Source organism: Pseudomonas sp. ACM7, assembly GCF_004136015.1.
GTDB classification, from domain to species: domain Bacteria; phylum Pseudomonadota; class Gammaproteobacteria; order Pseudomonadales; family Pseudomonadaceae; genus Aquipseudomonas; species Aquipseudomonas frigoris.
Map to the genome: position 1 here is coordinate 4049413 of NZ_CP024866.1, position 51016 is coordinate 4100428.

Here is a 51016-nt window from a genome sequence, read left to right on the forward strand (position 1 = left end):
CAGATCGGGCAGGCCAGCATCAGGCGAGCAACTTGATCAGGGTCTGGTAGTAGATTTCGGTCAGCACATCCAGGTCGGCAGCCAGCACGCGCTCGTTGACCTGGTGAATCGTCGCGTTGACCGGGCCCAGTTCAACCACCTGCGTACCCATGGTCGCAATGAAGCGCCCGTCGGAGGTGCCGCCGCTGGTGGACGCCTTGGTTTCACGACCGGTGATGTCCTTGATGCTCGACGCGACGGCATCCAGCAACGCACCCGGTTCGGTGAGGAACGGCAGGCCGGACAGCGCCCAGTCGATGTGCCAGTCCAGGCCATGCTTGTCGAGGATGTCAGCGACGCGCTTTTGCAGGCCTTCAACGGTGGATTCGGTGGAGAAGCGGAAGTTGAACACCGCCACCAGATCACCCGGAATCACGTTGGTCGCGCCGGTGCCGGAATTGACGTTGGAGATCTGGAAGCTGGTCGGCGGGAAGAAATCGTTGCCGTGGTCCCAATGCTCGGCGGCCAGTTCGGCCAGCGCCGGGGCGGCGAGGTGGATCGGGTTTTTCGCCAGGTGCGGATAGGCCACGTGACCCTGCACGCCGCGCACGGTCAGCTTGGCACCGAGGGAGCCGCGACGGCCATTCTTGACCACGTCACCCACTAGGGTGGTACTCGACGGTTCGCCGACGATGCACCAGTCCAGACGCTCCTTACGGGCGGCAAGGCGTTCGATCACCGCTTTGGTGCCGTGGTGCGCCGGGCCTTCTTCGTCGCTGGTGATCAGGAAAGCGACCTTGCCCTTGTGATCCGGGTAGTCGGTGACGAAACGCTCGGCCGCCACGGTCATGGAAGCAAGGCTGCCTTTCATGTCCGCCGCGCCACGGCCGCAGAGCATGCCGTGTTCGTCGATCACCGCGTTGAACGGGTCGATCTGCCAGGCGGTGACCGGACCGGTCGGCACCACGTCGGTGTGACCGGCGAAGCACAGTACCGGACCGTCGTGTTTACCGTGGGTGGCCCAGAAGTTATCCACATCTTCGATGCGCATCGGTTCCAGCGTGAAACCGGCATCGCCCAGGCGCTGCATCATCTGCTTCTGGCAATCGGCGTCGACCGGCGTCACGGACGGACGGCGGATCAGGTCGATGGCGAGTTGAAGGGTCGGCGAAAGGTCGGCGTGGGCCGTCATGGAAAACTCCGGAAAACTTGAATATGGGCGCGGTCTAAATGTGGGAGCGGGCTTGCTCGCGAATGCGGTGTGTCAGTCAGCATAAAAGTTGATTGTTACACCGCATTCGCGAGCAAGCCCGCTCCCACAGGTTTTGAGTACGGTTAGAAAGACCGTATATCACGCCAAGGCCTGCAAAATGGCGGTTATCTTAAAGCAAAACGGCGGCCATTGGCCGCCGTTTAGTGCATCCGGAATGATTTAGACCGCCGGAGCCGTCTCGCCCTCGACCGCCGGTTTCGGCAGCGAAGACAAGAACGCCATGATCAGCGCCGCCAGGTACGGCAGCGACTGCACGAGCAACATCGTCACCCAGAAGCGCATGTCGTTGCTCGGCAGGCCGTTCACCAGGAAAATCCCCAGTGCCGCGCTCCACAACAGCAGCATGATGAACATTTCTTCGCGAGCTTCCGAAATTGCCACCCAGAAGCCGTGGTTATCGGCGTTTTTCGGAGTGCGGAAGAACGGAATGCTGCTGGTGAAGAAGCCGTACAGCACCGCTTTGGCGATGGTGTGCGACAACGCCAACCCTGCCAATGCCGCGCAGAACGCATCCTTCAGGTTGACCCCGACCGCACGGCGGTACAGGAAGATGATCTTGCCCACCTTGAACACGAACAGCGCCAATGGCGGGATCGCGAAAATCAACAACGGTGGATCGACCCGCTGCGGCACGATGATCATCGCCGCCGACCACAACAGGGCGCCCACGGTGAAGAAGATGTTCATGCCATCCGCCACCCACGGCAACCAGCCCGCGAGGAAGTGGTAACGCTGGCCCCGGGTCAGCTCGGTGTCCTTGCCGCGCAACAGGCTTGCGGTGTGACGCTTGATGATCTGAATCGCACCGTAAGCCCAGCGGAAACGCTGTTTCTTGAAGTCGATAAAGGTATCGGGCATCAAGCCTTTGCCGTAGCTGGTGTGGTAATAAGCCGCCGACAGGCCTTTCTCGAATACGCGCAGACCCAACTCGGCGTCTTCACAGATGCACCAGTCAGCCCAGCCCAGTTCCTCGAGCACCGAGCGCCGGGTCATGGTCATGGTGCCGTGCTGAATGATCGCGTCACGGTCGTTACGGGTGACCATGCCGATGTGGAAGAAACCTTTGTATTCCGCGTAGCAGAGCTTCTTGAAGGTGCTTTCGTTCTGGTCGCGGTAATCCTGTGGCGACTGCACCACGGCGATTTTCGGATCGGCGAAGTGCGGCACCATGTGCTTGAGCCAGTTCGGGTCGACGCAGTAGTCCGAGTCAATCACCGCAATCACTTCGGCATCCTTGGCGGTGTGCGGAATCAGATAATTCAGCGCGCCGCCCTTGAAGCCGGCCAATGGCGCGACGTGGAAGAATTTGAAGCGCGGGCCGAGGGTTTCGCAATAATCGCGCACCGGTTCCCAGACCGCCGGGTCCTTGGTGTTGTTGTCGATGATCAGGACTTCGAAGTCCGGATAGTCGAGGTTGGCCAGGGCGTTGAGGGTCTGTTTGACCATCTCCGGCGGCTCGTTGTAGCAAGGCACGTGAATCGAGACTTTCGGTCGGTAGTCCGAATCGCCGACCACCGGCAGAAATTCACGCCGACGCTTGTGGGTCCAGACCGCTTCGGCCAGTTCATGCGCCTCGGTCAGCAGCACGATAAACACCCCGAGTGCGCCAAGGGCAAGCAAGAAGCCCACCGTCAGGCTGAACCAGGTGCTGTATTGCTGGCTGTAGTCGTAACCGATCCACACCAGCACCGAACCACAGAGGAACGCGATGAAGGTCAGGAAGGTGCGGCCGCGTTGACGCAAGGCCGAGCCGTCGATCATCAGCAGGGTTAGCGACAGCAGAGCCAACACCACCGAACCGATGGCCAGCACGCGCCATTGCGGGATCGCGACGACCGGGCCTTCAAAGTTGAATTTCTGCTGGCGCGCGGCGTTGAAAACGCCCCAGTAAGCGCCCACGGAACCTTCATCACTGGCCTTCCACGGTTGGTCAAAGGCTTCGATCACGAAGTAGTTGAAGCCCTGGCGATTGAGCTTGTTGACCAAGGTCCGCAGATAAATCGCCTGGTCTGCCGGCGACGCGTCGGCGCCACCGCGCATACGACCGTTGCTCGGCCAGCCGACTTCGGACAGCAGCAGCGGTTTTTTCGGGAACATCTTTTTCAGGTCACGGGCGCGGTCGAGTACGAACTGCCCGGACTGCTCCATCGGAACATGTTCCCAGTACGGCAGGACGTGGGCGGCGATCAGGTCGACGTGCTTGGCCAGGCTCGGGTTTTCTTCCCAGACGTGCCATTGCTCGGAGGTCGTCACCGGAACCTTCACTGCCGCTCGGACGCGATCAAGGATCACGCTCAGTTCGGCGGCGGTAATTTCCTTACGGAAGATCGCCTCGTTACCGACCACCACGCGAACCACGCTGCGGGAGGTATTGGCCAGGTCAATGGCGCGCAGGATTTCACGCTCGTTGCGTTCCAGGTCCGGGCTGATCCAGATACCCAACGTCACGCGCAAACCGAATTCTTCGGCGAGCTTGGGAATATCCCCCAGGCTGCCATCGACCGAGTAAGTGCGGATGTTGTCCGTCAGCTTGGTCATGATCTCCAGATCGCGACGCATTTCATCGTCGGTCGGATATTGCTCTTTTTGTGGGTATTGCCCTTGCTGGAACGGCGAGTACGAAAAGCCGGAGATCTGTTCAGGCCAGTTGGGGGCGGTGACCGGGCGATTGATCAGCGCCCAGAAGCCGGTAAACAAGGCAGCGATGGCGAGCACCACGACCAGGTTGAGTCCAAATTTACGCGATGACATAGCTTATTCAGGTTCCGGAGGCTGTGGAACGAAGGAACGGTCTGCGGCTGGCTGCTAAAGGGGCAGGGGGCGCGCATCCTACACCGGGCGTTCACTGACCGTACAGCGGACAGGGAAATGCCGGACGTTGGGCAATCCAACTCGGTTTAAGTTCTTTCGTTGGACCTTGTAGGTTAAATCTTGGTTCTGTGTAGGCTGACTAAAGAGGTAAAGACGCCCGTTCATAGCCCAAAGATGCTCTTGGCCGCTGACGGCCCTATAATGCGCGCCGGTTTTTGGGGTAATGGTCATGAGTACAGAAGATCCGCGGTTTGCAGGCATCGCCCGTTTGTATGGCATCGACGGCCTGGAGCGTTTGCGCGCGGCCCACGTGGCGATCGTCGGCGTTGGTGGCGTCGGTTCCTGGGCGGCGGAAGCCGTCGCCCGTTGTGGCGTGGGCGAGATTTCGCTGTTCGACCTGGACGACGTCTGCGTCAGCAACGCCAACCGTCAGTTGCACGCGCTGGACAGCACCGTCGGCAAACCCAAGGTTGACGTGATGGCCGAGCGCCTGCGCGGGATCAATCCGGACTGCACCGTGCACGCTGTGGCGGATTTCGTCACCCGCGAGACCATGGCCGAATACATCACGCCGAACATCGACTGCGTCATTGATTGCATCGACAGCGTGAATGCCAAGGCTGCGCTGATCGCCTGGTGCAAACGCCGCAAGATCCAGATCATCACCACCGGCGGCGCGGGCGGGCAGATTGATCCGACGTTGATTCAGGTTTGCGACTTGAACCGGACCTTCAATGATCCGTTGGCCTCGAAAGTGCGCTCGACCTTGCGCCGGGATTACAACTTCTCACGCACCGTGACCCGCCACTACAGCGTGCCGTGCGTGTTTTCCACCGAACAACTGCGCTACCCGAAACCGGATGGCAGCATTTGCTTGCAGAAGAGTTTTGTCGGGGATGGCGTGAAGCTGGACTGTGCCGGCGGGTTTGGTGCGGTGATGATGGTGACGGCGACGTTTGGCATGGTCGCGGCGACCAAGGCTGTGGATAAGATTGTGGCCGGGGTACGGCGCCCCGCGGATCGCATTAAACCTCAAGCTGAAACGTAAACCCGCGTAGGAGCTGCCGAAGGCTGCGATCTTTTGATCTTTAGCGTGACCACTGGCGCCGAAGATCAAAAGATCGCAGCCTTCGGCAGCTCCTACACGTCGCTCAGGCTCTGCATTCGCTGTAACACGGCATTAAGGCCATTACTGCGCGAAGGGGACAGTTGCCGGGAAAGCCCAAGCTGATTAAACCAATCCGGCAAATCCACTTGCTGCAGCTCAACCGCCGACAACCCGTTAACCCGCGCCAGCAGCAACGCCACCAGCCCGCGAATCAACCGCGCATCGCTGCTCGCGGCAAACTGCCAGTGACCATCCTGCAATTCACCCACCAACCACACCTGGCTTTCACAGCCATGCACGCGGTTGGCGTCGATCTTATCCACATCGCTCAATGCTGGCAGGCGCTCCCCCCATTGCATCAACAGCCGCGCCCGTTGTTCCCAGCCGGCAGCATTCTTAAAAGTCTCCAGCGCCGTGGCCGCATCGGCAGGCAAGTTCATCGCAACAACTCCAGCGCCTGATCCAGCGCTTCAAAAAACCGCTCCAGGTCTTCGGAATCGTTGTACAGCGCCAACGACACCCGGATCGCCCCGGCCAGTTCAAAACGCTTGAGCAATGGCATGGCGCAATGATGACCGGCGCGCACCGCGATCCCCTGTTCGGTCAGCAAATGCGCCAAATCAGAGTTATGCACACCCTCGACGACAAAACTGGCCAGCGCCAGTTGCGGCTTGCCCAGCAATCGAATGCCGTTGCGTGCTTCAAGGCCTTTGAGCAAATAGTCATGCAACGCTGCTTCGTGGGCGGACACGGCGTCCTGATCAAGCCCGGCCAGATAATCCAGCGTTGCCCCCAGACCAATCACACCGGCAATCGGCGGCGTACCCGCCTCAAACCCCAGTGGCGCAGGGCGAAAGCGAGCGGTGTGGTAATCCGCATCCAGCACCATTTCACCGCCGAATTGCCAATGGCGCAGTTGCTCAAGCGCTTCGTTGCGTCCGAACAGCACGCCCAGCCCATCGGGGCCATAGAGCTTGTGACTGGAAAACACATAGAAGTCGCAACCCAGCGCCTGCACATCGTGCCGGCCATGAACCACGCCTTGGGCGCCATCGACCACGGTCAGCGCGTTATGCGCCTTGGCCATCGTCAGGAGCGCGGGCAACGGCTGCCAGGCGCCGAGTACATTGGACAGCTGACTGACTGCCAGCAAGCGGGTTCGCGGACCGATCAGCTGCGCGGCAGCATCAAGGTCAATCAAACCGTCGGCGTCCAGTGGCAGGATCACCAGCTTCAGGTCGCGACGGTGGGCCAGTTGCTGCCATGGCAACAGATTGGCGTGATGCTCCAGGGCGCTGATGACAACTTCATCGCCGGGATTGAAAAGATGTTCCAGGCCATAAGCCAGGAGGTTCAGCGCAGACGTTGCGCCATGGGTAAAGATGATCTGCCCGCAATCGCCGGCATTGAGCCAATGGGCGACTTTGCTGCGGCTGGCCTCGAACGCCTGGGTGGCGTGGGCGCCGGGCAGGTGTTGCGCCCGATGCACGTTGGCCGCGCCGTTGGCGTAGTAATGCGCCAGGGCATCCAGCAGGGCTTGAGGTTTTTGCGTGGTGGCGGCGTTGTCCAGATAGGTCTGGTCTTGCCGTTGCAATGCGGCGATGGCCGGAAAATCGGCGCGCCAGGGAGAGGGAATCATCATGTGTTGAGCCCTGTGAACTTGGGCGGGTGTACACCGGACCTTGTGGGAGCGAGCTTGCTCGCGATGGCGTCCGTCAGGGCGCCAAAAAGCATCGCGAGCAAGTCGAATCGTCGCACCGTCGCTCCCACAGGTGCCTGCGGCACTTAGTTGTGAGCGTGCAGCGCTTCGTTCAGTTCGATCGCCGATTTGTGGGTTTTGCATTCCACAGCGCCGGTTTCCGAATTACGGCGGAACAGCAGGTCCGGCTGACCGGCCAGTTCACGAGCCTTCACGACTTTGACCAACTGATTTTTTTCGTCCAGCAGCGCCACTTTGGTACCGGCGGTCACGTACAGGCCCGATTCAACGGTGTTGCGATCGCCCAACGGAATGCCGATACCGGCATTCGCGCCGATCAGGCAGCCTTCGCCGACCTTGATCACGATGTTGCCGCCGCCCGACAGGGTGCCCATGGTCGAGCAACCGCCGCCCAGGTCCGAACCCTTGCCGACGAATACGCCAGCGGAAACGCGGCCTTCGATCATGCCCGGGCCTTCGGTGCCGGCGTTGAAGTTGACGAAACCTTCGTGCATCACGGTGGTGCCTTCGCCGACGTAAGCGCCCAGACGAATACGTGCCGCGTCAGCGATACGCACGCCGGCCGGAACCACGTAGTCGGTCATTTTCGGGAATTTGTCCACCGAGAACACTTCCAGCAGCTCGCCACGCAGACGGGCTTCCAGTTGATGCTCGGCCAGTTCGGCCAGGTCGATTGCGCCCTGGCTGGTCCAGGCCACGTTCGGCAGCAGTGGGAACACACCCGCCAGGTTCAGGCCGTGCGGCTTGACCAGGCGATGGGACAGCAGGTGCAGCTTCAGGTAGGCCTCAGGGGTGGAGGTCAACTGAGCGTCTTCGGCCAGAATGGTCGCGACCAGCGGCTTGTGGCTCTCGGCCAGACGGGTCAGCAAGGCAGCCTGGGCAGCGTCGACGCTTTTCAGGGCTTCAGCCAGTTGCGACGCCTGAGCGGTGGTGAACGCGATGGCCTGATTGCCTTCGGTGTAGCCCAGAACAGGCGCGATGGCAGCGACCAGTTCGGCCGACGGGTTGAGCAGTGGCTGCGCGTAAAACACTTCCAGCCATGCACCTTGACGGTTTTGAGTGCCGACACCAAAGGCCAGGCTGAACAGGGTAGTGGACATGTTGATACCTCTAACAAAATGGAACGGGCTGCCTTACTTGAGCGCTGCCGCGTAGATATCTGGCTTGAAGCCAATCAGGGTTCGGTCACCGAGATCAAGCACCGGGCGCTTGATCATCGAGGGTTGTGCGAGCATCAGTTCGATGGCTTTCGGCTGGTCGAGATCGGCTTTGCGTTCGTCGTCGAGCTTGCGAAAGGTCGTGCCTGCACGGTTCAACACCACTTGCCAGCCGTGCTCGTCGCACCATTGGCTCAGGTGTTCACGGTCGATTCCGACCGTCTTGTAATCATGAAAGTTGTAGCTGACAGCGTGTTCATCGAGCCAGGTGCGCGCCTTTTTCATGGTGTCGCAGGCTTTGATGCCGAAAAGGTGCAACGTTTTGCTTGAAACGGTCAAGGAATTGCCCCCTTTGCAGGTGCTGGAAATAAAAGGTGACGGATTATGCCATGACCGGACGGTTTCGCGTCGGTCGTGGTTGATATGCCACCGCAAAACCTGTGGGAGCGAGCTTGCTCGCGATGGCGGCGCAGCAGGCAACCATGATGCTGAATATTATGGCCTCATCGCGAGCAAGCTCGCTCCCACAGAGATTGCGGTGTTTGCGGTGTGCGGCATTGGTACAACGGCCAGCCAGCAGTCTAAGCGGATAATATGGCACTTCCACTGCAGCCTGTTGCCTGAAGTGTGCCGCTTCGGCTGGGCAATACCTTAGTCTGAATAGATCTTGTGCATGCATCGCTGGTCAAGTTGGCGGGGTAACCGTATTGCATCCCTCCAGCCCGCCATCGATAGTGAAACTGTTAAATACTGAGTAATGCCTGAATAACTATTTGCTGTAAGCACTTTTACGTGTTTCGGTAATCATTTAAGTGCTGAGTAATTTTGAAGCTGTTTCTTTGTCTGGTCGCAGGGGAAGTGTCGGCGCAAGTACCTTGTCAGAGGGGGAACTGCCATGGTGAATAAGGGCGGTGTAACAGGCGTTTGGCTGGATTAGGGGGAAATTCGACGAATAAACGCGATGTCGGCTGCGCTGATATGTGGGTTTTCTGTTTGCTTCCAATCACCCAGGGTGTACTCGTTGGATATCTCATAGTGCACGACCGAATGTCGGTCATACGCCGCATAAGTCCGGCTGGCATCGCGGGGGAGAGGAAAGACGTTCAGGTCCACCTGCGCCCTCGACCAACCAAATTTTTGTCGATACAACTCGTAGGTTTTTCCTTGTCCCAAGGAATGTTTGCCTCAGGATGTTGATGCGCGTGCATCAAACCCAAAGCGTGTCCGAACTCATGAATAGCGGTGAATTCAAAGCGGGGCGAGGAGTAGCTGGTTCCCAGTAACATGGTTGGACTATGAGCTTGAACCGCCAGAGCATCTGTTCCGATTTCCGACCTCCCAGTCCCATCATAGTGATGAGACAAGTAAACGCGGATATCCCCCTCGTATTCCATGTCGTTGTCAGAAAGCTCCACAAAATCGAACGTGAGGTTGACGTAGGGTAGCCATTTGCTGGCTGCAGCCTTTACTGCCTGGAACAAATCCTCGTCATGTCGGGAGATTGCGATCTTTAATGTTCTGCCAGGTTTCCAGTATTTCGTGTGTTCAGCGACGCTTCGTTTTTTTTCGGTTTGATTTGTGTTGAGTGGAATTGTCGGGGCGTTCAGAAGTTGCTACTTCATAGGAAGCCAGTTCGTGAATGCTTTTGATGATGCTGCAGGGTTTAAAGTTTGGCATTGACAGTGTCCTTGTTGGCCGCTTCCGAGAAAGTTCGGAAGTTGCGGTAAAGTTTGAGGTTAGTCGTTGGAGGGTTGCGGGGTAAAGTTGTGATTTCTTAGTGTTTGTTGCTGGGTGTTTAAGTTCGGCCTGCACTACGTTGCGCAGTGCAGGCGAGAACTAAAAACCGCACGAACGGCCATTCATGCGCTCGAAGCCGAAGAAGCCAATCCTCAGGGCGCCGCTCAGTCCACGCTGGCTGCAGAGCTCAAGGCGCGGATCATGTCCGATTATCGGCATTAACGGGAGGTGTTCAACGATTCGGCGGAGGCCCAGGCACTGGCGTTTCAGATGAACTTGCTGGAGCGACGACTGCGGTTGAAGGCGCTGCGAGCGCAGCGCCTGGAGTTGTACAAGCTCAGTCGTCATCACCAGATTGGGGATGACGTGTTACGAGAAGTATTGGGTGAGCTGGACTTGAGTGAGGCCAATCTTGGGCTAGCTAAATAGTCTAACCGTGCTCACTCGAATCTATGGGCCACTTGACTGCTAACGTTTGGGATAAAGCAACTTCATAAGTTTTTTATCTTTTTTACTGATCTTTCGGTTAATAGGGATTTCCCAATCGCCCAGTGTCAGCGTGTTAGCCACCGGGTGGTGCATGATGGACTTTCTGTCGTAAGGCGTATAAATCGCTGCGATCGTATCGAAGGAAGCAAAGAGGTTTCTGTCGACTTGCTCTTTGGTCAGCGGATTCATCTCGCGATTCTGATAGAACGCATACACTTTCGGTTTATCCCAAGGGATATTAGCGTCGGGGTGTTGGTGTTCGTGCATCGCCCCTAATGCATGCCCGAACTCATGAATCACGATCACTTCAAAGTCGTCATGTTCAGGTTTGACACCCAAGTTCATGGTTGGCCAGTCCGGATGAATCAATAGAGAATCAGTGCCCAGCATTGAGCTGTTGTCATTGTTTTTTGTTGCGATTCTGATGTCACCCTCGAGCCCATCAACGAAGTCGAAGCGCAGATTGATATAGGGCAGCCACTGGCTGGCCGCATTGATGATCTTCTGTTTGTGTTCATCGTCGGGGCCGTCGATAAACGCGATTTTGAGTGTGCGTCCGTTTGCCCACAATTTTGAATAATTGATCAGAGAGCGCTTGCGACGAGCGCCGCCGCCGGTGCCGGCATTCTCAGGGTTCTCGTTGATGGCGGCTTCGTAGGATTGTTGATCGTCGGGCCATTGGATAAGGGTGCAATCTTCAATACTGTTCATTGGCTACTTCTTCCTTGAAGTGAGGTCGTGTGAATACGCACGCTAATGCGCTGCACGAGAGTAAAGGGGACTATGCAGTTCGGTAAGCTTTGATTTCGGCTGAAGTGTTACCGGTTATAAAAATGTACCCGCACTGCGTTGCACAGTGCGGGCGGGAGACTACTTGTTGCGGGTAATAAACGCGCGAATTCGTTCTGCGGCTTCGATGCATTCGGCCAACGGCGCGACTAAAGCCATGCGCACACGACCAGCGCCCGGATTAGCACCGTCGACGTCACGGGACAGATAAGAACCCGGCACCACAGTCACATGCTCTTCGACAAACAGGTCGCGGCAAAACGCTTCGTCATCACCGTCAACGCTCGGCCACAAGTAAAAGCCGCCATCCGGGCGCTGCACATCCATCACCGGGCTGAGGATCTCCAGCACCGCATCGTATTTCTCGCGGTACAGCGCACGGTTGGCACGCACGTGCACTTCGTCATTCCACGCGGCAACGCTGGCCAGTTGGGTCTGAACCGGCATCGCGCAGCCGTGGTAGGTGCGATAGAGCAGGAAGCCTTTGAGAATGTCGGCATCACCGGCCACAAAACCCGAGCGCAGGCCCGGCAGGTTGGAGCGCTTGGACAGACTGTGGAACACCACGCAACGCTTGAAGTCCTTGCGGCCCAGTTCCACGCAGGCGCTGAGCAGCCCGGCCGGCGGGGTTTGTTCGTCGAAATACAGTTCGCTGTAGCACTCGTCGGCGGCGATCACGAAGTCGTATTCGTCGGCCAGGGCGATCAGCTTCTTCAGGGTCTCGACGGGGATCAGTGCGCCGGTCGGATTGCCCGGCGAGCACAGGAACAGGATCTGGCAGCGTTTCCAGATGTCAGGGGAAACGGCGTCGAAATCAGGGTTGAAGCCGTTTTCGTCCAGGCACGGCAGGTAATGCGGCTTGGCCCCGGCTAGGAAAGCGGCGCCTTCATAGATCTGATAGAACGGGTTCGGGCTGACCACCAGTGCATCGTCGCCACGGTTGACTACGGTCTGGGTGAACGCGAACAGCGCTTCGCGGGTACCGTTGACCGGCAGCACGTTGCGCGCCGGGTCGAGCCAGCCGTTTGGAACGCTGAAACGACGTTCGCACCACGCGGCGATGGCTTCACGCAGGACCGGGATGCCGAGGGTGGTCGGGTACACGGCCATCTGATCCAGATTGCTTGCCAGGGCTTCGGCGACAAAGCTTGGCGAACGGTGTTTCGGCTCGCCGATGGACAGTGCGATGGCACGTTTGTCCGGGTTTGGCGTGACGCTGCCGAGCAGGGCGCGGAGCTTCTCGAACGGGTAGGGCTGCAATTGGTTAAGAGCGTTGTTCATCGGTGCGGGGTCTCGTTCAAAGCGGCTGAATCCTGGCGCGCAATCAGATGCTGATACGCGACAGTTTGATATCGGGTTCGTTACTGACGGTCAGCTGTTCGACGATTGCATCCTGCAAGCGGCTGCACAGCAATGGGTCGGACAACGGCTGGTTGTTCGCGTCGGTGATGAAGAACACGTCTTCCACGCGCTCGCCGAGGGTCGCAATCTTGGCGTTCTGCAGCGATAGATCGAATTCGAGGAAAATCGTGCCGATCCGCGCGAGCAAGCCAGGGCGGTCGGGGGCGCTGAGTTCCAACACGGTCACCGGACGCTGGGCGTCGTTGTGGATCGTCACCTGTGGCGCAAACGCGAAATGCTTGAGCTGGCGCGGTACCCGACGCTGAATGATGGTCGGGTAGTCGTCCGGGTTGCGCAGGGCTTCGGTCAGGCCTTCGCGAATCTGTTTGACCCGCGCCGGGTTATCGCCGATCGAGTCGCCGTCGGTGTCGAGCACGATGTAGGTGTCGAGGGTGAACTGGCTGCTGGAGGTGATGACCCGGGCGTCGTGAATGTTCAGGTTGAGCTGGTCCATTGCCGCCACGGTCACGGCGAAGAAGTCGTGCTGGTCCGGCGCATAGATAAAAATCTGCGTGCCGCCTTCGAACTCGCGCTGGGTGGTTTCCTTGATCAGCACCAGCGGCCCGCCATCGGCCGGCTGCTGGAGGATCGCGTCACTGTGCCAGGCCACGTCGCCGGCGGTGTGGCGCAGGAAGTAGTCATCGCCCAATTGCGCCCACAACTGCTCGACGTCGTCCGGATCGGTGCCGCCGCGTACCAGAATGTCCAGCGCTGCACTCTGGGTCTGGCGAATCTGCTCTTCGCGATCGACCGGGTTTTCCAGGCCGCGACGCAAGGCACGCTTGGTCTCGGTGTAGAGCTGGCGCAACAGGCTGGCGCGCCAGGAATTCCACAGCGTCGGGTTGGTGGCGTTGATGTCGGCGACGGTCAACACGTACAGATAATCGAGGTGGGTTTCGTCGCCGACGATTTGCGCGAAATCGTGGATGACCTGCGGGTCGGATAAGTCCTTGCGCTGGGCGGTGGTCGACATCACCAAATGGTTCTGCACCAGCCAGACGATCAGGCGGCTGTCCCACACCGGCAACTGGTGGCGTTGGCAAAAGGCTTCGGCATCCACGGCGCCGATTTCCGAGTGGTCGCCATGCCGGCCCTTGCCGATGTCGTGGTACAGGCCGGCCAGGTAGATCAGCTCGGGTTTGGGCAATTTGCCCATGAGCTTGCTGGCCAGCGGGAATTTTTCCGACACCTGGGTGTACTGCAACTTACGCAGGTGCTTGATCAGGTTCAGGGTGTGAGCATCGACCGTATAGATGTGAAACAGGTCGTGCTGCATCTGCCCGACGATGAAGCCGAACTCCGGCAAGTAGCGGCCGAGGATGCCGTAACGGTTCATCCGTCGCAGGTTGCGGTGGATGCCGATCTTGCACTTGAACAGTTCGATAAACAGGCTGGTATTGCGGATGTCGTTGCGGAAATCGTCGTCGATCAGGTGACGGTTTTCTCGCAGCAGACGAATGGTGTCGGCGCGCACACCTTTGATTTCCGGCTGCTGGGCCATCAGTACGAAGATTTCCAGCATGGCGAACGGAGTTCGGCGGAACACGTTGTCGTTGCGCGCCTCGATGTAACCGTCGTGCAGTTGGAATCGCGAGTTGATCGGCTGCGGCGGCGCTTCGTCTTCCGGCGCGAGGATGACTTCCTCGAAGTGCTGGATGATCAGGTCGCTTAGCTGGGCAATGCTCATGACCACCCGGTAATACTGCTGCATGAAGTTTTCGATGGCTTGCTTGGCGTCATCGCCTTTGAAGCCCAGCAGCCCGGCGATGGTTCGCTGGTGATCAAACAGCAAGCGGTCTTCGGAACGGCCGGCGAGCATGTGCAGGGCGTAACGAACCTTCCACAGGAATTCCTGGGAGGAGGCCAGCAGGGCGTTTTCGCTCTCGACCAGGAAACCTTCGCCGGCCAGGGCCCGCAGGTTCAGGGTGCCGTATTCACGACGGGCCACCCACAGAATCGTCTGAATATCCCGTAGGCCGCCGGGCGAGCCTTTGACGTTGGGTTCCAGGTTGTATTCGGTGTCGTTGTACTTGTGGTGACGGGCCTTCTGCTCGGCGCGTTTGGCCAGGAAGAATTCCTTGCTCGGCCACATGTGCGCGGTACTGGTGACGTCCAGCATGCGCTGACGCAAGCGCTCGGGGCCGCAGATGGTACGGCTTTCCATCAGGTTGGTGACGACCGTCAGGTCGGCGCGGGCCTCCTGGACGCATTCGTCGACGGAGCGAACGCTCTGACCCACTTCCAGGCCGATGTCCCACAACAGCGTCAGAAAACGCTCAATGGAATCGCGGAAAACTTCGTGATCGGCGCTGTCCAGCAGGATCAGTAAATCGATGTCGGAATAAGGGTGCAACTCGCCGCGACCGTAGCCGCCGACCGCGACCAGCGCGATGTTGGCTTCGGAACTCAAGCTGAACTGCTCCCAGGCCTTTTGCAGGATGTTATCGACGAACCAGGCGCGATCCTCGATCAACCGGCGAATGTCGCGGCCGCTGCGAAAGCGCTCGTCGAGCACCTCGCGGGCCTGGCGAATCGCCTTCTTGAAGGCCGCGATCGGGCTTGCCTTCAGGGCCAATTCAGCCTGGAACTGGCCACGGTCGAAGAGTTCGGGATCCACCTGCGGCATCGATTGGCTTTCCTGTCTATAAGGCTGAGGAGCTGCGCGCCCGGATCAGGCCGAAACGCGCGGGATGGTGTCGTCGGCGCGCAGGGTGAAGATCTCGTAACCGGTTTCGGTTACCAGCAGGGTGTGTTCCCACTGTGCCGACAGCTTGCGGTCCTTGGTGATCGCGGTCCAGCCGTCGCCCAGTACCTTGGTGTCGGCTTTGCCCTGGTTGATCATCGGCTCGATGGTGAAGGTCATGCCGGCTTTCAGTTCCATGCCGGTGCCGGCGCGGCCGTAGTGCAGGATCTGCGGCTCTTCATGGAACACCTTGCCGATGCCGTGACCGCAGAATTCGCGAACCACGGAAAAACCGTTCTTTTCAGCGTGCTTCTGAATGACTTCACCGATGTCGCCCAAGCGGCAGCCGGGTTTGACGATTTCGATGGCCTTGTACATGCATTCCTGGGTGATTTGCGACAGGCGCTCGGCCCAGACCGGCACGGTGCCGACATGGAACATGCGGCTGGTGTCGCCGTGGTAGCCGTCCTTGATGACGGTGACGTCGATGTTCAGCGTGTCGCCATCCTTCAATGGCTTCTCGTTCGGAATGCCGTGGCAGACCACGTGGTTGATCGAGGTGCAGATCGACTTCGGGAAGCCCTTGTAGTTGAGCGGGGCAGGGATGGCTTTCTGCTCGTTGACGATGTAGTCGTGGCAGATGCGGTCCAGTTCTTCAGTGGTAATGCCCGGCTTGACATGTTCGGCAATCATTTCCAGCACATCGGCGGCCAGTTTGCCGGCGATGCGCATTTTTGCGATGTCCTCTGGGGTTTTGAGGGTGACGGTCATACAGGCTCTCTCTGCGCTCGATGGCGCCTTCTAAAACGGAATGGGCGTTGCGCGGTCGATCTTCGCGGCCCTGAAAAACGCGATTCTAACAGACGAGCAGCGCAAATCTGAGCCTCTGTGCATCGCTTCTCCTTATAGAATGGCGCATTCTTGGAGGATTCCAAGGGCTGGAACCAAAGCACGCACCAGGATTTAACAATCCGGGTTCCGTTTTTTTCAGCCTTGTGATATAAAATGCGCCGCTTTCCGGGGATCCCCTGAAAAGCCTAAATCCACACACGTGTCGACACGATGACCTGGGTGCCTTCAGCTGATGCTGCTGGTTGGTCATTGGGATACGTGGAGGCCAAACCCGACTTATTAAGGAACTATCATGTCCCAAGTCAACATGCGCGATATGCTGAAGGCCGGTGTGCACTTCGGTCACCAGACCCGTTACTGGAACCCGAAAATGGGTAAATACATTTTCGGCGCGCGTAACAAGATCCACATCATCAACCTTGAAAAAACCCTGCCAATGTTCAACGAAGCTCTGACTTTCGTAGAGCGTCTGGCCCAGGGCAAAAACAAGATTCTGTTCGTCGGCACCAAGCGTTCCGCTGGCAAGATCGTTGCTGAAGAAGCAGCACGTTGCGGTTCGCCGTACGTCGATCACCGCTGGTTGGGCGGCATGCTGACCAACTTCAAAACCATCCGTGCTTCCATCAAGCGTCTGCGTGACCTTGAAGTGCAAGCCGAAGACGGTACTTTCGCCAAGCTGACCAAGAAAGAAGCGCTGATGCGCACTCGCGATCTTGAGAAGCTCGATCGTTCCCTGGGTGGTATCAAGGACATGGGCGGTCTGCCAGACGCTCTGTTCGTTATCGACGTTGATCACGAGCGCATCGCGATCACCGAAGCCAACAAGCTGGGCATCCCGGTTATCGGCGTAGTCGACACCAACAGCAGCCCGGAAGGCGTTGACTACATCATCCCAGGCAACGATGACGCAATCCGCGCTATCCAGCTGTACATGGGTTCGATGGCTGACGCTGTAATCCGCGGTCGCAACCACGTTGCTGGCGGCACCGAGCAGTTCGTTGAAGAAGCTCCGGTAGCAGCAGCTGAGTAATTGACGCCTTGGCGTTGACTCAGTAAGCAAAAAGGGGGCTTGGCCCCCTTTTTGCCACCTCGAAAACCGTTTGTCGGTAGCGCAGTTGCATTGTCTGTAGCATGCAGCGACCCGCAGCGGTGGTTCGGGAAGAATTGATCGCCCGTTCGATCGGGTGGAATGGTTGAAAACCTATCCAAGAGGAATTTTGAAATGGCAGAGATTACTGCAGCGTTGGTCAAAGAACTGCGCGAGCGTACTGGCGAAGGCATGATGGACTGCAAAAAGGCCTTGACCAAGGCTGGCGGCGACATCGAGAAAGCCATTGATGACATGCGTGCTTCGGGCGCCATCAAGGCTGCCAAGAAAGCTGGCAACGTTGCCGCTGAAGGCGCGATCGCTCTGAAGGAAGACGGTAAATCCGCCGTTCTGCTGGAAGTGAACTCGCAGACCGACTTCCTGGCTCTGCAGGACGACTTCAAGGCATTTGTTGCTTCCAGCGTTGAAAAAGCGTTCGCTGACAAACTGACTGATGTCGCTCCGCTGATCGCAGCTCAAGAAGCCGATCGCCTGGTTCTGGTCGGCAAGGTTGGCGAAAACGTCAACATCCGTCGCCTGGCTCGCGTTGAAGGTGACGTTGTTGGTGGTTACCTGCACGGCAACAAGATCGGTGTTGTGGTTGCCCTTAAAGGCGGCACCGTTGAGCTGGCCAAGGACATCGCTATGCACGTAGCGGCCACCAACCCTGAATTCCTGCTGCCATCGGAAGTTTCCGCTGAAGCGGTCGAGCGTGAGAAAGGCGTGTTCCTGACCCTCAACGCTGACAAGATCGCCGGCAAGCCGGAAAACATCGTTGAAAACATGGTCAAAGGTCGTATCAGCAAGTTCCTGGCTGAAGCGAGCCTGGTTGAGCAGGCGTTCGTCAAGAACCCTGAAATCAAGGTTGGCGAACTGGCCAAGAAAGCCGGTGCTGAAATCGTTTCCTTCACCTACTTCAAAGTAGGCGATGGCATCGAGAAGCCGGTTGACAACTTCGCTGAAGAAGTTGCTGCCCAGCTGGCTGCCGCCAAGCAATAGGACGGTTTTTTAACTGTCGCCCTGAAGAGGCTGCCCGCTCACGCGCGCAGCCTCTTTTCAGATGGGGCACCAATTTTTAATTGGTTTCCCTTTGGAACTGGCTTACAAAGCCATGTTCCGATGGCGCTGAAGCAGTGCCAAGTTAGAGTGAACGCCAGCTGTAAACAGCTCGCAAAGAATTTTTAAAATACGCCGCAGGAGAGATTCGCAATGGCTCAGCAGGGCAGTGGTTATCAGGCTCGCTATAAACGCATTCTACTCAAGCTTAGCGGCGAGGCCCTGATGGGCTCGGAAGAGTTCGGGATCGATCCGAAAGTTCTGGATCGCATGGCGCTGGAAGTCGGCCAACTGGTCGGCATCGGTGTTCAGGTCGGTCTGGTGATCGGCGGCGGTAACCTGTTCCGCGGTGCAGCGCTGAGCGCGGCCGGCATGGATCGGGTCACCGGCGACCACATGGGCATGCTGGCCACTGTGATGAACGCCTTGGCCATGCGCGATGCGCTGGAACGTGCCAATATCTCGGCCATCGTGATGTCGGCCATTTCCATGGTTGGCGTAACCGATCACTATGATCGCCGCAAAGCCATGCGCCACTTGAACGCCAAGGAAGTCGTGATTTTCGCGGCCGGTACCGGCAATCCGTTCTTCACCACGGATTCGGCAGCGTGCTTGCGTGCAATCGAAATCGATGCCGATGTCGTGCTCAAGGCGACCAAGGTCGATGGCGTCTACACCGCTGACCCATTCAAAGACCCGCATGCCGAGAAGTTCGATCATCTGACTTACGATGAAGTGCTGGATCGCAAGCTGGGCGTGATGGATCTGACCGCCATTTGCCTGTGCCGCGACCACAAGATGCCGTTGCGCGTATTTAACATGAACAAGCCCGGCGCCCTGCTGAACATCGTGCATGGCGGCGCTGAAGGGACCCTGATCGAGGAAGGCCAACAATGATCAACGAAATCAAGAAAGACGCTAAAGAGCGTATGCAGAAATCCGTCGAGTCGCTGATGCACAACTTCGGCCGTATTCGTACTGGCCAGGCGCATCCAAGCATTCTGGAAGGCGTGATGGTGCCGTATTACGGTTCCGACACTCCGATCAAGCAGGTGGCGAACATCACCGTCAAAGACGCCCGTACCCTGCAAGTCGTTGCCTTTGAGCGCAACATGCTGGGTGCCGTCGACAAAGCCATCGGTAGCGCGGGTCTGAACCTCAACCCGACCAACCTGGGTGAATTGCTGCTGATCTCCATGCCGGCCCTGACCGAAGAAACCCGTAAGGGCTTCACCAAGCAGGCTCGCGATGTCGCTGAAGATGCCCGTGTTGCGGTGCGCAACATCCGTCGTGATGCGAACAGCCAGCTCAAGGATCTGGTCAAGGAAAAAGAAATCAGCGAAGACGAAGAGCGTCGCGCCACTGGCGAGATCGATGACCTGACCAAAAAGTTCGTGGCTGAAATCGACGCGAATTTGGCACAGAAAGAAAAAGACCTGATGGCCGTATAAGGGTCGCGTTTTAATGGATAAGACCAAGCAGACTGCGCCGTCCGCGGTGCCGCGCCATGTCGCGATCATCATGGATGGGAATAATCGCTGGGCGAAAAAGCGCTTTATGCCGGGTGTCGCCGGTCATAAAGCGGGCGTGGATGCGGTTCGTGCGGTGATCGAGGTGTGTGCCGAGGCCGGGGTCGAAGTATTGACCCTGTTCGCCTTCTCCAGCGAGAACTGGCAGCGTCCGGCCGACGAGGTCAGCGCCTTGATGGATCTGTTCTTCAAGGCATTGCGTCGTGAGGCCAAGCGCCTGAACGAAAACAACATCAGTTTGCGCATCATTGGCGACCGTTCGCGCTTTCATCCAGAGCTTCAGGCTGCCATGCGTGAAGCTGAGGCAATGACGGCGGGCGCCAATCGCTTCGTTCTGCAGATCGCTGCCAACTATGGTGGACAGTGGGATATCGCGCAGGCCGCACAGCGTCTGGCTCGGGAAGTTCAGGCCGGGCACCTGCGTCCGGAAGACATTACCCCGGAACTGTTGCAAACCTGTCTGGCTACCGGCGATTTGCCGTTGCCGGACTTGTGCATCCGTACCGGTGGCGAGCACCGCATCAGTAACTTCCTGCTGTGGCAACTGGCTTACGCCGAGTTGTACTTCTCCGACCTGTTCTGGCCGGACTTCAAACACGATGCCATGCGTTCCGCGCTGGCCGATTTTGCTTCTCGGCAGCGCCGCTTCGGTAAAACGAGCGAGCAGGTCGAGGCTGGAGCCCGGGTTTAATGCTTAAACAACGAATCATCACCGCGCTGATCCTGCTGCCGATTGCCCTGTGCGGGTTTTTTCTGCTCGAAGGCACCGGTTTTGCGCTGTTCATCGGGCTGGTCGTGACCCTCGGTGCATGGGAGTGGGCTCGCCTGGCGGGCTTCACTGAGCAGCCGATCCGCATTGCCTATGCAGCGGTGGTCGCGTTGATGCTGTTTGTCATGCATATCGTGCCTGGGCTCGCGCCTTGGGTATTGGGCGCTTCGGTGCTTTGGTGGGGCGTTGCAACCTATCTGGTGTTGACGTATCCGCGCTCCAGCGAACTCTGGTCCAGCGCTGCCTGCAAGCTGGTGATCGGTCTGCTGATCCTGCTGCCCGCCTGGCAAGGTCTGGTTCAGATCAAGCAGGAGTCTTTGGGCAACTGGCTGATCATGGCGGTGATGGTGCTGGTCTGGGGTGCTGATATCGGTGCTTACTTCTCTGGCCGGGCCTTTGGCAAGCGCAAGCTGGCGCCACAGGTCAGTCCCGGCAAAAGCTGGGAGGGCGTCTACGGCGGCCTCGCGGTGAGTCTGGTCATTACTGTCATTGTCGGTCTGTTTCGAGACTGGACGGTGGCGCAGCTGTTCAAAGGTCTGATTGGTGCAGCCATCATCGTGTTCATCTCGGTGGTAGGTGATCTGACTGAAAGCATGTTCAAGCGTCAGTCCGGGATCAAGGACAGCAGTAATCTGCTGCCGGGTCACGGCGGCGTGCTGGACCGAATCGACAGCCTGACTGCAGCGATTCCAGTGTTTGCCGTGCTGCTGTGGATGGCGGCGCCGTGAGCCGCCCGCAGCAGATTACCGTCCTGGGGGCGACCGGTTCGATTGGTCTGAGCACGCTTGACGTCATCGCTCGCCATCCCGAGCGTTATCAGGTTTTCGCCTTGAGCGGTTTCACCCGTCTGAGCGAGCTGTTGGCGCTGTGCGTTCGCCATACGCCGCGGTTCGCCGTGGTGCCTGAGGCGGGTGCTGCCCGAGGCTTACAGGACGACCTGCGCGCCGCAGGCCTGCCGACCCGCGTGTTGGTGGGTGAGGAGGGCCTGTGTCAGGTTGCTTCCGATCCTGAGGTCGATGCGGTCATGGCGGCCATCGTTGGCGCTGCGGGCTTGCGACCGACTCTGGCGGCGGTCGAAGCCGGCAAGAAAATCCTCCTGGCCAACAAAGAAGCGCTGGTGATGTCCGGTGCGCTGTTCATGCAGGCGGTGCGCAAGAGTGGTTCGGTGTTGCTGCCGATCGACAGTGAGCACAACGCGATTTTCCAGTGCATGCCACAGGATTTCGCTCGTGGACTGAGTGCCGTCGGGGTGCGTCGGATTTTACTCACGGCCTCTGGCGGTCCGTTCCGACAGACACCTATGGCTGAACTGGTGCATGTTTCCCCTGAGCAAGCGTGTGCCCACCCGAACTGGTCCATGGGGCGCAAGATTTCAGTGGATTCGGCCAGCATGATGAACAAGGGGCTGGAGTTAATCGAAGCCTGTTGGCTGTTTGATGCCAAGCCGTCCCAGGTCGAAGTGGTGATTCATCCTCAAAGCGTGATTCATTCGCTGGTCGATTACATCGACGGTTCGGTATTGGCCCAGTTGGGTAACCCTGACATGCGCACGCCGATCGCCAACGCGCTGGCCTGGCCGGAGCGGATCGATTCGGGTGTTGCGCCGCTGGACTTGTTTGCAATTGCGCGGCTGGACTTCCAGGCGCCTGATGAAGAGCGATTCCCGTGTCTGCGCCTTGCGCGTCAGGCGGCTGAATCCGGCAATAGCGCGCCGGCCATGCTTAATGCGGCGAATGAAGTGGCGGTCGCGGCCTTTCTCGACGGGCGGGTTCGCTACCCGGAAATCGCGAGTATCATCGAAGAAGTATTGAATCTCGAGCCCGTGGTTGCGGTTGACGATCTCGAGGCAGTGTTCACGGCCGACGCGAAAGCGCGAGTACTGGCCGAACAATGGTTGAGTCGTCACGGGCGGTAAGTGCTGCAATACGTTGACCCATGCGGCACTGGACAGGATTGCGGAGAAAGTAGATGAGCGCGCTCTATATGATTGTCGGCACCCTGGTGGCTTTGGGTGTGCTGGTCACCTTCCACGAATTCGGCCATTTTTGGGTCGCACGTCGCTGTGGGGTCAAAGTGCTGCGTTTCTCCGTAGGCTTCGGTATGCCGTTGCTGCGCTGGCACGACAAGAAAGGCACTGAGTTCGTCGTCGCCGCGATCCCGCTGGGCGGTTACGTGAAAATGCTCGACGAGCGCGAAGGCGAAGTTCCGGCCGATCAGCTTGATCAGTCCTTCAATCGCAAATCCGTCCGCCAGCGTATCGCTATCGTATCGGCGGGTCCGATTGCCAACTTTTTACTGGCGATGATTTTTTTCTGGGTGCTCGCCATGCTCGGCAGCGAGCAAGTGCGCCCGGTCATTGGTGCAGTCGAATCCGGCAGTATCGCCGCCAAGGCTGGTTTGAGCGCGGGCCAGGAAATCATTGCCATCGATGGCGAGCCAACTTCCGGCTGGGCCGCGGTGAACCTGCAGTTGGTCCGTCGTCTTGGGGAGAGCGGTTCCCTGCAGTTGCTGGTCCGTGATCAGGGTTCCACAGTGGATTCGCCCCGTGAACTGATGCTGGATAAATGGCTCAAGGGTGCCGATGAGCCAGATCCGATTCGTTCGCTGGGTTTACGCCCTTGGCGTCCGGCGCTGCCACCGGTCCTGGCCGAACTTGACCCGAAAGGCCCGGCACAGGCTGCTGGCCTGAAGACCGGTGACCGACTGTTAGCTCTGGACGGCAAGTCGCTTGATGACTGGCAGCAGGTGGTGGACACGGTCCGTATGCACCCTGATACCAAAATCATGCTGCGCGTCGAGCGTGATAGTGCTCAAATCGACGTCCCTGTGACGCTGGCCGCTCGCGGCGAGAAGAAGGCACCCAGTGGTTATCTGGGCGCTGGGGTGAAAGCAGTTGATTGGCCGCCAGAGATGATTCGCGAAGTGAGTTATGGTCCTGTGGCCGCGATTGGAGAGGGCGCTCGACGCACCTGGACCATGAGCGTACTGACCCTCGATTCGCTCAAGAAAATGTTGTTCGGTGAGCTCTCGGTAAAAAACTTGAGTGGACCGATAACCATTGCTAAAGTGGCGGGCGCTTCTGCCCAGTCGGGTGTCGCTGATTTCCTGAATTTCCTTGCTTATCTGAGTATTAGCTTGGGAGTTCTGAATTTGTTGCCCATTCCTGTACTGGATGGGGGGCATTTGTTGTTTTATCTGATCGAGTGGGCGCGTGGTCGCCCCTTGTCGGATCGGGTGCAGGGTTGGGGGATACAGATCGGTATCAGTTTGGTGATCGGGGTGATGTTGCTTGCTCTGGTCAATGATCTAAGTCGACTGTAACGCTTCGCTGAATTGCGAATCTGCCGCATTTTGCGGCAGTTTGTTTATTGCCAGTTGGAATAAGAAAGGACTTCATGAAACGTCTGCTGCTAACTGCGGTTCTCACCGTATTGATGATCGCCGAAGTTCACGCCGAGTCCTTCACTATCTCTGATATTCGCGTCAATGGCCTCCAGCGGGTCTCCGCGGGTAGCGTCTTTGGTGCTTTGCCGTTGAACGTCGGTGAACAGGCGGATGATCGTCGCCTGGTGGAATCCACTCGTGCGTTGTTCAAAACCGGTTTCTTTCAAGATATCCAGCTGGGCCGCGATGGCAACGTCCTGGTCATCACGGTAGTCGAGCGCCCGTCGGTCGCCAGTATCGAGATCGAGGGTAACAAGGCGATCTCCACTGAAGACCTGATGAAAGGCCTCAAACAATCCGGTCTGGCCGAAGGCGAGATCTTCCAGCGCGCCACCCTCGAAGGTGTGCGTAACGAGCTGCAGCGCCAATACGTCGCTCAGGGTCGCTACTCGGCTACCGTCGACACTGAAGTGGTGCCGCAGCCGCGTAACCGCGTTGCGTTGAAGGTCAATATCAACGAAGGCACCGTTGCTGCTATCCAGCACATCAACGTGGTGGGTAACACCGTCTTCCCTGATGAAGACCTGATCGACCTGTTTGAACTCAAGACCACCAACTGGCTGTCGTTCTTCAAGAACGATGACAAGTACGCTCGTGAAAAACTTTCCGGTGACCTGGAGCGTCTGCGCTCCTACTACCTGGACCGTGGCTATATCAACATGGATATCGCTTCGACCCAGGTGTCCATCACCCCGGACAAGAAACACGTCTATATCACCGTCAACGTTAACGAAGGCGAGAAGTACACCGTCCGTGACGTCAAGCTGAGCGGCGACCTGAAAGTCCCTGAAGACCAGGTCAAGTCTCTGCTGCTGGTCCAGAAAGGCCAGGTGTTCTCGCGCAAGTTGATGACCACCACGTCCGAACTGATCACCCGCCGTCTGGGTAATGAGGGTTACACCTTCGCCAACGTCAATGGCGTGCCTCAGCCTCACGATGAAGACCACACCGTCGACATCACGTTCGCCGTCGATCCGGGCAAGCGAGCTTACGTGAACCGCATCAACTTCCGTGGCAACACCAAGTCCGAAGACGAAGTGCTGCGCCGTGAAATGCGTCAGATGGAAGGCGGCTGGGCTTCGACCTACCTGATCGACCAATCCAAGACTCGTCTTGAGCGTCTGGGCTTCTTCAAGGAAGTCAACGTCGAAACACCGGCCGTGCCGGGCGTCGACGACCAGGTAGACGTGAACTACAGCGTTGAAGAACAGGCTTCCGGTTCGATTACCGCCAGCGTCGGTTTCGCCCAGAGCGCCGGTCTGATCCTCGGTGGTTCGATCACCCAGAACAACTTCCTGGGTACGGGTAACAAAGTCAGCATCGGTTTGACCCGCAGTCAATACCAGAGCCGCTATAACTTCGGTTACGTCGACCCGTACTGGACGGCTGATGGCGTGAGCCTGGGTTACAACGCGTTCTATCGCACCACTGACTACAAAGACCTCGACGTCGACGTAGCCAGCTATGCCGTGGACAGCCTGGGTGCAGGCGTTAGCGTCGGTTATCCGATCAGCGAGACTTCGCGTCTGACCTTCGGCTTGACCGCGCAACAAGACAAGATCAAGACCGGTCAATACACCGTTGACGAGATCTTCGACTTCGTTAACAGGGAAGGCGATAGCTACCTGAACTTCAAGGCTTCGGCCGGCTGGTCCGAATCCACACTGAACAAAGGCGTATTGGCGACCCGTGGTCATTCCCAAAGCCTGACACTGGAAACCACCACGCCTGGCAGCGACCTGTCGTTCTTCAAGCTTGATTACCGTGGCCAGTTGTTCCAGCCATTGTCTGAAAACTACACCATGCGCCTGCACACGGAACTGGGCTATGGCGATGGTTATGGTTCTACCGATGGCTTGCCGTTCTATGAAAACTACTATGCTGGTGGTTTCAACTCGGTTCGTGGCTTCAAGGACAGTACCCTCGGTCCTCGCAGTACCCCAAGTCGCGGTGCGGCTGTGACGGGTAACACCGGCACGCTGGCCGACCCGGACCAGGATCCGCTGCCGTTCGGTGGTAACGTTTTGATCCAGGGTGGTGTCGAGGTGCTGTTCCCGCTGCCATTCGTCAAGGATCAGCGTTCCCTGCGCACTTCCGTATTCTGGGATGTGGGTAACGTATTCGACTCCAAGTGCGATAAAACGACGAACGCAAATGTCGGTTCAACCGCTCAAACAGAGTGCAACGACATCAGCCTGAGCAACATGGCCAGCTCCGTCGGTGTCGGCGTGACCTGGGTTACCGCACTGGGTCCTTTGAGCTTCGCGTTGGCCATGCCAGTCAAGAAACCGGATAACGCTGAAACCCAAGTGTTCCAATTCTCCCTCGGCCAGACGTTCTAAGCGTCTGACCCAAGATAACGACAATGGATTTTGTAGGAGTGCATCGTGCGTAAGTTGACTCAATTGGTTCTCCTGGCGGCCGTACTGGTAGCAGGTCCGGCTTTTGCCGACATGAAAATCGCCGTTCTGAACTATCAGATGGCGCTGCTGGAATCCGACGCGGCCAAGAAGTACGCCGTGGATGCCGAGAAGAAGTTCGGCCCACAGCTGAGCAAACTCAAGACTCTGGAAAGCAGTGCCAAAGGTATCCAGGACCGTCTGATGGCTGGTGGCGACAAGATGCAGCAAGGCGAGCGTGAGCGTCTTGAGCTGGAATTCAAGCAAAAGGCCCGTGACTTCCAGTTCCAGTCCAAGGAATTGAACGAAGCCAAAGCCGTTGCTGACCGTGAAATGCTGAAGCAGCTCAAGCCGAAACTGGACAGCGCTGTGGAAGAAGTCATCAAGAAAGGTGCTTTTGACCTGGTCTTCGAGCGTGGCGCAGTGATTGATGTCAAACCGCAGTACGACATCACTCGCCAGGTTATCGAGCGCATGAATCAGCTGAAGTAACCATGACAGCGACTATAAAGCTCGGCCAGTTGGCCGAGTTCCTCGGCGCCACACTGCGTGGCGACCCGGAGAAAGAAATTACTGGGCTAGCCACTTTGCAAGAGGCTGGCCCAGCTCAGTTGAGCTTTCTCGCAAACCCCCAATACCGTAAATACCTGCCTGACAGTCGGGCCGCAGCCCTGTTGCTGAAAGCCGCTGACGCTGAAGGTTTTGCAGGTGATTCGCTGGTGGTGCCTGATCCCTATCTGGCCTACGCGCGGGTTTCCCATCTGTTCGATCCCAAGCCAAAGGCGGCTGCCGGTATTCATCCGACAGCAGTGGTGGCAGCGGATGCAGTGGTCGATCCAGCGGCGAGCATTGGTGCTTTTGCGGTGATCGAAAGCTGCGCACGTATTGCTGCGGGTGTGACCGTTGGCGCGCACTGCTTCATTGGTGCCCGCTGCGAGATTGGCGAGGGCGGCTGGCTGGCCCCGCGAGTCACGCTGTACCACGATGTTCGCATCGGTAAACGGGTGGTGATTCAATCGGGTGCCGTACTCGGTGGCGAAGGTTTCGGTTTTGCCAACGAGAAAGGTGTCTGGCAGAAAATCGCTCAGATCGGTGGTGTGCTGGTCGGTGACGACGTGGAGATTGGCGTGAATACCGCTATCGATCGCGGTGCACTGGCCGATACCGTTCTGGGTAACGGGGTGAAACTCGACAACCAGATTCAGATCGCCCACAACGTCCAGGTCGGTGATCACACCGCCATGGCCGCGTGCGTGGGGATCTCCGGCAGCACCAAAATCGGCAAGCATTGCATGCTCGCCGGTGGCGTAGGGCTGGTGGGGCATATCGAAATTTGCGACAACGTTTTCATCACCGGGATGACCATGGTGACCCACTCGATTACCGAAAAGGGTTCCTATTCTTCCGGTACAGCCATGCAACCGGCAGCCGAGTGGCGCAAAAGCGCGGCACGCATCCGTCAGCTCGACGACATCGCGCGGCGGTTGCGACAGCTGGAAAAGCGTGTAGGGGAAGTGACCCCTGACGGTAATGCTTCATCAGATGGCTGATACCATTTCCATATCAAGTGTGCACAGCCGCTAGACTGCCTCCTTGATTTGCTAGAGGGGTGCGCGTCAGTCGCGCCTCCCAATCTTTACATAGGCTTCCCCCCGAAATGATGGACATCAACGAGATTCGCGAATACCTGCCCCACCGTTACCCGTTCCTGCTGGTGGACCGAGTCGTGGAACTGGATGTGGAAGGCAAGCGCATTCGCGCCTACAAGAATGTCAGCATCAACGAACCCTTCTTCAATGGTCACTTCCCCGCGCATCCAATCATGCCGGGCGTATTGATCATCGAAGCGATGGCTCAGGCTGCCGGGATCCTTGGTTTCAAAATGCTCGACGTGAAACCGGCCGACGGCACCCTTTATTACTTTGTTGGCTCCGACAAGCTGCGCTTCCGCCAGCCGGTGTTGCCAGGCGACCAACTGATCCTGGAAGCCAAATTCCTGAGCTGCAAGCGTCAGATCTGGAAGTTCGAGTGCCAGGCTTCGGTCGATGGCAAGCCAGTCTGCTCTGCTGAAATCATCTGCGCGGAACGCAAACTATGAGTTTGATTGACCCTCGCGCAATCATCGAACCGACGGCTATCCTGGCCGACGGCGTCGAGGTCGGCCCTTGGTCGATCATCGGTGCAGGTGTGGAAATCGGCGAGGGGACAGTGATCGGGCCGCATGTGATTCTCAAAGGCCCGACCCGAATCGGAAAGCACAACCGCATCTACCAGTTTTCTTCGGTAGGCGAGGACACGCCCGATCTGAAATACAAGGGTGAAGAAACCCGTCTGGTCATCGGTGACCACAACGTCATCCGTGAAGGCGTGACGATTCACCGTGGGACCGTTCAGGACCGTTCTGAAACAACCCTGGGCGATCACAATCTGATCATGGCCTATGCCCACATCGGCCACGACAGCGTCATCGGCAACCACTGCATCCTGGTCAACAACACTGCGTTGGCCGGCCATGTGCACGTTGAAGACTGGGCGATCCTGTCTGGTTTTACCCTGGTTCATCAGTATTGCCATATCGGCGCCCACAGCTTTTCCGGTATGGGCACCGCCATCGGCAAGGACGTCCCAGCGTACGTCACGGTGTTCGGCAACCCGGCCGAAGCTCGCAGCATGAACTTCGAAGGCATGCGTCGTCGCGGTTTCAGCGAAGATGCGATCCACGCGCTGCGTCGTGCCTACAAGGTGGTTTATCGCCAGGGTCTGACGGTCGAGCAAGCGCTCACCGAACTGGCCGAGCCTTCTGATCAGTTCCCGGAAGTCGCGGTGTTCCGTGATTCCATCCAGTCTTCGACCCGCGGCATCACTCGTTAATCATGGCTAATCTGCGTATTGCGCTGGTGGCGGGTGAGGCTTCCGGCGACATTCTTGGCGCGGGTCTCATGCGCGCACTCAAGGCTCAGCACCCGGCAGTCGAGTTCATCGGTGTCGGCGGTCCGCTGATGCAGGCCGAAGGCCTGACCTCGTATTTCCCGATGGAGCGTCTTTCGGTCATGGGCCTGGTGGAAGTGCTTGGCCGATTGCGTGAGCTGATGGCTCGCCGCAAGAAGTTGATCGCCGACCTGATCGCCGAGAAGCCAGATGTGTTCATCGGTATCGATGCCCCGGACTTCAACCTCAATATCGAACTCAAGCTGCGTCAGGCCGGGATCAAGACCGTGCATTACGTTAGCCCGTCGGTTTGGGCGTGGCGGCAGAAACGGGTGCTGAAGATTCGCGAAGGCTGCGACCTGATGCTGACGCTGTTCCCGTTCGAAGCGAAATTCTATGAAGAGAAGGGCGTGCCGGTGCGGTTTGTCGGGCACTCACTGGCCGATGCGATCCCGCTAGAAGCCGATCGTGCCGCCGCGCGGGCTGAACTCGGCTTGCCCGACGGGCCGCTGGTTGCTCTGATGCCGGGCAGCCGTGGTGGCGAAGTTGGCCGTCTCGGTGCGTTGTTCCTCGATACCGCCCAGCGTCTGCGAGCCCTGCGCCCTGGTGTGCGGTTCGTCATGCCTTGCGCCGGCCCCGAGCGCCGCAAGCAACTTGAAGAGCTGCTGGCGGGCCGAGATCTGCCGTTGACATTGCTCGATGGCAAATCCCATCTGGCCCTGGCAGCCTGCGACGCGGTACTGATTGCCTCCGGAACGGCGACCCTGGAAGCGTTGTTGTACAAACGGCCGATGGTGGTCGCGTACCGCTTGGCACCGCTGACGTTCTGGATTCTCAAGCGCATGGTGAAAAGTCCCTACATCTCCTTGCCGAACCTGCTGGCCCAGCGCCTGTTGGTGCCCGAGTTGTTGCAGGACGATGCGACCGTTGAAGCCTTGGCCCAGACGCTGTCGCCACTGATCGAAGGCGGTGAAGAACAGACCCGCGGCTTCGATGAAATTCACCGTACCTTACGTCTGGACGCCTCCAATCAGGCGGCGGACGCGGTACTGAACCTGATCGGCAAAACACAATGAGCAAAGCAAGCATTCAGATGGGCCTGGACTTCACCCTGGTCGCCGAAGTTGAAGATTTGGTCGCTGGCGTTGACGAAGTCGGTCGCGGCCCACTTTGTGGTGCGGTGGTGACAGCCGCGGTAATCCTCGATCCGAACCGTCCGATTCTGGGCCTGAATGATTCGAAGAAGCTCACCGAAACACGCCGCGAAAAACTCTACGACGAGATCTGCGAAAAAGCCCTGAGCTGGTGCATCGCCCGGGCTGAAGTCGAAGAAATCGACGAGCTGAACATTCTCCACGCCACCATGCTGGCCATGCAGCGCGCCGTCGAAGGTCTGCACATCACGCCGAAACTGGCGATGATCGATGGCAATCGTTGCCCGAAGCTGTCGATGCGCGCCGAAGCAGTGGTGCAGGGCGATGGTAAGGTACCGGCCATCGCGGCAGCGTCGATTCTGGCCAAGGTCAGCCGCGACCGCGAGATGGCAGCGTTCGAATTGATTTACCCGGGTTACGGCATCGGTGGCCACAAAGGCTACCCGACGCCGGTTCATCTGGAGGCGCTGGCCCGCTTGGGGCCAACGCCGATTCACCGCCGCTCGTTCGCCCCGGTACGCCTGGCTTACGAGGCGCGGGAAAACCTGATCGAGAGTTAGTCGCAAGGCTGATGTTTTTGCCAAGGCCCGGTACAATCCGGGCCTTGTTGTCTTCACGTTTCTAGTTTCTAGACAGGATCACTATGCCGGCTTCATTCGTTCATCTACGCCTGCACACTGAGTATTCCCTGGTCGACGGTCTGGTGCGGATCAAACCGCTGGTCAAGACCCTGGTCGGCATGAACATGCCTGCCGTAGCGGTCACGGACCAGAACAACATGTGTTCCCTGGTCAAATTCTATAAAGCCGCCATGGGTGCCGGGATCAAGCCGATCTGCGGCGCCGACCTCTGGCTGTCGAACAAGGATCCGGATAACGCTCTGAGCCGGATCAGTCTGTTGGCGATGAACGCCGTGGGTTATCGCAACCTCACCGAACTGATCTCCCGCGGCTTCATCGACGGCCAGCGCAATGGGTCGGTCATCATCGAGCGCGAGTGGGTGGCCGAAGCCAGCGAAGGCTTGATCATGCTGTCGGCGGCGAAAGAAGGCGAGATCGGTCTGGCGATGCTCAGTGGCAACCCGGCCGAAGCGGAAAACCTGGCACGCGAATGGATGGCCGTGTTCCCGGATCGTTTCTATCTGGAGATCCAGCGCACCAACCGCCCCAACGACGAAGAACAGTTGCACGGTGCCGTAGCCCTCGCTGAAAAAATCGGTGCGCCGCTGGTCGCTACCAACGACGTGCGCTTCATCAAGCAGGAAGACTTCGCCGCTCACGAAACTCGCGTTTGCATCGGTGAGGGCCGTGCCCTCGATGATCCGCGGCGTTCGAAAAATTACAGCGATCAGCAATACCTCAAAAGCGCCGAGGAAATGGCCGAGTTGTTCAGCGACATTCCCGAAGCGCTGGAAAACACCGTCGAGATTGCCAAGCGCTGCAACATTGAAGTGAAGCTGGGCACTCACTTCCTGCCCAACTTCCCGATCCCCGATGGCATGACCATCGACGAGTATTTCCGCAAGGTTTCCTTCGATGGTCTGGAAGATCGCCTCAGCGTTCTGCTGCCCAAGGACACCACCGAAGACTACGAAACCAAGCGTCAGGTCTACGTCGACCGGCTGAATTTCGAGCTGGATATCATCATCCAGATGGGTTTCCCCGGTTACTTCCTGATCGTTATGGACTTTATCCAGTGGGCCAAGAGTAACGGCGTGCCGGTAGGTCCAGGCCGTGGATCGGGTGCCGGGTCGCTGGTGGCCTACGTGCAGAAGATCACCGACCTTGACCCGCTGGAATATGACCTGCTGTTCGAACGTTTCCTTAACCCGGAACGGGTATCCATGCCCGACTTCGACGTCGACTTCTGCATGGACGGTCGCGACCGTGTAATCGACTACGTGGCCGAGAAATACGGCCGCAACGCGGTAAGCCAGATCATCACCTTCGGTTCCATGGCGGCAAAGGCTGTGGTCCGTGACGTGGCGCGGGTACAGGGCAAGTCCTACGGTTTGGCGGATCGTCTGTCGAAGATGATCCCGTTCGAAGTCGGCATGACCCTGGAAAAGGCTTACGAACAGGAAGAAATCCTGCGTGACTTCATCAAGGTCGATGAAGAAGCCGCTGAAATCTGGGAAATGGCCCGCAAGCTTGAAGGCGTTGTACGTAACGTCGGTAAGCACGCCGGTGGTGTTGTTATTGCCCCGACCAAGTTGACTGACTTCTCGCCGATTTATTGCGATGAGGCCGGTGATGGTCTGGTCACCCAGTTCGACAAGGACGACGTTGAAGCCGCTGGCCTGGTGAAGTTCGACTTCCTCGGTCTGCGGACCCTGACGGTCATCGACTGGGCGCTGAAAACCATCAACCGCGATCGCGCCAAGGTTGATGAGCCGCCGCTGGATATCGCGTTCATCCCGCTGGATGACAAGCCGACTTACCAGTTGCTGCAAAAAGCTGAAACGACTGCGGTGTTCCAGCTTGAGTCGCGCGGCATGAAAGAGCTGATCAAAAAGCTCAAGCCCGACTGCCTGGAAGACTTGATCGCATTGGTGGCCCTGTTCCGTCCGGGCCCGTTGCAATCGGGCATGGTGGACGACTTTATCAACCGTAAGCACGGTCGCGCCGAACTCGCGTACCCGCACTCGGACTACCAGTACGAAGGCCTCAAACCGGTTCTGGCACCGACTTACGGCATCATCCTGTATCAGGAACAGGTGATGCAGATTGCTCAGGTCATGGCCGGTTACACCCTCGGCGGTGCGGACATGCTGCGTCGAGCCATGGGTAAGAAAAAACCCGAAGAAATGGCCAAACAGCGCGGCGGTTTCATTGAAGGCTGCACCGCTAACAATATCGACGCGGACCTTGCTGGTAACATTTTCGACCTGGTGGAAAAATTCGCCGGTTACGGCTTCAACAAATCTCACTCGGCTGCTTATGGCCTGGTGTCGTATCAGACCGCTTGGCTGAAAACCCATTACCCGGCGCCGTTCATGGCTGCGGTACTGTCGGCGGATATGCACAACACCGACAAGGTCGTGACCTTGATCGAAGAAATTCGCACCATGAAGCTGCGTCTCGACGCGCCGGATGTGAATACTTCGGAGTTCAAGTTCACGGTGAATGACGAAGGCCGGATTATTTATGGCCTCGGCGCGATCAAAGGTGTGGGCGAAGGTCCGGTTGAGGCGATCACCGAGGCGCGTCAGGCCGGTCCGTTCAAGGATCTGTTCGATTTCTGCGCCCGTGTCGATCTCAAACGTATCAACAAGCGCACCCTGGACGGTTTGATCCGCAGCGGTGCGCTGGATCGTCTGGGCCCTTACTTCCATGACGAGCAGAAAGCCTATCAGGCCAATATCGACCGCAACCGCGCGGTCTTGCTGAACGCAATGGAAGGGGCGATCAAGGCGGCCGAACAAACCGCGCGTACCAAAGACAGCGGTCACGTCGATCTGTTTGGCGGCTTGTTCGTCGAAGAAGACGCCGATGTCTACGCCAATCACCGCAAAGCCAAGGAACTGACGCTCAAGGAGCGCCTGAAAGGCGAGAAAGACACCTTGGGTCTGTACCTGACCGGTCACCCGATCGACGAATACGAAGGTGAGATCCGCCGTTTCGCCCGTCAACGCATCATCGACCTGAAACCGGCCCGTGATACCCAGACCGTCGCGGGCATGATCATCGCCTTGCGGGTGATGAAGAACAAAAAGGGCGACAAGATGGGTTTCATCACCCTCGACGACCGCTCCGGGCGGATCGAAGCCTCGCTGTTTGCCGAGGCGTTCCATTCGGCGCAATCGTTGTTGCAGACCGACGCGATGGTGGTGGTCGAAGGCGAAGTCAGCAACGACGATTTCTCCGGTGGCTTGCGGCTGCGGGTCAAGCGGGTGATGAGCATGGAAGATGCGCGCACCAACCTGGCCGAAAGCCTGCGCTTGAAGCTGCAGACCCAGGATTTGAAAGGCGATCAGCTACGCTGGCTCGGTGAGTTGTTCAAGCGCCACCGCGGGGCGTGCCCGATCACCATGGAATACACCAGTCCCGATGCGAAGGCCTTGCTGCAGTTCGGCGAGACCTGGCGGATCGACCCGGCGGATGCCTTGATTCAAGCCCTGCGTGACCAGTTCGGGCGAGACAACGTCTTCCTCCAATACCGTTGACGGTCAGGTGCCGCTCTTCCAAAAGGGAGCAGCTCTGATCTCGACCCAATTTTTAATCTCGACCTGAACGCGCCTCTCCCTTAAGGTAGGGCGCGAATAGACAACCGGCCGGCCCAAGCTCTCTTGGAGGTCGACCCAAGACGGACGCCTATGAACCCGAATTTTCTAGATTTCGAACAGCCGATCGCCGACCTGCAAGCCAAGATCGAAGAGTTGCGCTTGGTCGGTAACGACAATTCGCTGAATATCGGCGATGAGATCTCCCGCCTGCAGGACAAAAGCAGCACGCTGACCGAAGACATCTTCGGCAAGCTGACCAGCTGGCAGATCGCGCGTCTGGCGCGTCACCCGAAACGTCCGTATACCCTGGACTACATCGAACACATCTTCACCGAGTTCGACGAACTGCACGGCGACCGTCACTTCTCCGACGACGCTGCGATCGTCGGCGGCATTGCCCGTCTGGACGACCAGCCGGTGATGATCATCGGTCACCAGAAAGGCCGTGAAGTGCGCGAGAAAGTTCGTCGCAACTTTGGCATGCCGCGTCCGGAAGGCTACCGCAAGGCGTGCCGTCTGATGGAAATGGCCGAACGTTTCAAGATGCCGATCCTGACCTTCATCGACACCCCGGGCGCTTACCCTGGTATCGACGCTGAAGAACGCAACCAGAGCGAAGCGATTGCCTGGAACCTGCGCGTCATGGCACGCCTGAAAACCCCAATCATCGCCACCGTGATCGGTGAGGGTGGTTCCGGTGGTGCTCTGGCGATCGGCGTTTGCGATCAACTGAACATGCTGCAGTACTCGACTTACGCAGTGATTTCGCCGGAAGGTTGCGCCTCGATTCTGTGGAAGACCGCCGAGAAAGCGCCGGACGCTGCTGAAGCCATGGGTATCACTGCAGAGCGCCTGAAAGGCCTGGGTATTGTGGATAAAGTGATCAGCGAGCCTTTGGGCGGCGCACACCGTAATCCGGCCGCTGCAGCTGCATCGATCCGTGCCGAGCTGAGCTCGCAGCTGGCGATGTTGAAGAAGTTCGATAACGAAGCGCTGTTGGCTCGCCGTTACGAGCGTCTGATGAGCTACGGTCTGTAACTGTACTCGCTACACCCCTGTAGGAGCTGCCGAAGGCTGCGATCTTTTGATCCTGAAAATGCAAGATCAAAAGATCGCAGCCTTCGGCAGCTCCTACAGGGGATTTATGTGGAATGATCGATCTCTATGAGTCCTTCCAATATCGATCTGTCTGCCAGGTTCCTGCTAAACCTGAGCCCCTGGCGCACCGCCACAACCTGGCGCATCGCCTTCTCCGGTGGCCTCGACTCCACCGTTCTGCTGCACCTTCTCGTACACCTCGCAAAAGCCGAATCCTTGCCGGCGCTAAGCGCCATCCATGTTCATCACGGCCTTCAGGCTGTGGCTGATGCGTGGCCGGATCATTGTCAGTCGGTCTGTGATGCGCTGGGTGTGCCGCTGCAGGTTGTTCGCGTACAGGTTCAACCCGGCGCCAGTCTTGAGCGTGCAGCCCGGGATGCGCGATATGCCGCGTTCATCGAGGCGACTCAGGCCAATGAAGTGTTGATGACCGCCCAGCACCGTGACGATCAGGCGGAAACGTTGTTATTCCGGCTGTTGCGTGGGGCAGGGGTGAGAGGATTGTCGGGGATGCCACGCCAGCGCCCGCTTGGTAAAGGGCAGTTGCTTCGGCCATTGCTCGATGTCACTCGGGCTGAGCTTGAAGCCTATGCGGCGGAGCATCGGCTGAGCTGGATCGAAGACCCATCGAATCAGGATCGGCAATTCTCGCGAAACTACCTGCGCCATCAGGTGTTCCCGGTATTGACCAAGCGTTGGCCGCAAGCGGTAACGACCATGGCCCGCAGCGCTGCACATCTGAGTGAAGCGCAGGGATTGCTCGATGAACTTGCGCAAATCGACCTGGCCGGCGCCAGCACTGCCAATGATTTTGATTGGCTGGGATTGCCCTCCCTGGAACTGGGGGCATTTGAAACGCTGTCCGCTGCTCGTCAGCGTAATGCCTTAAGTCATTGGCTCGAACCGCTGACGCGACTGCCGGACAGTGACCATTGGTCGGGTTGGGAGAATTTACGTGATGCCAGCGGCGATGCCTGCCCGATCTGGCGGCTGGCGGATGGTGAACTGCATCGGGCGGGTGGGCGTATCTGGTGGTTGTCCGGCAGTTGGTTGCGCACGTCGACCGCCGTCGGAAACTGGCCCGACCCCTCGCTATCGCTGGTGTTGCCGGACAACGGCGTGCTCACACTCACCGGCCAAATCCCCGATGGCCTGCTGCATATCCGCTATCGTGAGGGAGGTGAGGTGATGAATTTGCCCGGTCGCGGCCATCGCGATCTGAAGCGTTTGCTCAATGAACGTGGTGTGCCGGCGTTCGCCCGTGGCAGATTGCCGCTGCTCTACCGAGACGAGCAATTGCTGGCGGTGGCCAACCTGCGGGGCTTGGACGGCAGTGCAAAGGACCGTTGGAATTTGCATTGGCAGCCACCGCACGAAGATCTAGGTTTGAGCTGAAAGGGGCTTTCCGGTAGACTACGCTCCCTTCTTGATACAACTTCTGTGGATTCGCCTGAATTGCAGGAGTTGCCGATTACCAAGCAGTCTTTGCTGGGCGATTCCAAAAAATGTGTAGCGAGCAACGTACCGGTGTTTCATCTTCCGGTCTGTCCCAACGCGGCGGTTTTTTTGAAAGGTGCACTGTGATTAATGCAGGTGATCGGGGGCTTCGGCCTTCCTTCGCTTTCCCCGGCGGCTCGGACCGCTTTAACGCAGACTTCTAGGGTTTTTCATGACGCGCTACATATTCGTCACGGGCGGTGTTGTTTCTTCATTGGGGAAAGGCATCGCATCGGCTTCATTGGCGGCCATCCTGGAGGCGCGGGGACTTAAGGTCACCATGCTGAAGCTGGACCCGTACATCAACGTTGACCCGGGCACCATGAGCCCGTTCCAGCACGGTGAAGTGTTCGTCACCCACGACGGCGCCGAGACCGACCTGGACCTGGGCCACTACGAGCGGTTCATCCGCACGACCATGACCCAGAACAACAACTTCACCACCGGCCGTGTCTACGAACACGTCCTGCGCAAAGAGCGCCGTGGTGATTATCTGGGCGCCACCATTCAGGTGATCCCGCACATCACCGACGAAATCAAGCGCCGGATCATCAAGGGCGCTGGCGATGCCGACGTGGCCATGGTCGAGATCGGTGGCACCGTGGGTGACATTGAATCCCAGCCATTCCTCGAAGCGATCCGCCAATTGCGTTTCGAAGTCGGTGCCAAGCGCGCGATGCTGATGCACCTGACGCTGGTGCCGTACATCGCCACTGCCGGCGAAACCAAAACCAAGCCTACCCAGCACTCGGTCAAGGAACTGCGTTCCATCGGCCTGCAACCAGACGTGCTGGTCTGCCGCTCCGATCACCCGATCGACATCTCCTCGCGTCGCAAGATCGCTCAGTTCACCAACGTTGAAGAACGTGCGGTGATTGCGCTGGAAGACGCAGACACCATCTACAAGATCCCGGGCATCTTGCACTCCCAGGGCCTGGATGATTTCGTCGTCGAGCGTTTCGGCCTGCAATGTGGCGGTGCCGATCTGTCCGAGTGGGAAGCCGTGGTCGACGCCAAGCTCAACCCTGAGCATGAAGTCACCATCGCGATGGTCGGCAAGTACATGGAATTGCTGGACGCCTACAAGTCGCTGATCGAAGCGATGAGTCACGCCGGCATCAGCAACCGCACCAAGGTCAACCTGCGCTACATCGACTCCGAAGACATCGAAAACCAGGGCACTGCGCTGCTGGAAGGTGTCGACGCGATTCTGGTACCTGGCGGCTTCGGTCTGCGTGGCGTGGAAGGCAAGATCACCGCCGTTCAATACGCTCGCGAAAACAAGGTTCCGTACCTGGGCATCTGCCTGGGCATGCAAGTGGCCGTGATCGAGTTCGCTCGTAACGTGCTGGGCTGGAAAGACGCCAACTCCACCGAGTTCGATCGTGCCAGCGGTCATCCGGTCGTGGGTCTGATCACCGAGTGGGAAGATGCCACCGGCGCAGTCGAAACCCGTACCGAAGCGTCCGATCTGGGCGGCACCATGCGCCTTGGCGCTCAGGATTGCCTGCTGGAGCCAGGTTCCCTGGTGCACGATTGCTACGCCAAGGACGTGATCGTCGAGCGTCACCGTCACCGCTACGAAGTGAACAACAACCTGCTTCCGCAAATTATGGAAGCCGGTCTGAAAATCACCGGTCGTTCCGGTGATGGCGCCCTGGTGGAAGTGATTGAAGCCCCGGATCATCCATGGTTCGTCGCTTGCCAGTTCCACCCTGAGTTCACCTCGACACCACGCGACGGTCACCCGTTGTTCAGCGGTTTTGTTAAAGCAGCTTTGGTTCAACACCAGAAGAAGGCGTAAATCCAATGGCCCAGAAGATCATCCGCGTAGGCGATATCGAGATTGCCAACGACAAGCCAATGGTGCTTTTCGGTGGTATGAACGTGCTGGAAAGCCGAGACATGGCGATGCAGGTCTGCGAAGAGTACGTGAAGGTCACCGAGAAACTCGGTATCCCTTACGTGTTCAAGGCCAGCTTCGACAAGGCCAACCGTTCCTCCGTGACCTCTTACCGTGGCCCCGGCCTGGAAGAGGGCATGCGGATTTTCCAGGACATCAAGCAAGCGTTCGGCGTGCCGATCATCACCGACGTCCACGAGCCTGATCAGGCCGCGGTCGTCGCTGAAGTCTGCGATATCATCCAGCTGCCAGCCTTTTTGTCGCGCCAGACCGACCTTGTGGTCGCGATGGCCAAGACCGGTGCGGTGATCAACATCAAGAAGGCCCAGTTCCTCGCACCTCAGGAAATGAAACACATCCTGAGCAAATGCGTGGAAGCGGGTAACGATCAGTTGATCCTCTGCGAACGCGGATCGAGCTTCGGCTACAACAACCTGGTCGTCGACATGCTCGGCTTCGGCATCATGAAGCAGTTCGAATACCCGGTGTTCTTCGATGTGACCCACGCGCTGCAAATGCCCGGCGGTCGCTCCGATTCCGCCGGCGGTCGCCGCGCTCAGGTCACCGACCTGGCAAAAGCCGGTATGAGCCAGTCTTTGGCGGGCCTGTTCCTTGAGGCCCACCCGGACCCGGACAACGCCAAATGCGACGGCCCTTGCGCCTTGCGTCTGGACAAACTGGAGCCATTCCTGGCCCAGCTCAAAGCTTTGGACGAACTGGTGAAGAGTTTTCCGACGGTAGAAACCGCGTAATCCTCATTTCTCCGGTAAAGTACCGCACGAATTAATGCTCAGGCCCTCGGGTCTGAGCCTTATCGTCCGCAAGTCTGCCCGCTGCACATCACTTGCCGGCGATACAAGATTTCCTTCAGCTGCGTCGTTTTCGTCAACTTTGGAGTGTTTACAACAATGGCAAAAATCGTCGACATCAAAGGTCGTGAAGTTCTCGACTCCCGTGGCAACCCCACCGTGGAAGCGGACGTGCTTCTCGATAACGGCATCATCGGCAGTGCTTGCGCGCCGTCCGGTGCTTCCACTGGCTCGCGTGAAGCGCTCGAGCTGCGTGATGGCGACAAGAGCCGTTACCTGGGCAAGGGCGTACTCAAAGCCGTCGCCAACATCAACGGTCCGATCCGCGACCTGTTGAAAGGTGCAGACCCAAGCGACCAGAAAGCGCTGGATCACGCGATGATCAAGCTCGACGGCACTGAAAACAAAGGCTCCCTGGGCGCCAACGCGATCCTCGCCGTTTCCCTGGCAGCCGCCAAGGCAGCCGCACAGGATCAGGACCTGCCGCTGTACGCTCACATCGCCAACCTGAACGGCACCCCGGGTGTTTACTCGATGCCGGTTCCGATGATGAACATCATCAACGGTGGCGAACACGCCGATAACAACGTCGACATCCAGGAATTCATGGTTCAGCCGGTTGGCGCCAAGTCTTTCTCGGAAGGTCTGCGCATGGGCACCGAGATTTTCCATCACCTGAAAGCTGTTCTGAAGGCCCGTGGCCTGAGCACTGCTGTGGGTGACGAAGGTGGTTTCGCACCGAACCTGGCCTCCAACGAAGACGCTTTGAAAGTGATCTCCGAAGCCGTGGCCAACGCCGGTTACAAGCTGGGCACCGACGTGACCCTGGCACTGGACTGCGCTGCCAGCGAATTCTACGAAGACGGTAAATACAACCTGTCCGGCGAAGGCCAGGTGTTCACCGCTGAAGGTTTCGCTGATTACCTGAAAGGCCTGACCGAGCGTTATCCGATCATCTCGATCGAAGACGGTCTGGACGAGTCCGACTGGGCTGGCTGGAAAATCCTCACCGACAAGATCGGCGAGAAAGTCCAACTGGTTGGCGACGACCTGTTCGTAACCAACACCAAGATCCTCAAAGAAGGCATCGATAAAAAGATCGCCAACTCGATCCTGATCAAGTTCAACCAGATCGGCACCCTGACCGAAACCCTGGAAGCCATCCAGATGGCCAAGGCCGCTGGTTACACTGCTGTTATCTCGCACCGCTCCGGCGAAACCGAAGATTCGACCATTGCCGACCTGGCCGTGGGCACCTCGGCTGGCCAGATCAAGACCGGCTCCCTTTGCCGTTCGGACCGCGTTTCCAAGTACAACCAACTGCTGCGTATCGAAGAGCAGTTGAATGGCAAAGCCAAGTACAACGGTCGCAGCGAATTCCGCGGTTAATCGTTAATTGGTAAAAAGACACCGGATTGTGTCGGAAAAATCGCTACAGCGATGGATTTGCCACTAATCTGATGCCTTATAAGCACAAGCCTGGGTCTTCCAGGCTTCGTGCTATCAGAAGCTTCAAAGTTTTGGCATGGCTGTCTTTTTTCACTGGATACCTGATATTCGATGCGCAGTCCCAATTGGTTGTTCCTCGTCTTGCTCCTGCTGCTGGCTGGCCTGCAATACCGCCTGTGGGTGGGTAATGGCAGTCTGGCGCAAGTGGCCGAACTGACTCAGCAGATCGCAGATCAACACGCTGAGAACGAGGGGCTGCTTGAGCGCAATCGGGTGATGGACGCGGAAGTCAGTGAGTTGAAAAAGGGCATGGAGACCGTTGAAGAGCGAGCTCGTCATGAGTTGGGCATGGTCAAGGACGGTGAAACTCTTTACCAGCTGGCCCAATGAACCCTTCGTTACCGGCCTTCTGGGCTGTAATTCCTGCCGCGGGCGTCGGTGCCCGTATGGCCGCGGACCGTCCCAAGCAATACTTGCAACTGGGTGGGCGCACTATTCTCGAACACAGCCTTGGCTGTTTCCTTGATCATCCTTCCCTGAAAGGGCTGGTGGTCAGTCTTGCTGTCGATGATCCTTATTGGCCGAACCTGATGTGTGCTAGCGATCCGCGAATTCAGCGGGTTGAAGGCGGCTCCGAGCGTTCCGGGTCGGTACTCAATGCGTTGCTGCATTTGCATGCGCAAGGCGCTGACGATGAGGATTGGGTGCTGGTTCACGATGCCGCGCGGCCAAATCTGAGCCGTGATGATCTGGACAAGTTGCTGGGTGAACTCGCAGATGATCCTGTCGGTGGACTGCTGGCGGTTCCTGCACGCGATACCCTCAAGCGGGTCGACAAGCAGGGTCGTGTGGTCGAAACCGTGGATCGCAGTGTGATTTGGCAAGCCTATACGCCGCAGATGTTTCGCCTTGGCGCATTGCATCGGGCGTTGGCCGACAGTCTGGTGGCCGATGCAGTGATTACTGACGAAGCATCAGCCATGGAGTGGTCCGGCATGGCGCCGCGCCTGATCGAAGGTCGGTCCGACAACCTCAAGGTCACGCGCCCTGAAGACCTGGAATGGCTTCGTCAGCGTTGGGCTAACCGCCGTTAAAAGATCGCAGCCTCGTTTCACTCGACAGATCCTACACATTGCGGTGAACGCAGGCAATGTAGGAGCTGTCGAGTGAAACGAGGCTGCGATCTTTTGATCTTCAAACGCTGTACTCCGGCCTCAACGCCAACCCCTCCTTCAAATAATCCACCAACTTGCGCACCTTCGGCGACAGATGCCGTTGCTGTGGATAAAGCGCCCAAACGGCCGTGTTGGGCGGTTGATGCGCATCGAGCAGCGAAATCAATTCGCCGTTTTTCAGATGCTCCAGGACGTAATAGTCCGGCAGCTGACACAAACCCACGCCCTGTAACGCCGCATCCAGCACTGCTTGCCCACTGTTGCAGCGCCAGTTTCCCTGTACCCGCTGCGAAAATTCCCGCCCGTTCTGTTCCAGTTGCCAGATGTCCGAGCTGCCGATGAGGCAGTTGTGGCGGCTTAGTTCCGACAAGCTATGCGGGCGACCATACCGTTCCAGGTAGGACGGCGATGCGCACAGGTACATTCGCCGTGGCGCCAGACGTGTCGCCACCAGTCGTGAGTCTTGCAGACGGCCAAGGCGGATCGCCAGATCCAGGCCTTCATGGACCAAATCGAGAGGGCGGTTACTCAGTTCTATGTCAACGCGCAGTTGCGGATACAACCCCATGAATCGCGTCACCAGCGGCACGATGAAGCGCTCGCCGTAAGCCACGGCGCAGGTCATGCGCAGCATGCCTTTGGGTTCGCTGGTCAGGTCGCCGACTGCGCGCAAGGCTTCTTCGCGGCCGTCCTGCAAGCGCTGGCAATGTTGCAAGAATGTTTGCCCGGCTTCGGTCAGCGTGACCCGGCGGGTGCTGCGATAAAGCAGTCGCGTCTGAAGGCGCTCTTCGAGGCGTACTATTTGTCGACTGATGTGGGAGGACGAAACCCCGAGGCGTTCCGCGGCGGCCGTGAACTGGCTGCACTCGGCCACGGCGACGAACTCGTCGATACCTTCCCAGCGGTTTTCGGACATCAAGGATTATCCCTGTGTGGCAATAATGTTTTGCTTTTGTCCGGATTATTCACCGTCGGGCGGTGTATTACACTCCCTGTCTCGTTTTTATTCACTGGAGAATCCACATGATCAAGTCGCGCGCTGCCGTTGCCTTCGAGGCCAAGAAACCCCTCGAGATCGTTGAAGTCGATGTCGCCATGCCTAAGGCCGGTGAAGTCCTGCTGCGTGTGGTTGCCTCTGGTGTCTGCCATACCGATGCCTACACGTTGTCGGGCGCGGACCCGGAAGGCATCTTCCCTTCGATTCTCGGTCACGAAGGTGGCGCGGTGGTTGAGGCGATCGGTGAGGGCGTGACCTCCGTCGCCGTCGGCGATCATGTGATCCCGCTGTACACCCCGGAATGCCGCCAGTGCAAATTCTGTCTGTCGGGCAAAACCAACCTGTGTCAGGCGATTCGCGCGACTCAGGGCAAAGGCCTGATGCCTGACGGTACTTCGCGCTTTTCCTACAAGGGCCAACCAATTTTCCACTACATGGGGACCTCGACGTTCTCCGAGTACACCGTGCTGCCGGAAATCTCCGTCGCCAAAATCCCAAAAGAAGCGCCACTGGAAAAAGTCTGCTTGCTGGGCTGCGGTGTCACCACCGGCATCGGTGCAGTCCTCAATACCGCCAAGGTGAAACCAGGTGATACCGTCGCCATTTTCGGCCTCGGCGGCATCGGTCTGTCGGCGGTGATCGGCGCCGTCAAAGCCAAGGCTGCGCGGATCATCGCCATCGACATCAACCCGGCCAAATTCGAGATCGCCAAGCAGTTGGGTGCAACCGATTGTGTGAACCCGAAAGATTTCGATCGTCCGATCCAGGAAGTCATCGTTGACATGACCGACGGCGGCGTCGACTTTTCCTTCGAATGCATCGGCAACGTCCAATTGATGCGCGCCGCACTTGAGTGCTGCCACAAGGGTTGGGGCGAATCGGTAATCATCGGTGTTGCTGGTGCCGGCCAGGAAATCGCCACGCGTCCATTCCAGTTGGTGACCGGTCGCGTCTGGCGCGGTTCGGCGTTCGGCGGCGTGCGTGGCCGTACCGAGTTGCCAAGCTATGTCGAAATGGCTGAAACCGGCGAAATCCCGCTGGATACGTTCATCACCCACACCATGGGCCTGGAAGATATCAACAAGGCGTTCGACCTGATGCATGAAGGCAAGAGCATCCGTTCCGTCATCCATTTCTGAGGTCGGTCATGAGCCTGGAAAATATCTCCTGCCAGAAAAGCTTCGGCGGCTGGCACAAACGCTATCGGCACCGCTCCGATGTGCTCGGCTGCGACATGGTGTTTGCCGTGTACCTGCCGCCGCAAGCGGAGCAGGGCGGCAAACTGCCGGTGCTGTATTGGTTATCCGGCCTGACCTGCACCGACGAAAACTTCATGCAAAAGGCCGGCGCCATGCGCATGGCCGCCGAGCTGGGGCTGATCATCGTTGCCCCGGACACCAGCCCTCGCGGTCCCGATGTGCCGGGTGATCCGGATGGCGCCTGGGACTTCGGCCTCGGTGCCGGGTTTTATCTGAATGCCACGCAGGAACCGTGGTCGCGACACTATCGGATGCATGACTATGTCGTGCAGGAATTGTCCGCATTGGTCGAAGCCCATTTCCCGGCGTCGGACAAGCGCGGCATCAGCGGTCATTCCATGGGCGGCCACGGCGCGCTGGTCTGCGCGTTGCGTAATCCGGGGCGTTATCAGTCGGTGTCGGCGTTTTCGCCGATCAACAATCCGATGGACTGTCCCTGGGGGCAGAAAGCCTTTTCCCGCTACCTGGGGGAAGACCGATCGAAATGGCGCGAGTGGGATGCCTGCGTCCTGATTGCCGAAGCAAACGAGAAGTTGCCGCTGCTGGTCGACCAAGGTGATCGCGACGATTTCCTGGCCGCCCAGCTCAAGCCTGAAGCCTTGCAACAGGCCGCCAAACTGGCAGGTCATCCGCTGACGTTGCGCTTGCAGCCCGGCTACGACCACAGCTATTTCTTCATCGCAAGCTTCATTGATGACCACTTGCAGCATCACGCACGCGCCCTAGGCGCCTAATGCAGGTAGAATCACGCCCTGACAAAAATCGGGGCGTTTTTTTATGCGTATTGGCCACGGCTATGATGTGCACCGTTTCGCTGAAGGCGATTTCATTACTCTGGGCGGCGTGCGCATTGCACACGGCTTCGGGCTGCTCGCTCACTCCGACGGTGACGTCCTGCTGCACGCCTTGAGCGATGCCTTGCTCGGCGCCGCTGCGCTGGGTGATATAGGCAAACATTTCCCGGACACCGACCCGACATTCAAGGGCGCCGACAGCCGTGTGCTGTTGCGTCATGTCGTCGCACTGATCCACGCCAAGGGCTGGAAAGTCGGCAACGTCGATAACACCATCGTCGCCCAGGCGCCGAAAATGGCCCCGCATATCGAATCGATGCGCGCGCTGATTGCCGCGGATCTTCAAGTTGAGTTGGATCAAGTGAACGTGAAAGCTACCACCACCGAAAAGCTCGGCTTTGTCGGTCGCGAAGAAGGCATTGCCGTGCATTCCGTTGCCTTGTTGCTGCGCGCATGAACGAACTGCAATTGCTCGGCCCGCGGGCCTATGGCCAAGCCCTCGGCACCGCGGTACTGAAAGCCACGGCGGAAGATTTTCAGGTCGATGAAGTCCTCAATATCCCCCTCAGTGGCGATGGCGAACACTTGTGGATCTGGGTGGAAAAGCGCGGTCTGAATACCGAAGAAGCGGCACGGCGGATCGCCAAGGCGGCGGGCGTGCCATTGCGCACCGTCAGTTACGCGGGCCTCAAGGATCGTCAGGCGCTGACTCGTCAGTGGTTCAGCGTGCAGCTGCCGGGCAAGGCTGATCCTGATCTGTCGGCGGCGGAAAACGATACGCTGAAGATCCTCAAGACCGGCCGACACAAACGCAAGCTGCAACGCGGTGCTCACTCGGCCAATGGCTTCACATTGCGACTGACGCAATTCGCTGGCGACAAAGCGGCGATCGACGAGCGACTGCAACTGATCGCCAAGCAAGGTATTCCCAATTATTTCGGCGCCCAGCGTTTTGGGTTTGACGGCGGTAACGTGGTCGATGCCCGTGCCTGGGCGGCGCGTAAAGCCTTGCCGGAGCAGCGCAACGTGCGTTCGCGTTTGCTCTCTACGGCGCGCAGTTTTCTGTTTAATCAGGTGTTGGCGGCGCGTGTCGCCGATGGCAGCTGGCAGCGTGCCCAGGTTGGCGATTTGCTGGCCTTCACCGACAGCCGCAGCTTCTTTCCGGCAGGTGAAGCCGAGTGCAGCGACCCGCGTCTGGCGATTCTCGATCTGCACCCGACCGGTCCGCAGTGGGGCGAAGGTGACTCGCCGGCCACTGGCGCTGTCCATGAACTGGAGCAGGCAATCGCCACTCGCGAAGCGGACTTGCGTGATTGGTTGATTAACGCCGGTATGAGCCACGAACGTCGCATCCTGCGGCTGCCCATTGGTGGGTTGACGTGGCATTATCCCGAGCCTGACATTCTGCAACTGGAATTCGTCCTCCCGGCCGGATGCTTCGCCACCGTATTGGTGCGCGAGCTCGTTGATCTGGTGCCGGTGGGGCAGACGGACAGCCCATGCGTATTCTGATTTCTAACGACGATGGGGTAACCGCACCCGGTCTCGCCGCGCTTTATGCTGCGCTGGCGGATTACACCGAATGCGTGGTTATCGCCCCGGACCAAGACAAAAGCGGCGCCAGCAGCTCGCTGACGCTCGACCGTCCGTTACACCCGCAAACCCTGGCCAACGGCTTTATCAGCCTCAATGGCACACCGACCGATTGCGTGCACCTGGGCCTCAATGGCTTGCTGGAGCGCGAGCCGGACATGGTGGTTTCGGGCATCAACCTGGGTGCCAACCTGGGTGATGACGTGTTGTATTCCGGCACCGTGGCGGCGGCCCTTGAGGGACGTTTCCTGGCGCGGCCTTCGTTTGCCTTTTCGTTGGTCTCACGGCAAGTGGAGAACCTTCCCACAGCTGCGTACTTTGCGCGCAAACTGGTAGAGGCTCACGCGGACCTTGAACTGCCACCGCGTACGGTACTGAACGTGAACATTCCCAATTTGCCGCTGGATCACATCCGCGGTATTCAGCTGACCCGCCTCGGACATCGCGCACGTGCTGCAGCGCCGATGAAAGTGGTCGATCCGCGCGGTAAATCCGGTTACTGGATTGCGGCGGCGGGGGATGCCGAAGACGGCGGCCCGGGCACCGACTTTCATGCGGTGATGCAAGGCTATGTTTCAATCACCCCACTGCAACTGGATCGCACCTTTAATGATGCCTTCAGAAGTCTCGATGGCTGGCTGGAGGGGCTGAACTAATGGCTCGTGAACAAGACGATATTCTGCGTCGCGGCATCGGGATGACCTCACAACGGACCCGTGAGCGCCTTATTCAGCGCCTGTATGAAGAGGGAATTTGCAACGCCAAGGTGCTGGAAGTCATTCGCCGTACACCGCGTCACCTGTTCGTCGACGAGGCGCTGGCTCACCGTGCCTACGAAGACACGGCGCTGCCGATCGGCAATAACCAGACCATCTCGCAGCCTTATATGGTGGCTCGCATGAGCGAGCTGCTGCTGGAGGCAGGTCCTCTCGACAAGGTGATGGAAATCGGCACCGGCTCGGGCTACCAGACTGCGGTGTTGTCGCAACTGGTCGAGCGAGTATTTTCCGTCGAGCGCATCAAGGTTCTGCAGGATCGGGCCAAGGAACGCCTGGTGGAACTGAACCTGCGCAACGTGGTTTTCCGCTGGGGTGATGGTTGGGAAGGCTGGCCGGCGCTGGCGCCGTACAACGGCATTATCGTGACCGCGGTGGCGACCGATGTACCTCAGGCGCTGCTTGATCAATTGGCGCCGGGAGGGCGGCTGGTGATCCCGGTCGGATCGGGTGAGGTTCAACAATTGATGCTGATCATCCGGGAAGAGCAGGGCTTTTCCAGGCGTGTTCTGGGGGCTGTTCGCTTCGTCCCGTTACTCAATGGGCCGCTCGCCTGAGCATTTGTTTCAGCGCGCTGAATTCTCTTCGATTGCTCCTGTCTTACAGCGGCATCGATCAGTTAAACGGGATTCATCGTCAGGCAGCAAACGTGTGCGCGAAGCCATTTCGCTTCATTAAAGGTAAAGCCTGCACGGCCCGTTATACTTGCGACATTTCATGCCGGAACACGGCAATCCACATTTTCAGCCACCACAAAGGGAGCGGCGGGTGAGTCTCACAGTCATTGCGCAGCGAATGGGTAAAACGAGCTTTCAGCGCCTGGTGACTGGCCTTGTCTTGAGCACCTTGCTGGTCGGTTGCTCCAGCAACAAGTCGAGTGATGTACGCGTCGTCGATCGCAATAACGCCGTCGCGCAGCGTCCGGCAGTGACCACGGGTCAATACGTCGTTCGACCTAAAGACACCTTGTTCTCCATTGCCTTTCGCTACGGCTGGGACTACAAAGCCCTCGCTGCACGCAACAACATTCCTACGCCTTATACGATCCATCCGGGTCAGACGATTCGCTTTGACGGTCGCACCGGCTCAACGCCGACGCCGGTGGTCAGCGCCGCCGATTCAACGCCTTCTTCGTCGCTGAAAACCACGGTTATCCGGCGCCAGGCGAATGGCGCAACTACGAGCACAGCAGTGGTTGCACCGTCCGTCGCCAGCAAGCCGACCCCTGCTCCGATGCCTCCTGCCGGTCCGGCCCCGACCGGCTGGGGGTGGCCATCTAATGGCATTCTTATTGGAAAATTCTCTTCAAACGGCAGTTTGAATAAAGGAATTGATATCGCTGGGGATTTGGGACAGCCTGTTTTAGCTGCGTCTGATGGGACGGTGGTATACGCCGGGAGTGGCTTAAGGGGCTACGGCGAATTAGTCATCATCAAACACAGCGATACCTACGTAAGTGCCTACGGACATAACCGCAGGCTGTTGGTTCGGGAGGGGCAGCAGGTCAAAGTCGGACAGACAATTGCCGAAATGGGGTCAACAGGTACAGACCGGGTGAAGCTGCATTTTGAGATTCGCCGACAAGGTAAACCTGTAGATCCGCTGCAATTCCTTCCACGTCGTTGATCGCTTTCCAGCCTGTTCCGTCGCGTAGAGGGAACAGGCTCCAGCGTTGCCAAGGATAAAGGCGCCGCTTGAGCCTGAGGTCGAACTCACCAAAGGACTATAACAATGGCTCTCAGTAAAGAAGTGCCGGAGTTTGACATCGACGATGAGGTTCTCCTGATGGAGACCGGCATCGGTACGGATTCGATGTCGAATGATGAAGGGGCTGCTCCACCTTCCGTTCGTGCCAAATCCAAACACTCCGCCTCGTTAAAGCAACACAAGTACATTGACTACACGCGTGCACTCGATGCCACGCAGCTGTACCTCAATGAGATTGGATTTTCCCCTCTGCTGTCCCCCGAAGAAGAAGTTCATTTTGCGCGCTTGTCGCAAAGTGGAGATCCGGCTGGGCGCAAACGCATGATTGAAAGTAACCTGCGGCTGGTGGTGAAAATCGCCCGGCGTTACGTCAATCGTGGCCTGTCGCTGCTGGACCTGATCGAAGAGGGCAACCTCGGGCTTATCCGGGCAGTAGAGAAGTTCGACCCCGAACGCGGCTTCCGCTTTTCGACCTACGCGACCTGGTGGATTCGTCAGACCATCGAGCGCGCGATCATGAATCAGACCCGGACCATCCGGTTGCCGATTCATGTGGTCAAAGAGCTCAACGTGTACCTGCGGGCTGCACGGGAGCTGACGCAAAAACTCGATCACGAACCCTCGCCCGAAGAAATTGCCAACCTGCTGGAAAAACCAGTGGGAGAGGTCAAGCGCATGCTCGGCCTGAACGAGCGGGTTTCTTCGGTCGACGTCTCGCTGGGTCCGGATTCGGATAAAACCCTGCTGGACACCCTTACCGATGACCGTCCAACCGATCCATGTGAACTGTTGCAGGATGACGACCTGTCCCAGAGCATCGATCAATGGCTCTCGGAGCTGACCGACAAGCAACGCGAAGTGGTGATACGCCGCTTCGGCCTGCGCGGTCACGAGAGCAGCACGCTTGAAGATGTAGGCCTGGAGATTGGCCTGACCCGGGAGCGGGTCAGACAGATTCAGGTTGAAGGCCTGAAGCGTCTTCGGGAGATTCTCGAGAAGAATGGCCTGTCGAGCGAGTCGCTGTTTCAATAAGCAATTTGCTGAGTAAGCCCTATAAAGCCCCGACTGGTTCGCAATGCTGTTCACTTAAGCGGAGCAGCCTTGCGGTTAACCGGATACCGGGTTTTAGACATCTTCACCGCCCTAGGCCTCGCAGGCCTGGGGCGTTTTACTATGAAGAGCACACCAATGCTGCCGCGAAGCTCGTCCAGGCGTCTTGGCGTGTGTGAGGGCGAGACCGCTCCGGCCATGACCACTAGATGGCTGGCGATGTGCTGACAGGCAAACTTGAAACTCACCTCGCTGGGAGCCCGCTTATGAGCTACAGCCGCCTGACTGGCTTCTCGACGCACTACGTTATAAGCCAGTA

Annotated in this window: 45 protein-coding genes and 2 pseudogenes (1 of these 47 cut by a window edge); 33 read left to right on the forward strand and 14 right to left on the reverse strand. The window is 58.3% G+C overall.

From position 1 onward, the window contains the following. The 3 genes from CUN63_RS19165 to CUN63_RS19175 form a co-directional block, all read right to left on the reverse strand. Positions 1 to 20 carry the start of a putative RNA methyltransferase gene (locus tag CUN63_RS19165; RefSeq protein ID WP_129441593.1) on the reverse strand. 790 nt of this gene lie to the left of the window's left edge, so the window shows 20 of its 810 coding nt (coding positions 1-20); its start codon is at positions 18 to 20; its stop codon lies off the left edge, out of view. Then, positions 20 to 1171, reverse strand: a complete 1152-nt coding sequence (gene dapE / locus CUN63_RS19170) for a succinyl-diaminopimelate desuccinylase (RefSeq protein WP_129441595.1) — start codon at positions 1169 to 1171, stop codon at positions 20 to 22. The genes CUN63_RS19165 and dapE overlap by 1 nt, the downstream gene beginning before the upstream one ends. Positions 1172 to 1411: 240 nt before the next feature. Further along, positions 1412 to 4003: a glycosyltransferase gene (locus CUN63_RS19175; RefSeq protein ID WP_129441597.1), complete on the reverse strand. Its 2592-nt coding sequence runs from the start codon at positions 4001 to 4003 to the stop codon at positions 1412 to 1414. Positions 4004 to 4292: 289 nt separating this feature from the next. Here CUN63_RS19175 and tcdA point away from each other — a divergent pair, with 289 nt between their 5' ends. Beyond that, positions 4293 to 5111 carry a tRNA cyclic N6-threonylcarbamoyladenosine(37) synthase TcdA gene (gene tcdA / locus CUN63_RS19180; protein ID WP_371927044.1) on the forward strand — a complete coding sequence of 273 codons (819 nt, stop codon included), beginning with the start codon at positions 4293 to 4295 and terminating at the stop codon, positions 5109 to 5111. Between the two features lie 92 nt (positions 5112 to 5203). Here the strand turns inward: tcdA and CUN63_RS19185 are convergent, their stop codons facing one another. From CUN63_RS19185 to CUN63_RS32260, 5 genes are all read right to left on the reverse strand, one after another. Continuing rightward, positions 5204 to 5611: a SufE family protein gene (locus CUN63_RS19185; RefSeq protein WP_129441601.1), complete on the reverse strand. Its 408-nt coding sequence runs from the start codon at positions 5609 to 5611 to the stop codon at positions 5204 to 5206. Continuing rightward, positions 5608 to 6813 carry an aminotransferase class V-fold PLP-dependent enzyme gene (locus tag CUN63_RS19190; RefSeq protein WP_129441603.1) on the reverse strand — a complete coding sequence of 402 codons (1206 nt, stop codon included), beginning with the start codon at positions 6811 to 6813 and terminating at the stop codon, positions 5608 to 5610. The genes CUN63_RS19185 and CUN63_RS19190 overlap by 4 nt, the downstream gene beginning before the upstream one ends. A gap of 143 nt (positions 6814 to 6956) precedes the next feature. After that, positions 6957 to 7991 carry a 2,3,4,5-tetrahydropyridine-2,6-dicarboxylate N-succinyltransferase gene (gene dapD, locus CUN63_RS19195; RefSeq protein ID WP_129441605.1) on the reverse strand — a complete coding sequence of 345 codons (1035 nt, stop codon included), beginning with the start codon at positions 7989 to 7991 and terminating at the stop codon, positions 6957 to 6959. A gap of 33 nt (positions 7992 to 8024) precedes the next feature. Next, the gene (locus CUN63_RS19200) at positions 8025 to 8387 is read right to left on the reverse strand and encodes an ArsC family reductase (protein ID WP_129441607.1); all 363 of its coding nucleotides are present in this window, start codon (positions 8385 to 8387) and stop codon (positions 8025 to 8027) included. Positions 8388 to 9151: 764 nt separating this feature from the next. Continuing rightward, the gene (locus CUN63_RS32260; RefSeq protein WP_256657547.1) at positions 9152 to 9529 is read right to left on the reverse strand and encodes a hypothetical protein; all 378 of its coding nucleotides are present in this window, start codon (positions 9527 to 9529) and stop codon (positions 9152 to 9154) included. Positions 9530 to 9887: 358 nt separating this feature from the next. On the opposite strand from CUN63_RS32260, the pseudogene CUN63_RS19210 reads away from it, so the two are divergent. Then, positions 9888 to 10214, forward strand: a pseudogene (locus CUN63_RS19210) (Na+/H+ antiporter); the annotation flags it as partial. 39 nt (positions 10215 to 10253) lie between these two features. Here the strand turns inward: CUN63_RS19210 and CUN63_RS19215 are convergent. The 4 genes from CUN63_RS19215 to map all read right to left on the reverse strand — a co-directional run bounded on the left by CUN63_RS19215 (position 10254) and on the right by map (position 15918). After that, entirely contained in the window at positions 10254 to 10985 is a 732-nt protein-coding gene (locus CUN63_RS19215; RefSeq protein ID WP_129441609.1) for a M12 family metallopeptidase, read from the reverse strand. A gap of 159 nt (positions 10986 to 11144) precedes the next feature. Further along, complete coding sequence (dapC, locus tag CUN63_RS19220) at positions 11145 to 12344, reverse strand: succinyldiaminopimelate transaminase (protein WP_129441611.1); 1200 nt, start codon at positions 12342 to 12344, stop codon at positions 11145 to 11147. Positions 12345 to 12387: 43 nt separating this feature from the next. Continuing rightward, positions 12388 to 15090 (reverse strand): [protein-PII] uridylyltransferase, encoded by a 2703-nt coding sequence (locus tag CUN63_RS19225; protein ID WP_129441613.1) that lies wholly within the window; start codon positions 15088 to 15090, stop codon positions 12388 to 12390. A 45-nt stretch (positions 15091 to 15135) separates the two neighbouring features. Next, a complete protein-coding gene (gene map / locus CUN63_RS19230; protein WP_123365851.1) occupies positions 15136 to 15918 on the reverse strand; it encodes a type I methionyl aminopeptidase in 783 nt (260 codons plus the stop codon). 373 nt (positions 15919 to 16291) lie between these two features. Here map and rpsB point away from each other — a divergent pair, with 373 nt between their 5' ends. The 23 genes from rpsB to ispD all read left to right on the forward strand — a co-directional run bounded on the left by rpsB (position 16292) and on the right by ispD (position 42440). Beyond that, positions 16292 to 17029, forward strand: coding sequence for a 30S ribosomal protein S2 (rpsB, locus tag CUN63_RS19235; RefSeq protein ID WP_003219330.1), 738 nt, complete (start codon positions 16292 to 16294; stop codon positions 17027 to 17029). A 192-nt stretch (positions 17030 to 17221) separates the two neighbouring features. Next, the gene (gene tsf, locus CUN63_RS19240; RefSeq protein WP_129441615.1) at positions 17222 to 18085 is read left to right on the forward strand and encodes a translation elongation factor Ts; all 864 of its coding nucleotides are present in this window, start codon (positions 17222 to 17224) and stop codon (positions 18083 to 18085) included. Positions 18086 to 18295: 210 nt separating this feature from the next. Next, complete coding sequence (gene pyrH / locus CUN63_RS19245; protein ID WP_003172271.1) at positions 18296 to 19039, forward strand: UMP kinase; 744 nt, start codon at positions 18296 to 18298, stop codon at positions 19037 to 19039. Further along, positions 19036 to 19593 (forward strand): ribosome recycling factor, encoded by a 558-nt coding sequence (gene frr / locus CUN63_RS19250; RefSeq protein ID WP_033056300.1) that lies wholly within the window; start codon positions 19036 to 19038, stop codon positions 19591 to 19593. Before pyrH ends, frr begins: the two co-directional genes overlap by 4 nt. 13 nt (positions 19594 to 19606) lie before the next feature. Beyond that, on the forward strand, positions 19607 to 20362 hold the full coding sequence (gene uppS, locus CUN63_RS19255; protein ID WP_129441617.1) for a polyprenyl diphosphate synthase: 756 nt from the start codon (positions 19607 to 19609) through the stop codon (positions 20360 to 20362). Further along, positions 20362 to 21168 carry a phosphatidate cytidylyltransferase gene (locus CUN63_RS19260; RefSeq protein WP_129441619.1) on the forward strand — a complete coding sequence of 269 codons (807 nt, stop codon included), beginning with the start codon at positions 20362 to 20364 and terminating at the stop codon, positions 21166 to 21168. Before uppS ends, CUN63_RS19260 begins: the two co-directional genes overlap by 1 nt. Further along, on the forward strand, positions 21165 to 22355 hold the full coding sequence (gene ispC / locus CUN63_RS19265; RefSeq protein WP_129441621.1) for a 1-deoxy-D-xylulose-5-phosphate reductoisomerase: 1191 nt from the start codon (positions 21165 to 21167) through the stop codon (positions 22353 to 22355). The genes CUN63_RS19260 and ispC overlap by 4 nt, the downstream gene beginning before the upstream one ends. Before the next feature lie 53 nt (positions 22356 to 22408). After that, positions 22409 to 23761: a sigma E protease regulator RseP gene (rseP, locus tag CUN63_RS19270; protein WP_129441623.1), complete on the forward strand. Its 1353-nt coding sequence runs from the start codon at positions 22409 to 22411 to the stop codon at positions 23759 to 23761. Positions 23762 to 23835: 74 nt separating this feature from the next. Next, positions 23836 to 26226: an outer membrane protein assembly factor BamA gene (gene bamA / locus CUN63_RS19275; protein ID WP_129441625.1), complete on the forward strand. Its 2391-nt coding sequence runs from the start codon at positions 23836 to 23838 to the stop codon at positions 26224 to 26226. 45 nt (positions 26227 to 26271) lie between these two features. Further along, entirely contained in the window at positions 26272 to 26775 is a 504-nt protein-coding gene (locus CUN63_RS19280) for an OmpH family outer membrane protein (protein ID WP_129441626.1), read from the forward strand. Between the two features lie 2 nt (positions 26776 to 26777). After that, positions 26778 to 27833, forward strand: coding sequence for a UDP-3-O-(3-hydroxymyristoyl)glucosamine N-acyltransferase (gene lpxD, locus CUN63_RS19285; RefSeq protein WP_129441628.1), 1056 nt, complete (start codon positions 26778 to 26780; stop codon positions 27831 to 27833). Positions 27834 to 27940: 107 nt separating this feature from the next. Next, complete coding sequence (fabZ, locus tag CUN63_RS19290) at positions 27941 to 28381, forward strand: 3-hydroxyacyl-ACP dehydratase FabZ (RefSeq protein ID WP_128607522.1); 441 nt, start codon at positions 27941 to 27943, stop codon at positions 28379 to 28381. Then, positions 28378 to 29154: an acyl-ACP--UDP-N-acetylglucosamine O-acyltransferase gene (gene lpxA, locus CUN63_RS19295; protein WP_129441630.1), complete on the forward strand. Its 777-nt coding sequence runs from the start codon at positions 28378 to 28380 to the stop codon at positions 29152 to 29154. The genes fabZ and lpxA overlap by 4 nt, the downstream gene beginning before the upstream one ends. 2 nt (positions 29155 to 29156) lie before the next feature. After that, positions 29157 to 30287 carry a lipid-A-disaccharide synthase gene (gene lpxB, locus CUN63_RS19300; RefSeq protein WP_129441632.1) on the forward strand — a complete coding sequence of 377 codons (1131 nt, stop codon included), beginning with the start codon at positions 29157 to 29159 and terminating at the stop codon, positions 30285 to 30287. An 11-nt stretch (positions 30288 to 30298) separates the two neighbouring features. Continuing rightward, positions 30299 to 30925, forward strand: a complete 627-nt coding sequence (gene rnhB / locus CUN63_RS19305) for a ribonuclease HII (RefSeq protein WP_165353325.1) — start codon at positions 30299 to 30301, stop codon at positions 30923 to 30925. A gap of 83 nt (positions 30926 to 31008) precedes the next feature. Then, positions 31009 to 34530, forward strand: coding sequence for a DNA polymerase III subunit alpha (gene dnaE, locus CUN63_RS19310; RefSeq protein ID WP_129441635.1), 3522 nt, complete (start codon positions 31009 to 31011; stop codon positions 34528 to 34530). Between the two features lie 150 nt (positions 34531 to 34680). After that, on the forward strand, positions 34681 to 35628 hold the full coding sequence (locus tag CUN63_RS19315; protein ID WP_008154040.1) for an acetyl-CoA carboxylase carboxyltransferase subunit alpha: 948 nt from the start codon (positions 34681 to 34683) through the stop codon (positions 35626 to 35628). A 126-nt stretch (positions 35629 to 35754) separates the two neighbouring features. Continuing rightward, positions 35755 to 37083, forward strand: coding sequence for a tRNA lysidine(34) synthetase TilS (tilS, locus tag CUN63_RS19320; RefSeq protein WP_129441637.1), 1329 nt, complete (start codon positions 35755 to 35757; stop codon positions 37081 to 37083). 274 nt (positions 37084 to 37357) lie between these two features. Continuing rightward, positions 37358 to 38989: a CTP synthase gene (locus CUN63_RS19325; protein WP_129441639.1), complete on the forward strand. Its 1632-nt coding sequence runs from the start codon at positions 37358 to 37360 to the stop codon at positions 38987 to 38989. Between the two features lie 5 nt (positions 38990 to 38994). Further along, positions 38995 to 39840, forward strand: a complete 846-nt coding sequence (gene kdsA / locus CUN63_RS19330) for a 3-deoxy-8-phosphooctulonate synthase (protein WP_046054578.1) — start codon at positions 38995 to 38997, stop codon at positions 39838 to 39840. A 156-nt stretch (positions 39841 to 39996) separates the two neighbouring features. After that, a complete protein-coding gene (gene eno / locus CUN63_RS19335) occupies positions 39997 to 41286 on the forward strand; it encodes a phosphopyruvate hydratase (RefSeq protein ID WP_033059918.1) in 1290 nt (429 codons plus the stop codon). Positions 41287 to 41457: 171 nt separating this feature from the next. Next, positions 41458 to 41736 (forward strand): cell division protein FtsB, encoded by a 279-nt coding sequence (gene ftsB, locus CUN63_RS19340; RefSeq protein WP_008028992.1) that lies wholly within the window; start codon positions 41458 to 41460, stop codon positions 41734 to 41736. Beyond that, positions 41733 to 42440, forward strand: coding sequence for a 2-C-methyl-D-erythritol 4-phosphate cytidylyltransferase (gene ispD / locus CUN63_RS19345; protein ID WP_129441641.1), 708 nt, complete (start codon positions 41733 to 41735; stop codon positions 42438 to 42440). Before ftsB ends, ispD begins: the two co-directional genes overlap by 4 nt. 100 nt (positions 42441 to 42540) lie before the next feature. On the opposite strand, the gene CUN63_RS19350 is transcribed toward ispD, so the two are convergent. Further along, on the reverse strand, positions 42541 to 43437 hold the full coding sequence (locus CUN63_RS19350) for a LysR substrate-binding domain-containing protein (protein ID WP_129441643.1): 897 nt from the start codon (positions 43435 to 43437) through the stop codon (positions 42541 to 42543). A 107-nt stretch (positions 43438 to 43544) separates the two neighbouring features. Here CUN63_RS19350 and CUN63_RS19355 point away from each other — a divergent pair, with 107 nt between their 5' ends. The 8 genes from CUN63_RS19355 (at position 43545) to rpoS (ending at position 50679) form a co-directional block, all read left to right on the forward strand. After that, positions 43545 to 44657 carry an S-(hydroxymethyl)glutathione dehydrogenase/class III alcohol dehydrogenase gene (locus CUN63_RS19355; RefSeq protein ID WP_129441645.1) on the forward strand — a complete coding sequence of 371 codons (1113 nt, stop codon included), beginning with the start codon at positions 43545 to 43547 and terminating at the stop codon, positions 44655 to 44657. An 8-nt stretch (positions 44658 to 44665) separates the two neighbouring features. Then, complete coding sequence (fghA, locus tag CUN63_RS19360) at positions 44666 to 45511, forward strand: S-formylglutathione hydrolase (RefSeq protein ID WP_129441647.1); 846 nt, start codon at positions 44666 to 44668, stop codon at positions 45509 to 45511. Positions 45512 to 45554: 43 nt separating this feature from the next. Then, positions 45555 to 46028 carry a 2-C-methyl-D-erythritol 2,4-cyclodiphosphate synthase gene (gene ispF / locus CUN63_RS19365; RefSeq protein ID WP_010462780.1) on the forward strand — a complete coding sequence of 158 codons (474 nt, stop codon included), beginning with the start codon at positions 45555 to 45557 and terminating at the stop codon, positions 46026 to 46028. Further along, positions 46025 to 47083, forward strand: coding sequence for a tRNA pseudouridine(13) synthase TruD (truD, locus tag CUN63_RS19370; protein WP_129441649.1), 1059 nt, complete (start codon positions 46025 to 46027; stop codon positions 47081 to 47083). Before ispF ends, truD begins: the two co-directional genes overlap by 4 nt. Continuing rightward, complete coding sequence (surE, locus tag CUN63_RS19375; protein ID WP_129441651.1) at positions 47071 to 47820, forward strand: 5'/3'-nucleotidase SurE; 750 nt, start codon at positions 47071 to 47073, stop codon at positions 47818 to 47820. The genes truD and surE overlap by 13 nt, the downstream gene beginning before the upstream one ends. A gap of 41 nt (positions 47821 to 47861) precedes the next feature. Next, positions 47862 to 48497, forward strand: coding sequence for a protein-L-isoaspartate(D-aspartate) O-methyltransferase (locus CUN63_RS19380; protein ID WP_177327881.1), 636 nt, complete (start codon positions 47862 to 47864; stop codon positions 48495 to 48497). 211 nt (positions 48498 to 48708) lie between these two features. Next, positions 48709 to 49566 (forward strand): peptidoglycan DD-metalloendopeptidase family protein, encoded by an 858-nt coding sequence (locus tag CUN63_RS19385; RefSeq protein ID WP_129441653.1) that lies wholly within the window; start codon positions 48709 to 48711, stop codon positions 49564 to 49566. Positions 49567 to 49671: 105 nt separating this feature from the next. Beyond that, the gene (gene rpoS, locus CUN63_RS19390) at positions 49672 to 50679 is read left to right on the forward strand and encodes an RNA polymerase sigma factor RpoS (RefSeq protein WP_008154012.1); all 1008 of its coding nucleotides are present in this window, start codon (positions 49672 to 49674) and stop codon (positions 50677 to 50679) included. 50 nt (positions 50680 to 50729) lie between these two features. Here rpoS and CUN63_RS19395 read toward each other — a convergent pair. Then, positions 50730 to 51016 (reverse strand): annotated as a pseudogene (locus CUN63_RS19395) (IS4 family transposase); the annotation flags it as partial.

Bases quoted from the DNA above. Each gene is read 5' to 3' on its own strand.
- lpxD (WP_129441628.1), top strand. From the start codon at position 26,778: ATGACAGCGACTATAAAGCTCGGCCAGTTGGCCGAGTTCCTCGGCGCC.
- ispD (WP_129441641.1), top strand. From the start codon at position 41,733: ATGAACCCTTCGTTACCGGCCTTCTGGGCTGTAATTCCTGCCGCGGGC.
- pyrH (WP_003172271.1), top strand. From the start codon at position 18,296: ATGGCTCAGCAGGGCAGTGGTTATCAGGCTCGCTATAAACGCATTCTA.
- CUN63_RS19325 (WP_129441639.1), top strand. From the start codon at position 37,358: ATGACGCGCTACATATTCGTCACGGGCGGTGTTGTTTCTTCATTGGGG.
- surE (WP_129441651.1), top strand. From the start codon at position 47,071: ATGCGTATTCTGATTTCTAACGACGATGGGGTAACCGCACCCGGTCTC.
- kdsA (WP_046054578.1), top strand. From the start codon at position 38,995: ATGGCCCAGAAGATCATCCGCGTAGGCGATATCGAGATTGCCAACGAC.
- tsf (WP_129441615.1), top strand. From the start codon at position 17,222: ATGGCAGAGATTACTGCAGCGTTGGTCAAAGAACTGCGCGAGCGTACT.
- CUN63_RS19350 (WP_129441643.1), bottom strand. From the start codon at position 43,437: ATGTCCGAAAACCGCTGGGAAGGTATCGACGAGTTCGTCGCCGTGGCC.
- rpsB (WP_003219330.1), top strand. From the start codon at position 16,292: ATGTCCCAAGTCAACATGCGCGATATGCTGAAGGCCGGTGTGCACTTC.
- ftsB (WP_008028992.1), top strand. From the start codon at position 41,458: ATGCGCAGTCCCAATTGGTTGTTCCTCGTCTTGCTCCTGCTGCTGGCT.
- rseP (WP_129441623.1), top strand. From the start codon at position 22,409: ATGAGCGCGCTCTATATGATTGTCGGCACCCTGGTGGCTTTGGGTGTG.
- CUN63_RS19380 (WP_177327881.1), top strand. From the start codon at position 47,862: ATGACCTCACAACGGACCCGTGAGCGCCTTATTCAGCGCCTGTATGAA.
- CUN63_RS19215 (WP_129441609.1), bottom strand. From the start codon at position 10,985: ATGAACAGTATTGAAGATTGCACCCTTATCCAATGGCCCGACGATCAA.
- fghA (WP_129441647.1), top strand. From the start codon at position 44,666: ATGAGCCTGGAAAATATCTCCTGCCAGAAAAGCTTCGGCGGCTGGCAC.
- tilS (WP_129441637.1), top strand. From the start codon at position 35,755: ATGAGTCCTTCCAATATCGATCTGTCTGCCAGGTTCCTGCTAAACCTG.
- dapE (WP_129441595.1), bottom strand. From the start codon at position 1,171: ATGACGGCCCACGCCGACCTTTCGCCGACCCTTCAACTCGCCATCGAC.
- map (WP_123365851.1), bottom strand. From the start codon at position 15,918: ATGACCGTCACCCTCAAAACCCCAGAGGACATCGCAAAAATGCGCATC.
- uppS (WP_129441617.1), top strand. From the start codon at position 19,607: ATGGATAAGACCAAGCAGACTGCGCCGTCCGCGGTGCCGCGCCATGTC.
- CUN63_RS19185 (WP_129441601.1), bottom strand. From the start codon at position 5,611: ATGAACTTGCCTGCCGATGCGGCCACGGCGCTGGAGACTTTTAAGAAT.
- CUN63_RS19355 (WP_129441645.1), top strand. From the start codon at position 43,545: ATGATCAAGTCGCGCGCTGCCGTTGCCTTCGAGGCCAAGAAACCCCTC.
- ispF (WP_010462780.1), top strand. From the start codon at position 45,555: ATGCGTATTGGCCACGGCTATGATGTGCACCGTTTCGCTGAAGGCGAT.
- lpxB (WP_129441632.1), top strand. From the start codon at position 29,157: ATGGCTAATCTGCGTATTGCGCTGGTGGCGGGTGAGGCTTCCGGCGAC.
- tcdA (WP_371927044.1), top strand. From the start codon at position 4,293: ATGAGTACAGAAGATCCGCGGTTTGCAGGCATCGCCCGTTTGTATGGC.
- dapD (WP_129441605.1), bottom strand. From the start codon at position 7,991: ATGTCCACTACCCTGTTCAGCCTGGCCTTTGGTGTCGGCACTCAAAAC.
- dnaE (WP_129441635.1), top strand. From the start codon at position 31,009: ATGCCGGCTTCATTCGTTCATCTACGCCTGCACACTGAGTATTCCCTG.
- bamA (WP_129441625.1), top strand. From the start codon at position 23,836: ATGAAACGTCTGCTGCTAACTGCGGTTCTCACCGTATTGATGATCGCC.
- CUN63_RS19175 (WP_129441597.1), bottom strand. From the start codon at position 4,003: ATGTCATCGCGTAAATTTGGACTCAACCTGGTCGTGGTGCTCGCCATC.
- frr (WP_033056300.1), top strand. From the start codon at position 19,036: ATGATCAACGAAATCAAGAAAGACGCTAAAGAGCGTATGCAGAAATCC.
- lpxA (WP_129441630.1), top strand. From the start codon at position 28,378: ATGAGTTTGATTGACCCTCGCGCAATCATCGAACCGACGGCTATCCTG.
- CUN63_RS19315 (WP_008154040.1), top strand. From the start codon at position 34,681: ATGAACCCGAATTTTCTAGATTTCGAACAGCCGATCGCCGACCTGCAA.
- fabZ (WP_128607522.1), top strand. From the start codon at position 27,941: ATGATGGACATCAACGAGATTCGCGAATACCTGCCCCACCGTTACCCG.
- CUN63_RS19225 (WP_129441613.1), bottom strand. From the start codon at position 15,090: ATGCCGCAGGTGGATCCCGAACTCTTCGACCGTGGCCAGTTCCAGGCT.
- dapC (WP_129441611.1), bottom strand. From the start codon at position 12,344: ATGAACAACGCTCTTAACCAATTGCAGCCCTACCCGTTCGAGAAGCTC.
- CUN63_RS19190 (WP_129441603.1), bottom strand. From the start codon at position 6,813: ATGATGATTCCCTCTCCCTGGCGCGCCGATTTTCCGGCCATCGCCGCA.
- eno (WP_033059918.1), top strand. From the start codon at position 39,997: ATGGCAAAAATCGTCGACATCAAAGGTCGTGAAGTTCTCGACTCCCGT.
- rpoS (WP_008154012.1), top strand. From the start codon at position 49,672: ATGGCTCTCAGTAAAGAAGTGCCGGAGTTTGACATCGACGATGAGGTT.
- truD (WP_129441649.1), top strand. From the start codon at position 46,025: ATGAACGAACTGCAATTGCTCGGCCCGCGGGCCTATGGCCAAGCCCTC.
- CUN63_RS19260 (WP_129441619.1), top strand. From the start codon at position 20,362: ATGCTTAAACAACGAATCATCACCGCGCTGATCCTGCTGCCGATTGCC.